Below are 57,190 nucleotides of genomic sequence, written 5' to 3' on the forward strand. Positions count from 1 at the left end.
ACCAAGCTTTCTTCTTGTAATACTATTTGAAAGAAGAAAAATCAGTTTGATAAACCAAAGGAGATGACGATACTTCTCGATCGTTTATCTCCTTAAAATAAACTGTTATTCATATTGATTTTTATGAAATAAATTAAGCCTTACGGTGAATAGCACTGTACCTGCTTTTCAAAACTTTTAACCACCAAACACAAATTAATTACTTTCGTGAAGGTTCGATCGTTTTCCAAAGTGGCGCAGCGGAAAACTACGCAGTAAACCCGAGCCTTTAGCGAGCTCACCGCAGGTAATTTATTTTAGGATCTGTTTTAATGTTGCTCCTGATATTGGAAAAAAGAAATTGATAATTTTAGCGGTTCGTGAGGACACGAACCACGGCGGCGGGGATTATTTATATCTCGTGTCTGCCCTTCGACTCCGCTCAGGGTGACAAAACATGAGGAAATTCCGTGTGTTCTGTGTCTCCGTGGCTACCAATAAAACGTGTATACTGCGATTTGTTTATAATCTTTGGTAAAACCTATGCGTAAAACTTAATGTACGTTTTAACGATGAGCCAGATGGCAAAAAAGATGATGACCACACCTGCGATTTTATTGAGTTTCTTCAGTGCATCTTCTTTTATTTTATAACGGAGTTTACTCGAATAGAAACTCTTTGCACCATCTATGCTCAATTGGGTGGCCATGGCAATAAAAAAGCAGACGAGTTTTTCGTTCAGCATGTTGTTCAATTTAACCGAGATGATCCCGCTTACAATAATCCAGAACATTAAGGTAGAGGGGGTGAGGATGCACATTAAAAATCCTTTTATCACATAACCCCGCTTACTTACTTTTTGAAGCGTTGAACTATTATAGTGCACGGTTATTTTAGAAACCAGGTAATATATACCTACGGCTAACAAAAATAGGCCCCCAATGGTGCCTACATATTTATCAAATTCTGCTTTATAATCGAAAAACTGGCTCCCAAAAAGGACTAATCCAATTAAGATCACATCACTAATAATTACGCCAACAGCTAAAGAAAACCCAGCTTTGAAGCCCCTCTCTATGCTGGTTTTGATCATTGCAAAAAATACCGGCCCTGTTAAAAACGACGAAATAATCCCTGCTCCTATACCTAGTAATATGGCTTCAAACATGCATTGTATTGTTTATAATATGCGAATATGCAATTTTATACCTAAACATATAACATTTATTTTTGTTGCATAGGTTGCATAAAATTTACTGGTTTTCATTTTTTTTTATTTATGTTTAGAGCCACTAAAACTAGATTTAAAAAATGAGTTCAGAACAAACACAAACCAAATGGGGGCAATTTATTCCTTTGGTTACGGTATTCTTTTTTTGGGGCTTTGTAGCCGCCAGTAATGACATTTTAATACCGGTATTTAAAAAAGCTTTTGATTTATCGCAAGCCGAAAGTCAATTGGTTTCATTGGCATTTTATATTGCTTATACAGTGGGTGCTTTAATTTATAACGGTATTTCTGTTATAATAGGACAAGATATTGTAAACAAACTGGGTTATAAAAATTCGCTTGCGCTTGGCCTGGTTATTTCTGCACTTGGAACCTTATTGTTTTATCCAGCTGCAAACCTCCACTCGTTCCCTTTAATGCTTTCGGGTTTGTTTATCGTAGCCTTGGGTTTTTCATTACAACAAACAGTGGCGAATCCATTGGCAATTGCATTAGGTCCGATTACAACCGGCTCGCAACGTTTAACGTTGGCTGGCGGTATCAATAACTTTGGTACTACAATCGGCCCGCTAATTGTGAGTTTTGCTATTTTCGGTTCTGCAGCAAATGCATCTACCAATATCAGTGTAGAAAGTGTTAAAATTCCATATTTAATTTTGGGCGTTGCTTTTATTGCCGTTGCTATTTTCTTGAAAATGTCATCGTTGCCTGATCGACCTGCTTTGGTGGAAGCCTCGGTTGATGATACTAAATCGATTAAGGGATCTGCTTTGCAATATCCGCAATTGGTTTTAGGGATGATTGCTATTTTTGTTTACGTAGGCGTTGAGGTTTCTACCGCAAGTAACCTGCCTGCTTACATGGAGAAAGATTTAGGCTTTGCTATTAAAGATATTGCCCCTTATATTTCATTATATTGGGCAAGTATGATGATTGGACGTTGGACAGGTGCTGTTGAAGCTTTTACTGATAATATCAGCACACAAAAAGTATTACGTTTTATTGCACCATATTTAGCTTTTGGTATTTTCTTAGCTGTAAACGCTATAGCAAAACATGATCTTGCTCCATTTTATGTATACGGTTTAATTATATTGGTATTAATTGCTGCTGATATGGCGAGTAAAGGTAATCCAGCCAGAATGTTATTGATTTTTTCGGCAATTGGTATTACTGCACTATTAATCGGAATGTTTACTAAAGGAATGGTAAGTGTTTATGCCATTACCAGTGTAGGCTTATTCTGTAGCACTTTATGGCCTTGTATTTTTACCCTGGCAGTAAGCGGTTTAGGTAAACACACCAGTCAGGGAAGTAGCTTCTTAATTATGATGATTATGGGCGGTGGTATTATTAGCTGGGCACAAGGTGCAGTATCAGAATTTACAGGTATTCAATACAGCTATGTTGTAGGAATTATCTGTTTTGCCTACCTGGCATTTTATGCCTGGAGAGTAAGTGGAATTTTAAGATCGCAGGGAATTTCTTTCGATAAGAAACTTTCTGGCGGACATTAATTTTTAATAAAGTAATTTTGCAGCCACAGAGATTTATTTCTTTGTGGCTTTTTTAATTTTTATAATGGCAGATAAACCAAGCTTCGATTCGATATTTATGAACCTTGCCACCGATTTGGCAGCCCGTTCGCATTGCGTACGTGCCCATGTAGGGGCAGTTTTAACAAAGGATACCCGTATTATTTCTATCGGTTATAATGGTCCACCGGCTGGTACGCACAATTGCGACGAGGAATGGCCAGAGCATGGCTGTGCACGCGATAGTAAGGGGAGTTGTTCTTTGGCCTTACACGCTGAAGAAAATGCGATTCTGTACGCTTCTAAAAACGGATCGAAGATAGAAGGTTGTACTTTATATACCACCTTGTCGCCTTGTATTGCCTGTGCCCGGTTAATTTTATCATCAGGAATTAAATTGGTTTATTATTCGAAATCGTATGCGGCTTACAAAGGTTTGCCCAGCGATGAAGGAGTAGACTTTTTACGGAAATTTGGGGTTGAGGTGGTTTTGATGGAATCGTAGAGGTTTAGTGGTTCATTTGTCATTAGTTCATTGGTGACTGCAAGTTGTACATCAGCTCATTAAAGTTTATATCTAAAACATAACTTAGTTTCATCTTGACAACTTGACAAGTTTTGTTTATATTTGATTATAAATATTTAACTATGAAAACAATGTCAGTTGGAGAATTTAAAGCTCACTTTTCTGAAGTGCTTGAAGATGTTAAAGCAGGTATTGGTATTGCCGTAACTTATGGAAGAAAAAAAGAGATTATTGGCTATTTTCTTCCAGAATCAGGTAAAAGTAAAACTAAAAGAAAATTGGGTCCTTTGGAAGGTAAGGCTAAAGTGATTTTTAACGACGATTTTGCAATGACAGACGAAGAGCTACTAGGGCTATGATTTACTTGTTGGATACACCTGTGTTTTTGTGGACGATAATTGATCCGAAAAGGCTTTCGGAAAAGGCAATTTCTATAATTGAAAATAACGAAAATACAATTTTTATAAGTGCCATTAGTCTTTGGGAAATATCACTTAAATATGCACTTGGTAAACTCAATCTCATCGGTTTAGAACCTAATGAATTGATGAGGCAAGCAAAAGATTTGGGTTTTGACTTAATGCCAGTTTCGCCAGAATCAGCAGCAAGTCATTATAAGTTAAATGCCACTTGGCATAGAGACCCTTTTGATAGGATGTTAATATGGCAAGCTATTCAAAAAGATATAACCCTAATCAGCAAAGACGAAAACATTAATAAATACCAATCGGCAGGTTTAAAGGTGGTTTGGTAATTATAGTTCATTTGTGATGAGTTCATAGGTAACGACCAGTTACATAGAAATTAATTATTTAATCGGTTAATCGACTTCGGGCTCCGGACTACCGACTCCGGACTGTAATATGGTTAATCGGTTAATTGTTTCAATCGGTTAATCGCCACCAAACGCCTCGCGCTAAACGCTTATCGCCATGCCCTCTGCTCAAAACTCTCCGCACACTACTAAAAATCTCAAATCTGCGACCTCAAATCTCATATCTAATTGGTACCTTTGCGGATGCAAGAAAAAATCATTATCGTCGATTTTGGTTCGCAATTTACACAACTCATCGCTCGTAGGGTTCGCGAACTAAATATTTACTGTGAAATATATCCATATAATAATCTTCCTGAGGTTACGCCTGATGTAAAAGGAGTTATATTTTCGGGTAGTCCTTACTCTGTTCGCCAGGAAGATGCACCTCAGATCGATTTATCGAAATACCATTTAAAATATCCATTATTGGCTGTTTGTTATGGTGCACAATATATTGCCCAACATTCGGGTGGTGCAGTTCAGCCATCTTCAACACGCGAATATGGCCGCGCTAATTTGAATTTTGTAAACCAGGAAAATAAATTATTTAAAGGGATCAACATCGATTCTCAAGTTTGGATGAGCCATGGCGATACCATTACCGATATTCCTGAAAACTTTGAGTTGATTGCCAGTACCGATAGCGTAAAAGTGGCTGCTTACCATATTAAAGATTCAGATACTTATGCCATTCAGTTTCACCCTGAGGTAACGCACAGTATTGATGGAAAAATCCTTTTAGAAAACTTCTTGGTTGATATTTGCGGATGCAGCCAGGACTGGACTTCTACTGCTTTTGTTGAAACTACAATTGCCGATATTAAAGCTACTGTAGGTAACGATAAAGTTGTTTTGGCACTTTCAGGTGGTGTTGATAGTAGTGTTGCTGCGGTACTTTTGCATAAAGCCATTGGCACAAACCTACACTGTATATTTGTTGATAACGGTTTATTGCGTAAAAATGAATATGAAAGTGTTTTAGAGCAATACAAAGATTTCGGACTAAACATTAAAGGCGTTGATGCAAAAGACAAATTCTTGGGCCAGTTGGCCGGCGTAGAAGATCCCGAAACAAAACGTAAGATTATCGGCCGTGTATTCATCGAAGTTTTCGACGAAGAATCTCACCTGATCCAGGATGTAAAGTGGTTGGCCCAAGGTACAATTTACCCTGATATTATTGAATCGGTTTCGGTTAAAGGGCCGTCGGCAACCATTAAATCGCACCATAATGTAGGCGGCTTGCCTGATTTTATGAAACTTAAAGTTGTAGAGCCACTTAAAACTTTGTTTAAGGATGAAGTTAGAAGAGTAGGTACCACTTTAGGGTTAGAATCGTTTATTTTAGGCCGTCACCCATTTCCGGGCCCAGGCTTAGGTATCCGCATTATCGGAGAAGTTACGCCAGAAAAAGTAGCCATTTTACAAGATGCCGATAAAATTTATATCGACAATTTAAAAGAAGCAGGTCTTTACGATAAAGTATGGCAGGCAGGTGCTATTTTCTTACCTGTAAGATCTGTAGGGGTAATGGGCGATGAGCGTACTTACGAAAATGTAATTGCCTTAAGAGCAGTTGAATCACTTGATGGGATGACTGCAGATTGGTGCCATTTACCTTACCCGGTATTGGCTAAAATCTCAAACGAAATCATCAATAAAGTTAAAGGGATCAATAGAGTGGTATACGATATCAGCTCTAAACCACCTGCAACTATCGAGTGGGAATAATTCAGTTATAGTTTTCAGTTTGGAGTTTTCAGTCCAAACTGCATAAATAAATGTTATGCTAGCAAGGTGGAATAAACTTTGCTAGCATATTTTGTTAAAAATGATAGGTATGAATTTTAAGAGGGTTTATTGGTTGCTGGTTTTGTTTACGGTAGTTTTGGGCGCTTGTTCGCCTAAAATCAGGACACCCAAGCCCGAAACGAGCAAACCGGTTGAAAAAGAAAAGCCAGCAGAGAAAAAGCCTATCAAAAAGTTTTCGCAGGCAAGTGTTTCCCTGCTTGTTCCTTTTAAACTTAATGAGCTGAATTTAAAAACAGCCACAAAGGCCGATATCGAGAAATATGCCATGCCTATCGATTTTTATCAGGGCTTTAAATTGGGATTGGATTCTGCCGCTGCCCAGGGTTTAAATTTTAAACTCAATGTTTTTGATACGCAGGATGATAATGCACATATATCAGGCTTGTACAAAAATGAACGTTTTAAACAAAGCAATTTAATTATTGGCCCTGTTTTTCCAGATGGATTAAAGTTCATCTCCAATTATGCCAAAGAAAATAATGCAATCATTGTATCTCCTTTGGCCGCTTCCGAACCTGCTGAATTTAATAATCCAAATCTCGTGTCTATTGTAAATAATATTGCTTTACACGGGAAAAAGATAGCCACATACATTGCTAAAAGCTATAATCCTGCCAATACGATAGTGGTATTAATTAACCCTAAGAAAACAGAAGACGAGCAATTTGCAGCACCGATCAGGAACTATTTTCAAACCAATACTAAGTTTGTGCTACAGGAGTATGCTTCGGCTTATGCTTTTGAAACAAAAATGATCAAAGGCAAAGAATATGCCGTGGTGCTTACCTCATCCGACCGGACTTTTGTATTGCCAACAGTAGAAAAACTATATAAATTAAAGCATCTACCTACAGGTGGTTACAGTATTAATCTATTTGGTCATCCTAATTGGGTAAAGCAGAATTATCCTACCGATAAGTTACAAGATTTAAATACCATTATCAGTTCTTCTTATAAAATAGACTACAAAAGCAGTGCAGTCGTTGCCTTTATTAAAAAATACCGCTACAGGTATGGATTTGAGCCTGGAGAATACGCTTTTAAGGGCTTTGATGTTGGCTACTACTTTGGTAAACTGTTATCTGCTTACGGCGAAGATTATAGAGCGTATTTAGTAAAAGATAAATATAAAGGCCTCCATAATAACTTTTCATTTATCCATGATGAAAAATTAGGCTATATTAACACCAGTCTAATGCTACTGAAGTTTAAAAACTTTGCGTTAAACATAGTTGAGTAATTCCATAATTTTTTCTTCCATTTTATTATTGCATGAGAGCAGATCATCAGTTAAGAGCCTTTGAACAGATTTTGAGTAATTATGATGGAAGTTTGCCCTTGCATCGTTTTCTGCCCACCTATTTTAAGCAGCATAAGCAAATGGGGTCATCCGATAGGAGATGGGCTACACGTCATATTTACAGCTTTTTTAGATTAGGTAAGGCTTTAGCTACACTTCCACAGGAAGAACGTTTGAGCATTGCCGATTTCTTGTGCCACGATACGCTTAGCCTAATTGTAGAGAAAAATCTGCCGGAATTAAAGGAAAGTATTACACTGCCGCTGGAAGAAAAAATATCCATCATTAAAACCAGGTATCCGGATTTTGATTTGCAGGACGTATATCCGTTTCACGCAAATTTATCTGATGGATTAGATCGGGAAGCATTTTGCACCTCATTCTTCAAACAGCCGGATCTGTTTATCAGGGTGGCAGCAGAAGAATCTGCAGCTATTATTGCAAAATTAGCAGATGAAAACATTGCGGTTAAAGCGATTTCTGAAACTGCTCTGGCTTTGCCTAACGGAACTAAGCTCGAAACCGTTTTAAGAGAAGGTAGCTATCAGGTTCAGGATTTATCTTCTCAGCATACGGGCAATTATTTTAAACCAAACAAATGGGATAAATGGTGGGATTGCTGTGCAGCATCTGGTGGGAAAACACTTCTGTTACATAGTTTGGAGCCTGTGATCGAGCTTTTGGTTTCTGATCTGAGAGAAAGTGTACTCTTAAATTTAGATGAACGTTTCCGCTTAGCCGGGATCAAGAAATACCATAAAAAGGAACTGGATCTTTTACAGAATAACGATCAGGTTTTACACCATTATCAGTTTGATGGGATCATTTTAGATGCGCCCTGCACAGGTTCCGGAACATGGGGCAGAACACCTGAAATGCTTACATTTTTCGCGGAACGGAAAATCAGTCAATTTGCCAGTATACAGAAGGGAATTGTCCAAAATATTGTAAAATATTTAAAGCCGGGTAAGCCCTTGATTTACATTACCTGCTCTGCCTTTGCCGAAGAAAACGAAGCCATTATTCAGCATATGATTGATACTTTGCCATTAGAACTGGAAAAAATGGAGCTGGTTAAAGGCTATGAAAACAATGCCGATACGATGTTTGTAGCGAGATTGATTAAGCGCCAAGATTAGAAGATTTTGGGATTTCAGGATCGGGGTGTTTAAACTAAGTTCGATTAATTTTTCTTCGAAATACCGTCATTTCGAGCGAACCCGATAGCTATCGGGTGCAACGCAGTCGAGAACCCGAAGGCTCAGCGAAGCTAGATCTAACTCGATAGATCTCTCCATTTCGCTGCGCTTCAGTCGAGATGACGACCCACTCTACGTATGTTCAAACCAGGATCTGAAATTCTTTTTGAAGTATTTTACCGCTTCGATTAAAACGGCTATTGCTCCAATAATTAGGGTATATTCTTCAAAGCTGTTCATGATGTAAGCTTTATGTTTAGATGAATATACGCAATTATTGTTACAGATTGATTGGAGGATTGTCATTTAATAATGTGATCGTCATTTCGACCGTAGTGTTCCAAAGGAACTCCTTCAGAGGAGAAATCTTCAAACTTAAAGATTTCGCCATTTCGCTACCAATGAAGAATTGGTAGGCTTCAGTCGAAATGACGATCTAGCTGGACCTGCTAAAGCCCCGTATTATTTCTGAACAATTTAATGGCAATAGCCAATAAAATTACTCCAAAGGCTTTACGTAGGATGTTCAAGCCCGATTTTCCGAAAAGTTTTTCCAGTCTGTTGGTATTTTTCAATACAAAGTAAACAAACAACATATTGAGTATAATGCCCACTAAAATATTCTGGGTATGGTATTCTGTTTTAAGCGAAAGTAGGGTAGTCATTGTTCCAGCTCCGGCAATTAAAGGGAAGGCCAATGGAACGATGGAGACTGTTTCTGGCGCTTCTTCTTTAAAAATCGTTAATCCCAGTACCATTTCCATGGCTATAAAAAAGATCACGAAAGAACCCGCAATGGCAAAAGATTCTACATCTAATCCAATTACTTTCAATAAGGATTCTCCAACAAATAAAAAGAGGATCATTAATCCGGTAGCCACAAGCGATGCTTTTTCTGATTCGATATGACCAGCTTTTCTACGCAGTTCGATCACAACGGGAATAGCCCCCAAAATATCGATAATAGCAAAGAGCACCATCGTTGTCGATAGGATCTGGCTTAAGTTGAACGTCATAAAATCGAATTTCATAGCAGCGCAATTTTAAGCAAAGGTAGCGGAATTTGTATCAATTCCCCTATTGTACTGTTATTTATTAGAAATAGAACTGTGTTCTTAAAGTAAGCACATTGTCTTTTCTGTCAGCTGTATAGCCTTGAATTTGGGTCGATTCGTTTTTAATGATATCATAATAAAGCACCGCTTTAAAATGTGGATTAAAGTGGTGTAAAAAACCAAAGCCAAAAGTATCAAAACGAACATCCGCTGGCGAAAGTCCCTGGGCGCTGGAAATATCAAGCCCTTTTACCTTCGAATTTGGATCGTACCAATCGTATTTTAAGATAATTTGATTGTCGGTACTATTTAAGGTTTGTATAAAAGTAAGATAAGCACCATTAAAGGTTCTGGTGTAATAGGGTAAGGCTATCGATTTGCTATCAACAGGGTAGGAGCCAGGCGTGGTTGATGTTGTTGAGGTAGCTGTTTGCAAACCTGATACCACTTCGGCCCTTAATTCAGATTTCCAGCTCTTGGTTTTTGTGGCCAATTGAATATCTGCACCATAATATCTCCGTGGAGCAACCTTATTAATTGTTGAAGCGGATGAGTCCTTAACCATTCTCCATTGATCGTTGTTTCTATCCATTTTATAGCTTACGGGCAACCGATGATTTAAACCGCCTTGTAACGTACTGATACCGCCCGCAATGGTAAAATTTTTAAAAGCATAGGTTTTATGGCTTAACCTGAAGATAAAATCCTTGCTGTTGTCAAATTCTCCGCTACCAGCTAAGCCCTGTCCGTTGTAAATACCAAAATCGAATACAAAATTTTTCAATCGGGCATCTTTCCAGCGCGGGTTTAAGGTAAAGGTAACCCCCAGATCACGTTCTGTTTTCATTAAAATCTGCGACATTCGGCCACGCTCAGGCGCTTCCCTTACTGAAGAAGATAATTGTAGCTCATTCCCAAACGGACGACCAGAAAGACCTAAAGTAACCGCCAATATTTTCCATTTATTTTCGTAGTAACGTCCCCAGAAATCCCGAATGGCTACACCCTGCTCCGTACCATCAAACTGAAGTACAAAATAAGTAGAAGGACTGCCATCATCGGTTAACATCATATAATCTGCTCTTAAACGCCCTCTTCTTAACCTAAACCTGTTGTTTGTAAACTCACCGAAGTTTCCGCCCTGATATTCTGCTTGTGCACCATTTGCCTGTGCTACCTGGAATTGAGGCTGCAGGTATCCGCTAAACGATAATGAACCATATTTCTTAGAAATAATGAGCAAATGATTTACCGTGGTAGAATCCATTACATCGTTAATCGTTCTCTGTGCATATCCTGCAGCGGAAATGAATAGCAAAGCAACAGTAAAGTATAAATAAACGATCTTAAATTTGGCAAAATAGCGGTACATGTTATCGATTTTTTGCAAAGGTAGTTTTATTAACAATTATTTAACATAAAAAAAGCCCCGACTTTTCGGTCGAGGCTTCAATTTTTTGAAAATATAACTTATTTAGCGTCTTTCAAATGAGAATTCTTTCTACTGTATCCAAAGTAAATGATAAATCCTAACGCTAACCAGCCAAATAATCTTAACCAGTTTGTCCAGCCTAAGCCAAGGATCATTAAACCACAGGCAACAACACCCAAAATTGGAATTAAAGGTACCCAAGGTGTTCTAAACTGACGAGGAAGATCCGGATCTGTTTTTCTTAAGATGATTACTGCAACACAAACCAGCATAAATGCAAATAATGTACCGATACTGGTCATATCACCCACTACATCACCTGGAATAAATGCAGCGAATAAACCTACAATTACCAAGATCACTAAGTTTGCTTTATAAGGTGTTTTAAATTTAGGGTGTAAATCGCTGAACATTTTAGGTAATAAACCATCTTTACTCATCGAATAAAATACACGGCTTTGGCCCAATAACATCACCAGGATTACAGAAGAGAAACCGGCTAAAATTGCTACGGTTACTAATTTAGATAACCACGAGTATCCAGTCATATATTCGCTAATTGCAGCTACCACAGATGCTTCACCACCTTTAGTTCTGAAAAACTCAACTGGTGCGATCCCTGTTAAAACGTGTGCGAACAATATGTATAAAACAGTACAAACTGCTAATGATCCTAAAATACCAATTGGCATTGCTGTTTTAGGATTTTTAGTTTCCTGAGCGGCAGTACTTACCGCATCAAAACCGATAAAGGCAAAGAATACTGTTCCGGCAGCGCCAATAACGCCCCAGAAACCGCCAAAACTATGGCTAATACCTGCATGATCTACATAAGTTGTAGCAGCCGGAATGTATGGGTGGTGGTTAGATTCGTTTATAAAACCCCAACCTAAAACAATAATTAAGATCACAATACCCACTTTGGTAATTACGATTAAACCGTTTACAAAAGCAGATTCTGAAGTTCCTTTAATTAAAAGTAAACTTAACAAGCCTACTATAAACAAGGCAGGAAGATTCATAATTCCATTTACGGTACCATCTGGATGCGATTGGAAAGGTGAGTGGCACCACTCATAGGGTATGGGGGAAGTATGCAGTACTTCTACCAATAGTTTATTCAGATATTCACTCCAGGCTATACCTACAGTAGCGGCACCTACAGCGTATTCTAAAACTAAATCCCATCCAATAACCCAAGCCATTAGTTCGCCCATCGTGGCATAGGTATAAGTATACGCACTACCGGAAATTGGAATAGAAGAAGAGAGCTCGGCATAACATAAGCCTGCCAAAGCACAGCCTATTGCAGCTATTATAAAACCGATTGTAACTGATGGTCCAGCATTTTGAGCGGCTGCAGCAGCAGTACGAACAAATAGCCCGGCACCAATAATAGCCCCTACACCTAATGCAACTAATGCACCTGCACTAAGTGTGCGCTTTAAGCCTTTGCCTGAATCACCTGCTTCTTCAAGCAATAGATGCATTGGCTTTTTAGTAAATAAACCCATATTATAGTTTTTGTTTAGATTAATTCAGCCCCAAACGTAATTAAAAATTACGGAAATGTAAAAGGGATTTTGGTTAAAAATCCCTTTAGCTATTATTTTATCAATGTTTTTACAACTAACGCCTTAAAGTGTCGGTGGTATTTGTTAAAGTGTCGGTAATTGTATGTCCTAAACTATCGGTTTTTTGCTCAATTCTGATTTCTTTTCGAACTTCTTGCTTATGTTCGCCGGCAATTGCCTTAACTGCGATGTATGGAGCAATAACGAGTGAAACAATAGACATTAATTTGATTAAAATGTTCATTGAAGGGCCCGAAGTATCTTTAAAAGGATCGCCTACCGTATCTCCGGTTACCGAAGCCTTATGTGGTTCTGATTTTTTGTAGTGCATTTCGCCATTAATCATTACGCCTTGTTCAAAAGATTTTTTGGCATTATCCCATGCGCCACCTGCGTTGCTTTGGAAAATCCCCATTAATACACCGGTAACGGTTACACCGGCCAATAATCCACCTAAAACTTCAGGACCAAAAGTAAACCCAATAATTATCGGCGTGATTAAAGCAATAGCGCCGGGCATCATCATCTCGCGGATAGATGCTTTGGTTGAAATGGCTACACATTTTTCGTACTCTGGTTTGGCTTTATACTCCATAATGCCAGGAATTTCCCTAAACTGGCGACGAACTTCCTGAACCATATCCATTGCCGCTTTACCCACCGCCTGGATGCAAAGGGCTGAGAAAATGAAAGGAATCATCCCGCCAACAAATAATCCTGCTAATACTGGCGCTTTATATATATCTATTGCCGTAATACCTGCAATGCCTACAAAAGCTGCAAATAATGCTAAAGAGGTTAAGGCTGCAGATGCAATGGCAAATCCTTTACCGGTAGCGGCAGTGGTATTTCCAACAGCGTCTAAATTATCGGTACGTTCGCGTACTTCTGGAGGTAACTGGCTCATTTCGGCAATACCACCCGCATTATCTGCAATTGGTCCGAAAGCATCAATGGCCAATTGCATAGCTGTAGTGGCCATCATACCTGCTGCCGCAATGGCTACACCATATAAGCCCGCAAAGTGGTACGATAACATAATCCCGCCTGCTAAAACCAAAATTGGAATAACAGTCGATTTCATTCCGACAGCTAAACCTGCAATAATATTGGTGGCATGTCCGGTTGATGATTGTTGGATAATAGAATTTACAGGGCCTTTGCCCATTGCGGTAAAATATTCGGTAACAATGCTCATAATAGTACCTACTACTAAACCAACGATAATGGCATAAAACACATTAATACTAGAGAATTCATATCCACGTAAGTTTAATGTTTCTGGCAGCATCCACTTTACGATAAAGAATGAAGCTACTGCCGTTATTACAATTGACGACCAGTTGCCTAAGTTCAGCGCATTCTGCACATTTGATTTATCATCTTTAATGGTCACGAACCAGGTACCTATAATAGAGAATAAAATTCCCAGCCCGCAAATTACCATTGGCAAAAGGATGGGAGACATGCCGCCAAATTTATCTGTTACGGTAATTTCTTGTCCTAAAACCATGGTGGCCAATATTGTAGCTACATAAGAACCGAATAAATCGGCACCCATACCTGCAACATCACCCACGTTATCGCCTACATTATCGGCAATGGTTGCAGGGTTACGTACGTCATCTTCTGGAATTCCAGCCTCAACTTTACCCACTAAATCGGCACCAACATCGGCAGCTTTGGTATAAATACCACCACCTACACGGGCAAATAAGGCAATAGATTCGGCACCCAAAGAAAATCCGGTTAAAACCTCAATAGCAGTTCTCATTTCTATACTATTGGCACTGGTTACATGAAATATCTGTAAAAAAACAATAAATAAACCGCCTAAGCCTAAAACAGCAAGACCGGCTACGCCTAAGCCCATTACGGTACCGCCGGTAAAAGAAACTTTTAATGCTTGTTTTAAACTTGTTCTGGCCGCCTGTGTGGTTCTAACATTCGCTTTTGTGGCCGATTTCATTCCGATATAACCCGCAGTTGCAGAAAATACCGCTCCTATAATAAAAGAGATAGAGATAATCCAGCTCGAATGCATGGGTACCCCTTTAATTTCGGTAATTGTACCGGAGTAAGCTAGAAGCGCGGCTGTAAAAACAGCGAAAATGCTCAATACCCTCCATTCGGCTTTTAAAAAGGCCATAGCACCGTCGGCGATATAGCCCGCAAGCTCCTGCATGTTTTTATCACCTGCATCTTGCTTGTTTACCCAGGCGCTTTTAATCATCATAACTATAATCCCGACAAGGCCTAGCGCCGGAATACAGTAAATTAAATTGTTTTGTAAAAAATCCATAGTTAATAATTGGTTTTGTATTTGGTTAGTTGTTTATGTTGTTGTGTAATTGGTTAACTGTTTAAATCGGTCAATTGTTTAATCTACTTCAAACGTTCAGCGCCAAACGCTTCTCTCCAAACTACGTACTTATATCTAGCAAGATAATAAAATATTTTTCTTGTGATTAAATTTTTCATGCGAAGTAGAATAAAATTTTGCCCAGTTAAAATAATACAAACGAAGTACTCCTATTTTCTTTTTTTTAAATAAATTAGCCACAAACTAAACCAAACTAAAAATGAATATTGAAAAAGAAGACGGACCTTCTAAAAGAAAATTAAGCCTTTTTGATGCCACCATGCTGGTAATGGGTTCAATGATCGGAAGCGGAATCTTTATTGTTAGTGCCGACATCATGCGGAATTTAGGTTCCGGTTATTGGCTGATTGTGGTTTGGGTAATCACTGGGGTGATGACAGTTGCCGCCGCAATTTCATATGGAGAACTTTCTTCCATGTTTCCCAAAGCAGGTGGGCAATACACTTACCTGAAAGAGATTTTCGGCAAAATGATGGGATTTCTTTACGGTTGGGGCTTATTTACTGTAATTCAAACCGGCACTATTGCTGCTGTTGCTGTCGCTTTTGGTAAATTTACAGCCTATCTAATACCAGCTTTAAACGATGCTGCTCCAATTTTTCAAAGCGGCGGTTATAAAATTACCTGGATACAGATTTTAGCCATCGGTGTGATTCTGCTTTTAACCTATATTAATACAAAAGGTGTTGAAGGCGGTAAAATTCTGCAGAATATTTTTACTGGGTCTAAAATTGTTGCTTTAATCGGCTTAATTATTTTAGGCTTTCTTCTGGTGAAAAACAGTTTTTGGGCCGGAAATATGGGCTATGCCTGGGATGCTTTTAATAATCTTAAAACAGATCCGAGCGGCAATTTTCTGAAATCGGGATGGGAATCCATTTCCGGAATGGCAATAATGGGCGGAATTGCAGCGGCCATGGTTGGTTCGGTATTTTCAAGTGTAGCTTGGGAAAACGTAACTTTTGTTTCGGGAGAAATCGAAAATCCAAAGAAAAATGTAGTACGTTCTATGGTTTTAGGTACTTCGGCAGTGATGATTCTTTATTTATTGGTCAATTTTATCTATCTCAATACCCTAAACAGAGATAGTATTGCTTTCGCCCTCAATGATCGGGTTGCTGTTGCAGCCTCTGAACAGATTTTCGGTAGTGGAATCGGCACAATTGTAATTGCATTGTTAGTCATGATTTCTACTTTCGGTTGTGTTAATGGAATTGTATTAGCAGGTGCAAGGGTTTTTCAAACCATGGCAAAAGATGGGATGTTTTTTAAAGCAGCATTAAAAAACAATAAAAATGGAGTTCCTGAAAGATCACTTTGGATGCAGGGCATTTGGGCATCTGCTTTATGTTTAAGTGGGCAATATGGTAATCTTTTAGATATGATCTCTTTTGTTATTGTGCTCTTTTATATGATTACTGTTTTTGGTGTTATTTATTTAAGGATAAAACAACCCAGTCTTGAAAGGCCTTACAAAACCTGGTTGTATCCAGTTACACCGATTATTTATTTATTGATAGGAGCGGCATTTTGTATTTTGCTTTTAATATATAAACAGCAGTATACCTGGCCAGGGCTCGTGATTGTTTTACTGGGGGTGCCTGTTTACTTTTTCATTAATAAAAAAGAACAGCAGGATTAGCCGGGGTCGTCCTGCTGAACTTGTTTTACAAGGTAGAAATAGTATTTTTAATTGCCTTATAGCTACTACGTGGTCAGCATCTTAGTGATAGGATAGATCCTGAAACAAGTTCAGGATGACGGTACGAGAAGGAAATTTACAACGGAACCTCACAGACTTTTAAAATCTGAGAGGTTTTTTTGTTTCTCACATCCCATTTTCACATTTTGAAAAGCAGGGTTCAGTGCCAATCGGTTCCGAAAGCCCCGTTATCCGCTTTACTTCTCCCGATAGAAAAAATCGGGATCGTGTTCGCTGCTACCGGGTTTAGTTAACTCAGAACTGTGCAGTAAACTCAGTTTCTAAACCCGACATGGCGGATACCGGCCCTGCGCCTAAGGCCTGCAGGCATATGAGCATGTGGCGGGACTAACACTGCCATGAAACACAGGATTTGCTTTTCTAAAAAGAAATTAATGTTTTTTAAAACTTAGCCATTCGGAATTGTTTTCCCTAAACCCTAAACCCTAAACCCTAAACCCTAAACCCTAAACCCTAAACCCTAAACCCTAAACCCTAAACCCTAAACCCTAATTGTAAGTCCAATCTCAAATCTCACGTCTAATCTCTCAAATCTAACCTCACGTCTCGAACAAAAACCGTATTTTTGCAAATAATGGGAACACTAGTAGATTCAGGGATAAAGGGTTATAAAAATTACGGCACGCATTTGCGCGAAAAGTATAAAGGGCAGCGTGTATTTAAAGTAATTGTAGATGGTGGTTTTACCTGCCCTAACCGCGATGGTAGCAAAGGTTACGGTGGATGTACGTATTGTAATGTAGATTCTTTTACACCGGAGCCTTCACGTAAAAATCCAAATATTAAAGATCAGCTTGCCGAAGGCATGTTAAGGGCAAAAACCTCTTATAAAGCCGATAAGTATATTGTTTATTTTCAGCCAAACACCAATACTTACGCGCCGGTACATTATTTAAAGATGATGTATGATGAAGCGCTATCGATTAATACCGAAGATATTGTTGGTTTTGCTGTAGGTACACGTCCTGATTGTATAGATGCAGAAAAGGTTGCTTTGTTAGAAAGTTATACCGACCGCTTTGATGTAGATTTAGAAATGGGCATGGAATCGATCTATGATGAAACCCTCGATCAGATCAACAGGGGTTGCAGTCACGGCGAATTTGTTGCTGCGGTAGAACTTTTAAAAGATAGTAAGCTCGATCTGTGCGTACATACCATTTTTGGCTTCCCGTGGGAAACCCGCGAGCAGATGTACGGTTACATTCATGAAATTAACCGTTTCCCACAAATCAAGTTTGTAAAGTTCCATCACCTTCATGTTGTAGAAGGATCTATAATGGGCGCTAAGTACAAAAAGGAGCCCTTTAAATTGTTTTCTCTTGAAGAATATACCGATTTACTTTGTGAGTTAATCCCTTTATTACGTCCGGATATTGTTATTCAGCGGCTTTTTGGTATTTCGGATTGGGATTTGTTGATTGCGCCTAACTGGGGGCTTAACAAATCGGCAATTCAAACCTATATGGATAAAGAAATTGAAAAAAGAGGCGTAGTTCAAGGATCTGCTTATTTTTCGTAAAAAGTTAAATTTTTTAACGATTTTTTTAAAAACCCATGAAATTTCATGGGTTTTTCTGCTATTGATCAGTTTTTTGGGGCAATTTTTTATAAATTTTAGGTAAAATCGTATAATTTAAGGTTAATATATGATTTTGTTTTTATTAAAAACTTGTATTAAAATCCCCTGTATTTTTTGTTATTTTTATTTTTAAGGTTAATTTTTGTGTTGTTTTATAAAAATCACTTGTTTTTATTAAAATATTTCAATTAAATGGTGTAGAAACTGCAATATGTCGTATTTTTAGAAAAATAAATCAAGCATATTTCAATTATTTTAAACAATACAAACAAATTAAACTAAAAACTATGAGTAAATTCTCCTTTAAACAGTATGCGCCTTTTGCGATATTGATGATTGTCGCAATTTTCGCTCTATTTATTCCACTTCTTCCTAATTTTGATGAAGGCAAGTATAGTGGGCCTGATATTGCATTCATATTAATTGCAGCTGCACTTGTATTTTTAATGACTCCAGGCCTTGCATTCTTTTATGGTGGAATGGTTCATCGTAAAAATGTATTATCTACCATGATTAAAAGTGTGGTAGCAGCAGGAGTAATTACAGTTTTATGGACAGTAGTAGGTTTTAGTTTAGCCTTCGGAGACACTATTGGTGGCTTTATTGGAAATCCATCAACGTTTTTGTTCTTTAAAGGTGTAAATTCTGGAGCACCTCATCTTCAGGGAGGTGCAGACTTAACCATCCCGCTATCTTTATTTGCTGTGTTTCAATTAATGTTCGCCATTATTACACCAGGTTTAGTGGTAGGTGCCGTAGCTGAGCGTATCCGTTTTACCTCATACATTTTATTTATTGTTTTATTCGCAATATTCGTTTATTCTCCGTTAGCCCACTGGACATGGCACCCACAAGGTTTCTTATTTAAAATGGGTGTATTGGATTTTGCTGGAGGTACCGTAGTTCACATTTCTGCCGGTATGGCTGCATTGGCTGGTGCATTGGTTTTAAAACGTAGAAAATCTCACTTAGAGCATAAAGAAGTTCCGCCTGCAAATATCCCTTATGTATTAATCGGTACTGGTTTATTATGGTTCGGTTGGTTCGGTTTTAATGCAGGTTCTGCATTAAGCGCAGGTAGTTTAGCTGTTTCCGCATTTTTAACTACAAATACCGCTGCTGGTGCCGCAGGTTTATCGTGGATGTTCTTTGATGTTGCAAGAGGTAAAAAACCTTCGGTTTTAGGTTTTTGTATCGGTGCAGTAGTTGGTTTGGTAGCCATTACACCAGGTGCAGGTTTTGTAAGTATTCCATCTAGTATATTTATTGGTGCTATTGCCGCAGTTATTTCTAACCTTGTGGTTTCTTGGAAACAAAAAACCAGTTTAGATGATACATTAGACGTTTTTCCTTGTCATGGTGTTGGCGGTATCGTTGGTATGTTGTTAACCGGTGTTTTTGCAACAAAAACAGTAAATGCTGCTGGCGCTGATGGTTTGTTTTATGGTAACCCGGCTTTCTTTATCACGCAATTAAAAGGTGCTGTAATTGTAATACTCTTTAGTTTTGTTGTATCATTCATCATCTTCAAATTCATTAACTTAATTCAGCCGATCCGCGTATCAGAAGAAGAAGAGGAAATCGGTCTTGATGCATCTCAACATGACGAGAAATACTCTCAAGGTACCTTGCTAGTTGAAGAAAGAGCGATCTATATCGAAAAGAACAGTCCATTAACAGAACCAATATCTTAAGGATTTTATAATATCTAAACTCAAAACAAGCTCAAACATGAAGAAACTTTTAACCGCTATTTTTGCAATGGCCAGCACTACGTGTGCCCTGGCTCAAGAGACCACTACATCACCACTTGAAATTTCAGGATCGGTAGATACGTATTTTAAATACGATTTTGCTAAAAATCCATTAAATGGAAAAACATCTTTTGTAACTGATCACAACTCGGTATCATTAGGTATGATTGATATTGCTTTAAAGAAAAAAACAGGCAAGGCCTCATTTGTTGGAGAACTTTCTTTTGGACCAAGAGGACAATCGCAATCTATTCCAGATGCGGCAGCCGGAGGTTCGTCTTTTAATATTCAAAACTTATATGTTAATTACGATTTTACCGATCAGTTTAGTATGACAGCAGGTTACATGGGTACATTCATTGGATATGAGGTAATTTCACCGGTTGGAAACTTTAACTATTCTACTTCATACCTGTTTACCAATGGTCCATTCCAAAATGCGGGAATTAAAGCCACTTATAAATTCAGCGATAAAGTAAGTTTAATGGCTGGTTTATTTAACGATTGGAACGTTTACTCCGCTTCGAGAGGCGTTTCGGCTATCGGTGGCCAGTTAATGGTTGCTCCTGTTGAAGGCTGGACTGCTTACATCAATGCTTTATCTGGTGCTGGTTTTGGCGGGTATGGAACAATTATCGATTTAACCACTTCATACCAAATTACAGAGAAATTTAAATTGGGTTTAAATGCAGCCAATTACGATATTAAAGACAGTTCGGTACCGGGAAGTTACGCAGGTGCAGCATTATACCCTCAATTTGCTGTATTGGATGCAGTAACTTTAGGTTTAAGAGGTGAGTACTTTAAATTTAAAGCCGCGGGGGCAGTTCCAGCTACTGCTTTTACTGCAGTGACGCTTACCGCAAACATTAAATCTGGTGGTTTAACCTTTATCCCAGAGGTAAGATTAGACCATAACAGTGATAAACCGTTCTTCAAAGAAGGTGGCGCTGCGGCACCAAATGGTGGCCAGTTCTCTCTGGCAGCAGTTTACGCTTTTTAAGGAAACAAAATTATTAATATTAAGCCGTCCAGATGTAAATAGGGACGGCTTTTTCGTACCTTTAAATCATTAGATCTGCCTGTTAACCAATTTCAAATGAAACATCTTCTTTTTATTATTCTTGCTCTTTTTTCAATTCAATTATCTGCACAGCAAAAACAGTTTTTGAAAGATGATAATGGTAAATTTATTTATTATCAGGTGATAGATTCGCAATTGATAAGCAAAGATACCTTATTGCAAAGGGCTAAATCTTTTGTTAATGTGGCTTATAAAAAATCGATGAGGCAAGAAAGTGCTACCGATTCTTCTGTTTTGGCTAAAGGGACGATGGTAATTGACAAAACAATTTTGGTAGCAGGCCATCCAAGCGGAGAAGTAAGTTACAATTTCGTTTTTGAGGCACGTAATGGCAAATATAGATTTTGGTTAACTGATTTTCTGTTTATCCCTTATCAAAGAGACCGTTATGGGAATTTTGTAGCGACTACAAAAATTGGCGTGCCTTTAGAGCGTACGCCAGGTAAACTTAGTGCCGGCGCCTGGAAAGATATCTTAAACAGCGCCTATAACAAAATAGAAAAATTTGGCGATGATTTTAAGAAGTATTTGGCCACCAATAGGGTAGAAAAAGCCAAAAAGAAAGCAGAAACCATTTCTACTAAAAAGTGGTAACTAAAGCTTGCCAAATAATTCTTCAACTTTTTGATAGCGGAACTTAAAAATTTCGTTGATTTTTTTATTCACCACCATGGCATTTGCAATAACACCGATTGGTCCCCAGCCAATGCTATAGTGTAAGGTATCGTGCATTAATATACCGCCATCTATTTTTTCGAAATGGTGCTGGTGGTGCCAGAAAGCAAATGGACCAAATCGTTGCTCATCGATAAAATACTCCTTATCCTTAACGTGTGTGATCTCCGTTACCCAATTTAACTTAATGCCGAATAAGGGGGCAACCTTATAAGTGATAATCAGGCCAGGGTACATTTTGGTATTGATAATGTTTGGTGAGGTTACATCAAAGGTCATATTCTTTGGGGTGATTTCGGCCAGGTTCATTGGCGACGAAAAAAAATCCCAGGCGGTATCCAGATCAACAGGAAGTTTTTGTGTAAATTCTAATCTATACGTTTTCAAGTTTTCGTTTTAAAGCACAACAACAAAGATGGGGTTTTGTTGAGGATAGTTTAGGTTTTACTGCAAAGTTCGCAGAATGAAGGCACAGCGATCGCAAAAAAGATCTACATTTTTGATCCGATAAATTTCTCCATTCCGCTATTATTAACGGATTCCAAAAAAATGGGTCGTCATCTCGACTGGAACGTAGTGGAATGGAGAGATCTATCTGGACGGGTTTATCGGCTGCGCTCGAAATGACGGTACCCGACTTCGGACCTCTAAGCCCAAGCTTTCCGACTCATTTAATGCACCATTTTATCTGCACAGGTAGAACTGGCAAATGCCTCCGGTTTAGCCTTGAAAATAAAGCCCATACTTAAAATATATCCCATAGCATCGTTAAGTGCTTTGTTCGATTTAAACGACGGACTGGTATTGATATCGGCATGTACTTCTAAAGCCACATCGTAAATATCAAGTAAATCACAAATAGAATAAGCGGTTTCGATTGATTTTTGTACTTCCATCAACATCCTTTCTTTAATGCTTACCTGTTGTGTGCTTTTTTCCTGGTGGATGTACATAAAACCGCCATGATGTTCTCGTAGCAGCACAATTACCGTCGCAAAATCGGTTACTGCACCTTTTACCTGCGAATCGGTGCCGATGCAAACTTTAAGCTTAAAGCCGTTTTGACTTTCTCTGATAATCGCGTTTTCTACTTCTTCGAGGATTGAAGATTGAATAATTTCACCACTAAATTTTTTCCACGTCATACATTTGTGTTTTTTGAGGTTAAATCCAAAGGAATCCCTTTGGGACGAATGGTAATCAGGTTTTTATAAAAATAAGTGCTAAAAATTAAATATGTGTTAAGGTTAGATTGTTTATTTGCTAACAAAAAGTTAGTTATCAACAAGTTAGTGATAATAGTTTAGATGAACTTATTATTTGTTGAAACAAATTATTCTTCGGTCCGTTAATATTTGTACATTCATTAAAAATTCTTAATTATGAGAGCAGAATTAATTCAAGAGCTCCAGTTATTACAAAATAGCAGAGCGAATAAATTTGCAGATGAACTGGCTGACAAGATCTTATCTTCGGTTGATGCCGTTAACGAAAAAGTGCTGTCATCAATGTCTAAACGTGGTAACATGTTAATGTTGCTCGAGAAAAGATTAAACTTTGCTACGCTGCGGAAACTAAGGGAAAGATTTTTCAAGCCGTAACTAAGGCTGTAGTTCTGGGCGTAAAGAGAAATGATTACCTTTATGGCAGAATGATAGAAAATGCCTTAAAAAAATTAAACATTACTGCACTTAATGAGATGCAGGAGTCTGCTGTAAAAGCAGCCAAGACTGGTAAAGATGTAATATTAATTGCGCCAACGGGTTCGGGGAAAACGCTGGCCTTTTTATTGCCATTACTTTCTAACCTAAAAACCGGAGTAAAAGGGGTGCAGGCCTTAGTTTTGGTTCCTTCGAGAGAGCTTGCCTTACAAATAGAGCAGGTTTTTAAACAAATGGGTACTTCATTCAAAGTAAACTGCTGTTACGGTGGCCATGCCGTACGGATAGAAAAGAATAATCTTGCACATCCCCCTGCCGTCCTGATCGGAACGCCTGGCAGGATAGCTTACCATTTAGAGCATCAAAACTTTGACGAATCTTTTATCGAAACCTTAGTTTTAGATGAATTTGATAAAGCGCTGGAGTTTGGCTTTGAGCAAGACATGTCTTACATCATTGGTTCGCTGCTTTCGCTAAAACAGCGTATACTTACTTCTGCAACCAAAATGGAAGAAATTCCGGCTTTTGTAAAGTTAAATGTGCCTGTGGAAGTTGATTTTTCAAAAAATATTGAGGCAAAACCAGATCTAAAGCTCAAAAAAATAACTGCACCTGCAGCCGATAAGCTAGATTACCTTTTCAGATTACTGAGTAAAATAGGTGGTAAAAATACTTTGGTTTTCTGTAACCACAGGGAAACGGTAGATCGGATAAGTGATTTACTTTTCGAAAACGGTTTAGGACACGATGTTTTTCACGGTGGGATGGAGCAGTTCGATCGCGAAAAGGCATTGCTTAAATTTAGAAATGGTAGCCATCGGATTTTAATCACAACAGATCTGGCTGCCCGTGGTCTGGATATTCCTGAAGTAGAGCATATTGTACATTATCAATTGCCCTACACCGAAGATGCCTATATTCATCGAAATGGTAGAACGGCAAGGATGCATGCAAAAGGAACAGCCTATGCCATTTTAACTACAGAAGAGAACTATAAATATTTACCGGATGATATTGAGGAGGAAGTTTTATCTGAAAAGTATAAATTGCCAGAAGCTAGCGATTGGGTAACTTTATACATTGCGCATGGCAAAAAAGATAAAATTAACAAAATTGATATTGTAGGTTTATTTTTGCAAAAAGGTAATTTAACAAAAGAAGACCTTGGCCTCATCGAGGTTAAAGACACCAACAGTTATGTTGCCGTTAAAAGAAACAAAGTAGATAAATTATTGAAAGCGTTAAGCGGCGAAAAAATTAAAGGAAAAAAACTTAAATTAGAAGTAGCCAGTTAGTTCATTGGTTCATTGGTTCATTGGTTCATTGGTTCATTGGTTCATTGGTTCATTGGTTCATTGGTTCATTGGTAAAATGGGAATTAAAGTTCGAGATTTATTTTTGTAGTCATTCAATAATTTATTTATTCAACCGTTTATTCAATAGCGCAATACACTCATTCATTAATTCTCTAATCTAATTACGCTATAATCCGCTAACTCAATCACTCACTAATTCAGACATTCTCTAATTCAATCATTAAAAATGAGCAACAACGATATATTAAAAAAACTAAGAGTAGCCTTATCATTAAAAACAGAGGATATTATAACCATTTGCGACCTCGTTGGGTTTAAGGTAACCAAGGCAGAACTGGGCGATATTTTCAGAAATGAAGACCATGAGAATTTTAAACCTTGTGGCGATCAGATTCTGCGTAATTTTTTAAATGGTCTTGTGATTTACAAAAGAGGTCCGAGGGATGAAAAAAAGCAATAATTTATGCTTTTTATTATTTTTTATACTGATCACACTTTCCTTTAACGCTCTCGCTCAGTCTCAGTTTAAAATAAATGGTAATGTAATCGATTCTTTGAAGAAGCCTGTTGAGGGCGTAAGCATCCGATTGATTACCGATAAAGATACGCTCCGCGCAAATTCTGATGCGAAGGGTAACTTTACATTCGCAAAAGTAACCCGAAATAAGTTCTATCTTAGCATTACTGCATTGGGCTACAAGCCGTTTTCCTCTATTTACGAAATTGAATCTTCGAAAAAAAACGCCGTTTTAGAACCTATTATGCTCAAAATGGAAACCATCCGTCTCGAGGATGTAGAGGTTAAAGTAAAGGTAGATCCCATCAAGATCAAGAAAGATACGATTGAGTATAACGCTGCTGCCTATACTGTAAGAGAAAATGATAAAGTAGAAGACTTGTTAAAGCAGCTGCAAGGCATTGAGGTCGACGAAAAAGGCGCTGTTACGGCCATGGGCAAAAAAATGACCAAGTTGAGGGTAAATGGAGAAGATTTTTTTACCAGTAATGTAGAAGATTACATCAGGCAGTTGCCCGCCGATATTATTGCCAAACTTGAGGTTATTGAGGATTATGGTGATGAAGCCAATTTTACAGGTATAAAAACGGGTACACCACAAAAAATGCTAAACCTGGTTACTAAACCTGGCATGGACAAAGGTGTTTTTGGCGGAGTGAATATGAGTTCTGCGACCAATAATGCCCACAACTTTGGTGGTAATGGTAGCATCTGGAAAAAAACGAAGCAAATTGGCTTTGGAAGCCGTTATGGGATAACCGATAATGAATTTACCAAAATGAACAATGGAGGTTTAAACGGTAATATCAGAGACAAAATTTCGAAGGAATTTAGCTTTAACAGCGGCTATCATTTTAGTAATGGAATTAATAAATCTATTCAGAGTAATTACCTGGAGACGTTTAACCCACAGGGAACAATATTCGATTTAAGAGAAAGTGCCAATAATTCCAGATCGCTAAACAATAATATCAATCTTGGTTTAAATGGAGCCACAAAAAAGAATTATTTTAACATTTCGCTTAGTGGGGCTTTGGCCAGTACCCATAACGATGTGGTTTCTACTTCCAATAAAACAGGGTTTATCAAGCAGGATCTGATTTCTAATTCAGGTTCACGGAACAGTAATCCCAATGTTAATGGAAGTATCAATTGGTCTAGACGGTTGGCTAATAATAGGCGGTCGTTATCTATGGGATTTAATTTTGGTACAAGCGAAGGAAATTCGAACAGTACAATTAATGATATTATCAGGTACTACAACGAAACCACCAATGTACTGGTTAAAGATTCTTTACTGAACAGATTGGTTGATAATAATACCTCGAATTCCAATTTTGGGGGTAATTTCCAGTTTTCCAATTCATTAAAAAAGACAAATGACAGTACAGGATATAGTTTTATTAACCTGTCTTACCGTTTTTCGGTTAGCAGGAGCCGGAACTTGCAAACTACAACGGTTACCAACCCGCTAGGAAACAGTTTTGTTGTCGATTCGCTTGGGCAGGATTATGTATCTAATTTTATTAATCAGAATTTCGGTATCGGTTTTAATACCAATGCAAAGCGGATCAGTTATAATTTAGGACTCAATTTTTCGCCCAGCATTATTATCGGTAAATACCAGAATACTGGTCAAGAGCTGAAAAACTATCAGTTAAATTTTTCCCCATCTGCCAATTTAAGTTATCAGATTAAAGATAATGGAAATTTGAGTTTTGGCTATAATGGTTATACCAGTTCTCCCGATTTTAATAAACTACAACCCGTTAGAAACAATAACGATGTACAGAATCTGATTATTGGTAATCCGGATCTGAAGGCAACTTCGAGCCATACTGCCGATCTGAGCTTTAATCAATTTGGCCTCAAATCTGGATTGAGTATTATGGCAGGTTTATCGGGAACTTTTGCATTTAATAGTGTAGTAAGTAATACGGTTTTTCTGAGAGATACGCTAAACAGTTTAAAACAGCAAACTAGCTACGAGAATGTAAATGGTATTTATAATATCGGTGGTAATTATTCCTTCAATAAACGGTTGTTAACCAATAAACTGTCGATTTCCATTAATGGGAATATCGCCTATAGCCGCAATGTTTTTTATACCGAAAATGTATTAAACCGGAGTGGTGGAATTAATGTTTCGAATGCTTTTAGGTTTAACCTGAATGAGAAAAAATATTCCTTCAATAGCAGTGTATCGTATAGCTTTAGCTCAAACACTTATTCGGTAATGAACCAGAACATTAAGAACATCCAGGTTTTGGCTTTAAATGGCAGTGCCAGTTGGATTCCAAATAAGCGGTTTAGGGTAAATGCATCAGCCTCTAAAAGTTTAAATTTTGGCTATAGCCTATATGCCGGCAATCCATTATTGGTGAACATGGGATTAAATACTTCTTTCTTAAAGGATAATAAACTCCTTTTTTCTATCCAGGCGAACGATCTGTTTAATCAAGGCGCGCTTTTTAGTACGAGTATTACCAATAATTCCATATCCGAAAACAGAACGCGCTTTATCAGCCGTTTTGTGCAGGCCACACTGGGTTATAACCTGAGCCAGTTCGGCAATAAAAAAGGCAGAACGAATGTAAATTTAAGTGGAGTAGAATTTAATTAATCGGGAATTAGTTAGTTTAGCGTTTTGTTCAAATCGAATAACCCATGAAAAGTAAAATCTTAATCCTGTTTTTATTGGTCTTAGCAAGCAGTTCATTTGCACAGCTGAAGACAGATTCGTTAAGTAATAAACCTGAAAAAGAGAATTTTGCTGATGACTGGGCTACGCTGAGCAAGTACCAGAAAGAAAATGAACTTTTACCGCCACCAACCAGAAAAGAAAAAAGAGTTGTTTTTTTAGGGAGTTCGATATTCGAATTCTGGAAGCAAAAAGATCCTGAGTATTTTAAGGATAAACCTTACTTGGATAGGGGGATAAGCGGACAGATTTCGCCTCAATTGCTTATCCGTTTCCGGCAGGATGTAATTAACCTTAAACCAAAGGTAGTAATCATTTTAGCGGGGAGCAATGATATAGCTGGTAATACAGGCCATGTTACTAACGACAAGATTATGGATAACATTAAATCGATGGCAGAACTGGCAAGGTTGCATCACATTAAGGTGATACTCTGTAAATACCTGCCCGTTTACGAATATCCATGGAATAAGCGCATTAAAGCGGCAGATAGCATTGTGAACTTAAATGAAAAGATTGTGGCCTACGCCAAAGAAAGAAACTATACCATTTTAGATTATTGGACACCGCTGGTAGATGAACGAAGAGGGCAACGTGCCGAACTAACGGTTGATGGGGTTCATCCCAACCTGGCAGGTTATAAAATAATGGAAGGCGTAACCGAGGTTGCGATTAAAAAAGCCTTGAAAAACCGTCATTAAGCGGTTTCTGATTCTGTAAATAAGCTTGTCCTCACGGTTTTTTTCTTTTTATAAACTTTCAATAATATTTGAAAGTTTAATAATGTTTATTTAGCTTTACATCGTGAAGGGGAGAATGAAGAATATAACAATCTAAAAATGCCTTAAAGAGGCTTATTTTTTTAATCTATATTTTCAATTTTTCCTGAAAGTTAAATAATTTAAAGCTGTTGGTTATGGATTACAATATACTCGGCTATGGGATCTTTATTACGGTTATCGTATTCATCATTGTTGTGGTTGGCAAAATCTGCTACCGGAACGGAAATATATTTGTGGCCGAACTCATTCCAGATCATCTCGATCTCTGCAGGCAGATTAATAAATCACTACTGGTTTCTTATTACCTGGTAAATATTGGCTACTGTTCCATGACATTGGTAGGATGGGAGACGATCATTTCCCCACAACAGTTAATCGAGGTAATGGCTGTAAAGGTTGCCACCATTGTATGCATTCTCTCTGTTCTTCACTATTTAAATATCTATTTGCTCACCAATACCATTCATAAATTAATAAAATAACAATCTAAAATTTTCAATTATGGAAACGACCAAAATTTTAATCGGCTATGCAGTTTATTTACCAGTTGCACTTTTTTTAACTTTTTATGTTTCAAAAACGTTATTCAAAAACAGTAAGGTATATATGTTGGATATTTTTAAAGGAAGGGAAGAGATTGCCAACGCGACGAATAAACTTTTCGAAACGGGTTTTTACCTGCTGAACATTGGCTTTGCACTGCTCATTATGAAGATTACCATAGGTGCTAACGATTACCGCAATTTAATCGAGGCTTTGAGTGCGAAGATTGGTGGCTTCTCAATTTATCTCGGTATTATGCTGTTTATCAACCTGTACTTCTTTTTTAGAGGTAAACGCAAAGCGAAAGAGAACCAAAGGCCTGTGCCTTTTCAGCCTGCATAGATTATGAGAAAAATTTGTCATCCTGAGCCTGTCGAAGGACTTAAATAGATTTATTGTAAGCGTTTCGACAGGCTCAATGTGACAGTTTATTGTTTTTGAAGTTATCTTTCTAACCCCTAAGTATTTTAAAACATTATAAAATTACGCTTCTCAAAACAAAAAAGTCCCGATTCTCATTGGGACTTTTTATTAATTTAATTTTTTATATCTGATGCGTTTTGGAGTAACATCACCTAAACGTTTCTTGCGGTTTTCTTCATAATCTGAATAGTTTCCTTCAAAGAAATAAACTTCAGAATTACCTTCGAAAGCAAGGATATGCGTACAGATCCTATCTAAGAACCACCTATCGTGACTGATTACTACGGCACAACCACCAAAGTTTTCCAAAGCTTCTTCCAGTGCACGTAAAGTGTTTACATCGATATCGTTGGTTGGCTCATCCAGTAGCAATACATTGGCTCCTTTTTTCAGGGTAATAGCCAAGTGTACACGGTTACGCTCACCACCCGATAGGATGCCTACTTTTTTCTGCTGATCGCCACCATTAAAGTTGAACTTTGAAACATAGGCACGTCCGTTAACGGCTTTGGTACCCAATTGGATATTGTCTAATCCATCGGTAATGTTTTCGTAAACGGTTTTATCGGCATCTAAATCGTTGTGCATCTGATCTACATAACCCAGCTCAACGGTTTCACCAACGCGGAAAGTACCGGCATCTGCTTCTTCCTGTCCGGTAATTAAACGGAATAAAGTGGTTTTACCCGCTCCATTGGGGCCAATAATGCCCACAATACCTGCAGGAGGAAGCGAGAAGTTTAAATTATCGAATAATACTTTATCGCCATAAGCCTTGGTAACGTTTGTTGCTTCAATAACCACATTACCTAAACGAGGCCCTGCGGGGATGAAAAGCTCTAATTTATCTTCTCTTTCTCTGCCATCTTCAGAAGCTAATTTATCGTAGTTGGCTAAACGTGCTTTAGATTTTGCATGACGTGCTTTTGGAGCCATACGTACCCATTCTAACTCACGTTCTAATGTTTTCTGGCGTTTGCTCTCTGTTTTCTCTTCCTGCGATAAACGTTTTGCTTTTTGATCTAACCAGCTGCTGTAATTTCCTTTCCACGGAATACCTTCGCCACGGTCTAACTCTAAAATCCATCCGGCAACATTATCTAAGAAATACCTGTCGTGGGTAACTGCAATAACGGTTCCTTCATAATTTTGTAAGAATTGCTCTAACCAATCGATGCTTTCGGCATCCAAGTGGTTGGTAGGCTCATCCAATAATAATACATCAGGGTGTTGAAGCAATAAACGGCACATGGCCACACGACGGCGCTCACCACCTGATAATACACCGATTTTAGTGTCAGGATCAGGACAACGTAAGGCATCCATAGCCCTTTCTAATTTCGAATCAATTTCCCAGGCACCTAAAGCATCAATTTTATCCTGAAGCTCGCCTTGTCTGGCCATCAGTTTATCCATGGCATCAGGATCAGAGTAGTTTTCTTCTAAGCCGAAAGCTTCGTTTACTTCTTCATACTCTTTTAAAATAGCAGTTACTTCGGCAACGCCTTCTTCAACTACCTCGCGAACGGTTTTTTCAGGATCCAAGATCGGCTCCTGCGCTAAATAACCCACCGAATAACCTGGCGAGAAAACCACCTCGCCCTGATAAGACTTATCTAGACCAGCAATAATTTTTAAAAGTGATGACTTACCAGAACCGTTTAAACCGATAACCCCGATTTTGGCACCGTAAAAGAAAGAAAGGTAAATATTTTTTAAAACCTGTTTTTGTGGAGGGTAAATTTTATTTACACCTGCCATTGAAAAGATTATTTTTTCGTCAGACATTATAATGTATTGTTTTTAAAGTAGTTTAATGCTATGGTTGATATTAAAGGAAGGTTAGCAGTTTTCTCGAAAGTTTCTCTTCTTATAGACTGGGTTAACCCGACTAAATATTGGCAACACCAAAATTGCTTACAAAGATAAGAACAACAAGCCCATTACAAAGTGCTTTATGATTATACTTTAATAAACTTTAGCCACAGAAGCACAGATTAACACAGAAGTGTTTTCTGCATCATGCTAACTAATAAACCAATCTCTAACGAACAAATGAACCTTTTTAGCTAGGGAAACACAGATTAATACAGAATGGTTCTGCATCATGCTAACTATTAAGCCAATGTCCAATGAACAAATGAACTTTTTAGCCAACGGAAGTACAGATTAACACAGAATGGTTTTCTACATCATGCTAACTAATGAACCAATAACAAATGAACCAATAACTCTAATTTAATCTCGTTTTAATGTAATTATCATAATTCGTTCATAAAATATATCTTGTTGTGTAACGCAATACAAAAGTTTTACATTTAGCTAGCGGATAATTCTTAGTAGATACCGTAAACAATAGTAAAAACAAAAGCCTTTCAGGATTGAAAGGCTTTTGTTTTTAAACGGGGTATGGATTGATAAAGTGATTTAAAAACCTAAACCTAATGTAAATCCTCTAACAGCAGTGCTTATGGTTGCACCGGCAGTTGCGGCACCAGTTGTAAGATTTACTGAATATAATTTCTGAACGCCACTAACCGTAAATATGCCGTAGGCAAGTCCGCTTGTACCACCAATATCGAAACCGCTGTTGGCTTCTACATTTATACCCAGTGGGCCAACATCAACTAAAGTTCCGTTATTTGGCGGGTCTTGTTTGTATAAACGATCACTTGTCGAATCAATATCAAATAATACTGTTGTTGTTGCGCCTGCAAAGTTATTGGTATAGGCTGCACCCGAAATTGCTGCAGTGCTTAGTGAAATAGCGCCATCTACAAGTAAAACGCCATCTGTTGGATTTACCCTAAAATTTTGACCAGTATTGCCAACAATTCTAATCCGGTCTACTGTTGGATTAAAATCAATACCAACTTGAGTTGCGGTAAGTAAAGTGCTTAATGGTCCTGTTCCTATCATGACAGCAAGGCCTGAAGACGCATTGATACTGTAAATCCTACTTGTACTTCCAATGGCAAATAATTGGCCATTTAAGGGGCGCATATCTATACCTAAAATATTTTCTCCTGGTTGTATACCGGTGATAGCTTTTACCACGAGTGTTGGGCTGGCGGCTAATGGATTGAAAATTAAAAGTTCATTATTGTTCGATACCGCATAAGCAACAGCTTCTGTAGGGATTGCAATACCAGTGATCTGCTGGTCTATCTTGTTGATTTTCGAGGCTTTTCCTGTTGTTAAATCAATCAGGTACAAACCAGATTTACCACCTGTTGTTAAAGCTGCTAATGCTGCTGTACCATCAGGATTAATATCAAAACCGCCAATATCTTCAAAATCGAAACCCAGGCTTCCAATCTCAACCAATTTCCCATCATTTGGCGGATCTTGTTTATGAAGCTTATCATTGGCAATATCGATATCAAAGAGCACAGTGGTGCTTGCGCCAGCTTTATTTTGGGTATAGGCAACCGATGATACCTTGGCGTTAGCTACGCCATTAACCATTCCATCAGTAGCAGCTACACTACCTGTTTCAGGATTTAAACGCAAGTTCTGACCTGACGAGGTCACCACACGAATACGATCTACAGTAGGATTAAAATCAAAACCCACTGATGTTCCACTTAATGCAGGCGTGAAGGGGGCTGCTGAAATTGATCTTGCTGCTCCGGTTTTAGGATCAATAACATATAAGCGGCTGGTGCTGCCCAATCCATATAGCTGTCCTGTTGCCGGGCGAAAATCTATACCTAAAATGGTTTCTCCGCTCTGCAGACCAGAAACTGTAACCTGAGCGGTAACTGAATTGGGGTTTTTTGCATTAATCAGCAACAGTTTGCCATCGGCTGTTAATGCATAAAAATTAACATCTGGTCCGGGGGAGAGCATTTCCTGTTCAGGATCGTTGTTTCTGTCTTTTTTACAGGCAGAAAATAAAATAGGGGTCACAATAGCCAATAGGGCCATTATGATTAAGTGTTTAGTTTTAATCATGTCTTTTAATGTTTAATTAAGAAAAATAGTTAAGGGCAAACGTGGTTGCTTATTTAGGTGGGTACTCTAGTGTTTGAGGGTAGCGCGTTAAAAGTTTGTAATCACTAGCAAAAAGAACGGCTTTTGATCTTGTTATGTTTAAGAAAGCAGTATTGAATATTCTGTTAATGGCCAGATCTTCGAGTTTAAGTTTCTCTTCTAGCTGTTCGTTACTTTCGCTGGCACAAGATTTATCAGTTTTGTTGCCGTTTTCTTTTAGAACTTCTTGCTGCGATTTTGGAGTGGTAATGGCATATACTGCAACTCTTCCTGCAAAAGCGATGAGGAGAAATAGTACGATTAAAAGTCTTTGATAAATAGACGCCATTGAGTCTCATCCAATTTTATGGACTTAGCTACATATACGGCAAAAAAACTTTCTTAGATTTTTTTGGAATAATTTATTTTGTAGTTTCATTTGAAGACTACTAATAGGGAAATAATAAACGGGCTGAATTAATCCAGCCCGTTTATTATTATTAAGGATTTTGAGATAAATTAGGGTTTTTATCTCTTTCGGTTTGTGGGATAAAATAAATTACCCGCGCATCAGTAGGGTTGATGGTTTGATTAACCGAGCCATTAATGGTAGAATGTGTACCGGGGTAATCTCTTACCACTGGGCGGTTATTTCTAAATAGGTCGTAAGCCCGTTGGCCTTCAAAAGCCAGTTCTAACCATCTTTCTTCCAGTACAATATCTAAAATACTGTGCGTTGACGTAACATCTGCCAAGGTATAAGTCGGGATTCCTGCACGGGTTCTAATTACATTTACATCATCTAAAGCCAATTGCGTATTGTTCAGCTTGGCATTAGCCTCCGCTCTGTTTAGATATATCTCTGCTAAACGCAGGTAAACAGGTGATGTTAAATTAATCACGCCTTCTTGCAGGTTATTTTTATTTACATAATAAATAGGTGCAGCAGGGGTTAGTTTTGTATTTAACTGTTGTACGCCATTTACGATTAAAGGTGAAATAAAGCTTTTTCTTTTATCCTGAGGATATTTATTAAGAAAATTATAATACTTTACCGAAGCATATATTTCTCCCCATCCGCTTTCTCCCTGGCCTAAGGCGTTACCATTGGCGTCTCCACTATAGTATAAGGAACCAATAGCCGAATAGTCGTAGTTCTCGGTTTTGGTGTGTTTGATGGCAAAGATATTTTCGGTGTTTTTTTCCGGATCACCTCTGAAATAGGTTTGATAGGCGGCATCTTGCATCAATTGATACTTGTTTGAACTGATAACCAAGTTGGCATATTCTACGGCTTTAGTGTTGTTATCCATATAAAGATAAACTCTTGATAAGAGTGCGTAAGCAGCCATTTTTGTAGCGAAGCTATTGCTTTTCTCTACGGTGATACATTGCGCAGCTTTTAATAGATCGGCAATTACAAAATCGTAAACCTGGGCAACTGTACTTCTTTTGATTATAGCGGCGTCGGTTTCACTTACCGTTTCGCTCAAAATTGGAACTCCAGCATTTGTGGTAGGGTTCTGTGCATAAGGCCTTCCGAACATGCGTACCAGGTTAAAGTGCAACATCGCCCTTAGGAATAAGTTTTCGCCTTTAATTTGCAGTAAATCTGCAGGTGAACCATCAGGAATAAGCTTAATGATTTTATTTGTTGCAGATGCAATATAATAGGCTTGCTGGAAATAAGCAGTGGCGTTGGCAGAATTTACCAGGTGGGTATACTTATATAAATTGGTTACATCACTTGATGAATTTTGCCCCTGAGCTACTTCATCAGAAGGGAGCTCTGCAAGCCAATGGTAATTATTTTCGTAGTTTAATGATTTTAGGGTAGCATAATTACCTAAAGTGGCGGTACGCTTACCTTCAATTGTAGTTAACAGTCCGCTATCTTCCGCTTTATCAGAGGGGAAATAAGTTTTACGACATGCAGATGCGGTAAGCATAACACTAGCTGCAATGGCGAATTTTATGATGTGATTATGGTATGTTTTCATGATTATCTTGTTAATAATTAGAATGTTAGGTTAACGCCAAAAACAAATCTTCTACTGGTTGGATATCTGAAAGACGATATACCACCAGTAAGATCAACTTCAGGATCTACACCCGAAAACTCGGTTGCCGTAAATAAATTGTCGCCGCTCACATATAAACGTGCTGCATTTATTGAGGCCTTTTTTAACCAGTTGGTAGGTAAATTGTACCCTACAGTTACATTTCTCAATCTTAAATAACTTCCATCTTCTAAAAAGCGGGTAGAGGTTTGGTGCGATTGAAGATTGCCACCAAATTTAGCTTGTGGATGGGTTGCATCGGTTTGTCCAGGGGTTGTCCATCGTACCGAACCTTTAGGTAATACCTGTTGATTATAACTTTCGTACACGCCGTCGTTATCGAAATAGAAACGGCTGTCGTTATACACCCAGTTGCCATATACAAAATTTAAAAAGGCAGAAAGGGTAAAGTTTTTATATTCCAATGTATTGGTTAATCCGCCACTAAATTTTGGCGCTGACGATTTGCCTGTATATTGTCTGGTAGCCTGGTTGTAAGTACTCGTTACACCGGTAGGATCGTCTAATTTTTCCCAAAGTGGTTTGCCATCAGCCGGATTCACCCCTGCCCATTTTTGCATGTACCATTCATCCATATCGTGGCCCAAAGCTATTGGCTGGGTACTGGTGTTCACTACCAATAAGCCTTGATTTAACTCCATAACTTTGTTGCGGTTAAAAGACATATTAAAGTTAGTTTCCCATTTAAAGTCTTTTTGCTGGATGTTTTTAGAGCTGATAGTGAGTTCAATACCTCTGTTTCTTACCGCACCTATGTTTCTTCTAATGCTTCCATAACCCACTGTTGAAGGAAGTGGCACAGCGAATAGCAGATCAGAGTTGCGTTTGTCATAGGCATCAATCGTAATGTCGATACGTTTAAATAATCCAAAATCTAGACCTAAATTGTAGGCTCTCGATTTTTCCCAGGTCAAATCCGGGTTGGCAATTTGGGTAGGGAAGGCACCTGTTTGGCCATTGTATGAAGCTGCGGCATTTAAATTATATAGTCCTAACGATTGATAAAAACCATCAGGACTATCGTTTGTGGTAAAACGTTGATTACCAGTAGTACCAAAACTGGCGCGTAATTTTAGAAAGGTAAGTGTGGTATTGCTCTTTAAAAAATCTTCATTAGATAAAATCCATGATGCGCCTGCCTGATAAAAAGTTGCGGCGGGATTGTTTTTCCCAAATCGCGAAGAGTATTCATTTACTACAGAAGCTACTAAGTAATACTTGCCCTGATAGCTATAGTCGGCCTGCGCAAGGTATTTTATATTTTGATACTGATCATATCTGCCAGTGGGTTTATTGGTAATATCAGTTGCTGTATTTATGGCATCCAATCCGGCTGGCAAACCTTTGGCAGTAATTCCGCTTTCATCATATTTATAACCTTCTATCTCCGCAACACCTAAAACGCTCAGGCTATGGTTGCCTAAATTTACGTTGTACTTAATTCTGTTCGATGATAAAAGCGTGGTAGAGAAAGTATTACCTAAAGATACTGTTCCCAGGTTTGTTGCGCCACTCTGACTTCTTCTGTCATAATAATTGTTCGATTTGCCGTTGGCAATGGTGGCCCTGTTATAACTGGAAACTGTTAGGTTTTTGAGTAGGTCATAATCCAGGTTTATATCACCCGTTGTGGTATAGCTTCTTGCTTTTGAGTAATTGTATTGCAAGCCCTGCAAAAAGTTAGAGCGGTCTCTACCTTTCCAGGAAGGAATACTCCGTGGGTCAGTTGGACTGCCATCGGCATTATAAGCAGGATCGTATGGCATATTTAAATAGGCCTGATAAACAGCACTTTCAGGGTTATAATTATCATTGATTACAATTCCGCTTAATAAAGCCGTTAATTTTAATTTTTTAGTCAACTGTGAGGTAAGGTTAGCCCTTAAACTATATTGTGTTTTATCGTTGTTGATTAAAGTTCCTTCTTCTTTAAAATAGTTGCCTGAGATATAAAATTGAGTTTTCTCACTCCCTCCGGATGCAGTTAACGTGTGGTTATTTACCATTGCTGTTCTAAAGGCCTCATCCCACCAATCGGTATTGGTATTTAGTACCGAAGCAGCTGGCGGAGTAGTAAAGAAAGATTTTTGGTAATCGTAAAGTTGTTGAGCATCCATTAGCTTAAAGTTACCTGTAGTAGCCTTTGCAATACCAATGGTTGAGTTTAGGCTAAATCTGGTTTCTCCCGCTTTTCCTTTTTTGGTGGTTACAATAATAACGCCATTGGCAGCTCTCGATCCATATAAACCAGTGGCTGCGGCATCTCTCAATATGGTAATGTTATCCACATCGGCCGGGTTATACGTACCACCAATGTTTCCATCAACTACGATTAGTGGCCCGGTACCGGCATTAATGCTACCTACACCACGTACCACTACATTCGAGCCGGCAGTAGGGTCGCCAGAAGCAGAACTCGCCACTACACCAGGCGCTTTACCCTGTAGCAGGTTGCCGAGGTTTACAGAAGTTACATCATTAAGCTGCGAGCCGCTCACGGTAGTTACTGCACTCGAAATTTCTGATTTCTTCTTCGTGGTATACCCTACAACGGTTACGGCATCCAATTCTGTAGTTTGATCTACCAAGGAAACATTTACAGCAGTATTTGTGCCCACTTTAATAGTTTGTGTGGTAAAACCTAGGGCTTTAAACTCCAGGGTACTCTCATTATCAGCGCTAATCGTATATTTTCCGTTTGCATCTGTTTGTACAGCAGTTTTTGTGCCCAGAACGGTTACGGTAATTCCCGGAAGGGGGAGTTTTTTACCATCGGTTACCGTACCAGAAACAGTACGGTTTTGTGCCTTTACTACGAAAATACACGCAATAAAGGAAATCATTAAAAGAAATCTCTTCATGTTTTTTAGGTTAGATTAGTTATTGTTTCGTTATCAGTTGAGCAACATTAATCAGATTAAGGAGGGCTAAAAGTTATTCTTAGGTTCATTAATAATATACTTTTTAGTAAAATGATTATTACTAAACTATAACCATAAAAGTCAATATCAAATCACTAATGCAGCGCAAACGTTTGCTTTAAATGTTTATATAATAGGCGATATGTTTATTATTTAACCCTTTTTTGGAAGAGGGAGAGATTATAGAATTATGACCGTTGATAATATTAAGCGCAAACGTTTGTGTCTGTATGATTTAATAGCGCATTTTAAAAGAGAAGAGAATAATTTCTTTAATGATTAAAACAAAATATTGATTTCTGCTTGTTGTTTTCTCTGATTATTAGTGTGTGGGTGTAAATGGTAGGTTTATTAGTAGTCTTTTGTTAGATTTGATTGGTTATGCCTTGTTTTGTTTGGATTGTTGTAAATAAATATCATGTAATAGGCTTGTTTTGTTAAAAAAATGGAAAATTTAGCGTTAATTACCGCATGGAATTAAAGATTGAAGTTTTAAAGCCCATTTTTTATTTAATTTATACAAGCATAGAGAGCAGCTTGTTTAACAATGATGAACTTAAAGCCTTGCTTAATCAGTGCAGAGATTTTAATAATCGGAATAACATTACTGGAATATTACTATATGTAAGAGGCCTGCAGATTACAAAGAGTAAGGGGAGGTTTATGCAATTGCTTGAAGGAGATGAACGGATCATTCGCAGACTTTTTAACAAGATTGTAAATGACGAACGCCATGAATCGGTTGTTTTACTACAAATTGGCAAATATGAGCACCGTTATTTTACAGATTGGAGTATAGGGATTGAGCAGACTGATGGAGAACTTTATCAATCGCTATCTGGTCATTTCGATTTAAATGATGTAGTTGCAAAATGCGATAAGCTTGGTGTTGCCGATGTTCCATTGCAGTTTTTACAGAAGTTATCTTTAAATAATAAACAGCAATTTGTCGAAGCGCTTTACGGTTGAAACTATTGAAGTTCCGCAGTTGGTTTCTGTATTAAAAAGTGGTTTATTATTTATGATAAATGGATTACAATAAACTACAGTGTTAGAAAACAAAAACAACCTAATTACAGTTAACTTCGTATTAAGGTTATAATAGTTAGTTGATCGGGTTAATCTGTAAGCTTTTATCTGATGAAATTGTTAAATGATGTCACGTTCTTTTTGTTTTTCTGTCAAAACTTGTAAATTGCCTAAATAAAAAGATACAAATTGTCAGTTATTGATGGCGAAAAAATCCTTACAATAAACCGACAATAAAATATCTTTAACTGGATGTTTTTGGCAAATGTCCCTTTAAAACCTTTAGAACACTTATTACGTAGATAGATATAAATAAAATAATATTTATCGAAACGATAATCTTACATTGAATTTTGGGTTCTCAGGCATTCAAAAGCCTCTTTATCCACCCATATGGCGCAATTGTTGATAAAATAAAGAAAACAGTACGTTCGTTTTTATAAAGTTATTTTATAGTTTAGGGACGTAGCTGTTAAGAAAGGTATTATGGAAGCAAAATTTTCACCACAGGTTAAAGATGTAATCTCTTTTAGTAGGGAGGAAGCGCTCCGCTTAGGGCACGATTACATCGGAACCGAGCATTTATTATTGGGCCTCATCCGCGAAGGCGATGGCATGGCTATAAAAATTTTACGATCGTTAGGGGTTGATACCGGTAAATTGCGCCGCTCAATTGAAGATGCCGTTCGCGGTACTTCGAGTGTTACAGTAAACTTAGGCAATATTCCATTAACAAAACAGGCCGAAAAAGTTTTAAAAATCACTTATTTAGAAGCCAAAATATTTAAAAGCGATTTAATTGGCACCGAACATTTGCTGTTATCGGTTTTGAGAGATGATGATAACATCGCCTCACAAATCTTATTGCAGTATGGTGTTACTTACGATGTTTTTAAACAGGAGGTTGAAGTGAATAAAAATGGTTTCAGAGATGATATCTCAAACAGTGCTTCTACAGGAGGCGATGACGATTATCGCGAAGAGGAAAGCTTTAGTACACCTAAAAAGGTTTCAGATATAAAATCTAAAACCCCTGTTTTGGATAACTTCGGCCGTGATTTAACAAAAGCTGCAGAAGAAGGTCGTTTAGACCCGATTGTAGGCCGCGAGAAAGAAATTGAGCGTGTATCGCAGATTTTATCCCGCAGAAAAAAGAACAATCCAATTTTAATTGGAGAACCAGGTGTTGGTAAGTCGGCAATTGCAGAAGGTCTGGCCTTACGCATTGTACAACGTAAAGTTTCGCGTGTGCTATTTGGCAAACGTGTAGTTACGTTAGATTTGGCATCGCTGGTGGCCGGTACAAAATACCGTGGCCAGTTCGAAGAACGTATGAAAGCCGTGATGAACGAGCTTGAAAAATCTACTGATGTAATTTTATTTATTGATGAGATTCATACCATTGTTGGTGCTGGTGGTGCATCAGGTTCATTAGATGCATCCAATATGTTCAAACCTGCTTTGGCAAGGGGAGAAATTCAATGTATTGGCGCCACAACATTAGATGAATACCGTCAGTACATTGAAAAAGATGGTGCTTTAGACCGTCGTTTCCAAAAAGTGATGGTAGAGCCAGCTACGCCGGATGAAACTGTTGAGATTTTAACACGTATTAAAGATAAGTACGAAGAACACCACGGTGTAACTTATACTGACGAAGCTATTTTAGCTTGTGTTACTTTAACATCGCGTTATATTTCTGATCGTTTCTTGCCAGATAAAGCCATTGATGCTTTAGACGAGGCCGGTTCGCGTGTTCACTTAACCAATATCCACGTTCCGCAGAATATTATTGATATCGAAGCTAAAATTGAAGATATCAAATTAGAGAAAAACAAGGTTGTGCGTAGCCAGAAATATGAAGAAGCTGCGAAACTGCGCGATACCGAGAAAAATTTAATTGAAGAATTAGATAAAGCTAAGGCAGAGTGGGAAGCTGAAACCAAAACTAAGCGTTACGAAGTATCAGAAGATAACGTAGCCGAAGTGGTTTCGATGATGACTGGTATTCCAGTACAACGTGTTGGACAAACAGACAGTGCAAAACTGTTGAATATGTACGATAAAGTGGCCGAGAAAATTATTGGTCAGGATGATGCGATCAAGAAATTGACCAAAGCTATCCAGCGTACAAGAGCCGGATTAAAGGATCCTAAAAAACCAATTGGTTCATTTATTTTCTTAGGTCCAACAGGTGTAGGTAAAACAGAGCTGGCGAAAGAACTGGCCCGTTTCATGTTCGATAGTGATGATTCTTTGATTCAGATCGACATGAGTGAGTACATGGAGAAATTTGCGGTTTCACGTTTAGTGGGTGCGCCTCCGGGATATGTAGGTTATGAAGAGGGTGGACAGTTAACTGAAAAAGTAAGAAGAAAACCTTATGCTGTAATCTTATTGGATGAGATTGAAAAAGCTCACCCGGATGTATTCAATATCTTATTGCAGGTTTTGGATGAAGGACAGTTAACCGATAGTTTAGGCCGTAAAGTTGATTTTAGAAATACAATCATCATCATGACTTCCAATATTGGTGCCCGTCAACTCAAAGATTTTGGACAAGGTGTTGGTTTCTCTACAACAGCGAAAACAAACCAGGCCGATTCTCACAGTCGTGGTGTAATTGAAAGTGCATTAAAACGTGCTTTTGCTCCTGAGTTCTTAAACCGTGTTGATGATGTAGTGGTATTCAATAGCTTAGGTAAAGACGAAATTTTCAGAATTATCGATATCGAGTTAAAAGCTTTGTTCGGTCGCGTGCATACCCTTGGTTATGAAATTGCATTAACTGATAATGCTAAAGAATATATTGCAGATAAAGGTTTTGATAGTAATTTTGGTGCTCGTCCGTTAAAAAGAGCAATTCAGAAATATTTAGAAGATCCAATTGCTGAAGAGATTCTTAAAGGCGAACTGGCCGAAGGTGATGTTTTAGAAATTGATTACGATAAAACTACCGAACTGATTTCAATTAATCACAAAAAAGGCGAAAAGAAAAAAGAAGAGCCAAAACAAGAAGAAGATTCTTCAAGTAAATAAATAACAAACTCCCGATGAAAATCGGGAGTTTGTTTGTTTAAGACAATAATTAATGTGAGCTAAATTTTTACTTGTTTTTGGAGTGTGAAAAAGATGCATGCAATCCTGGGCGATCGTCATACGGAGTGCCAACCTTTATAAAAACATAATAATTGGTGATGTCAAGACGCAAAGGATCGTCATCTCGATCCGATAGCTATCGGATCGAGCACCGCGAAATGGAGAGATTTATTGTAGATTTTCGGCTTTGTTTCACTTCGCTCGAAATGACCATCTTTATTTTAAATCAACTCTACTAACGCCTTATAATACCGCTCATAATTTTCGGGTTCTGTATTCAAAAACAGAAAAGGCTCTATCAATTCCAGTTCCATCAACAAAAATTCGCCATTAACGATAGTGCCATCAACTCGTGCATAAAGGCAGTCTTTAGCAAACAACGTAACATATTGCTGTGCTGTAGCAATCAGTTCTTCACTCGGTTTTTGTGGATGTACAGATCCGCCATGCGCAGGCTGCACCCTAAAATCGCCAGGCTTGGCCTGTTTGATTAACGAATGACTATACGCTCCGTTAAAAAAAATGAAAGACCATTCACCGTTTTCCAGAATCTCTGGCAGAAATGGCTGAATGATAAAATCTTCATCCTGAATAAGGAGATTTAATTTTTGATTAACCTCGTTCACATTATCTGTAGTTACTTTAAATGTATTTTTTGCACCACCGCTCACACATGGTTTTACAATTAATTTATTGGTATTAAATTTCTCAAAGAAATGCTCAAGATTTACACTTTCTTTATTTTGAAGGAAAAAACTAGGTGTAATTTTTAATCCGGCAGCCTCAATTTCCTGTAGATACTGTTTGTTTGCGTTCCACCTTACTACCTCAATGGGGTTAAGCAATTTTATATTTTTTGCTTCCAACAAATCAAGCCAACTGTAAAACTCTTCAATCAGGTCGAAATAATCCCATGGCGATTTTAAAATGGCAAGCGAATAGTTTTCCCAGTTTATTTGTGGATCATTCCAGATTACTTTTTCAATGTTGAGCCCTTTTTCTTTCAGGAAATTTAAGAGTTTATCATCCTCGCTTTCAACTGTGGTGCTATCATAAGCTCCTTTATCGAGGTAGGTTACTAGTGCAATGTTCATGGAGCTAAAACTAAGTTTAATAATAGTGGATTACAAATCGTGACCAATAATCTTTGAGATGGCCGTGATGATAAAACCACGGCCCTGAGCGCTGAGGGCTTTCTCCTCAAATTTTTAAAACAGACTTGCCTGGTTACTCGGAATTTTGAATAAAGTATGGTCTAAAATAATATCCTTTACATTTAAGCCATTTAAGCGGCAGTGCAACCTGAAATTATCTCTTATCATTTGCGAAATATTGCCATCTCCGCGCATCCGATCGCCAAATCTGCTATCGTTCACATGGCCACCATGACAACTTTGAATCATGTGCCAAACTTTATCAAAACGATCAGGAAAGTTTTTGCGCAGCCAATCTTCAAATATCTGCCCAATAGCTCCATTTAGCCTTACTACGGTATAACCGGCTTTTATAGCACCAGCATTGGCTACGGCTTTTAGAATTTTCGGAATTTCGTGGTCGCTTAAACCCGGAACAAGAGGGGCAACCATAACACCCATAGGAATTCCATCTTTACTCAATTCTTCTACCACCCTTAGCCGCTGCTTGGCAGTTGTGGTTCGGGGTTCCATTACCTGCCGTAAATCTTCGTTTAAGCTATTAATTGAAACATAAACCATGCAGAGGTTTAACTTCGCCATTTCTTGCAGAATATCCCGATCGCGAAGAATAAGCGAATTTTTGGTAATCATACCAATGGGCTGCTTATAGGCCAATGCAATTTCGAGCAACTGCCTGGTGAGTTTAAACTTTCTTTCGGCAGGTTGGTAGCAATCGGTATTGCCAGAAAGGGAAATGGTAGTGGCATCCCAGCCTTTTTTCTCTAAGAACTTTTTAAATAGCGCTGGAGCCTCTTTTTTAACAATTATTTTCCGCTCAAACTCTATTCCAGCACTATAACCCCAATATTGATGCGAGTTGCGGGCATAACAATAAGTACAGCCATGTTCGCAGCCCTGGTAAGGGTTTAAAGAATAAGCCATGCCCACATCAGGGCTGTCAACTTTGTTTACAATGGTTTTCGAATTTTCAAAAATAAAGGAGGTTTTACGATCGCTTTCTTCCCAATCGTCTATGCCTTCATCATGTTCCTTTACGTAAACATCTTTTAGAAATTTGTTGTGTGGATTAACCTGAGCGCCCCGTCCTTTAAAATATTGTTTTTCTTCTTCGCCAATCATAAACTAAAATTACTAAAAATATTAGCAATTTTAGTTTCTAAAAAGGATGACTTTTCAACATTTTTAGTTTTAGGTCAATCCTTCGTCTCACATCGTTCTTTACTTATTCTTCGGTAGCGGTACATAATCCATCGGCACCATATCTGCCACTTTTTCGTAAGCCCAGAAACCTTCGTACAAGAGCGATCGGGAGTCGTAAATGCCACCATTTTCATAGAAACGTACGCCTTCGCCAGTTAAGTTGGCAACAGAAATTTCATTTTCGGGTACATCCAAAGGCCTGAAGATCCAAAATCCGGTGTTAGAATAAGCCAGAGATTCTTTTTCCTTGGTGTACTGAATCAGCAATGCATCTGTATAACTAAGGTATTTTAAGTTCTGGTTAAAATAGTGCACCAGGGTATCGGTAAGTACCTCCGCTCTCGAAAATTTATCAATGGTTCGGGGCATTTCTTTTTGTTTGGTCCAAAAGGCGAGTAGGGCCGTATCTATTTTACCTTTATTCTGCCTGATGCCCGTTTTTTCGGGTACGGCTTTAATTTTCTCTAAATTGGCATTAATTAAATATTCGGGATAGCGGTTAGGGTTAGGCACTTTTACCATCTTGTTGATGATAAATCCTTCTTCTTTTGTTTTGTTGGCATAAAGCGAACGGAAGAAATGTTGCGAAGAACCATAATATGCAACCTCTCTGGCGGCGATATACTTTTTCTTTTTAGCTGCCGATGCTTTTAATTCCTCAAAAAACGGGTGACCGGAATAGTAAATAATGTGTGTTCTCGAATTATACTCGAAACGGTCGAGCATATATTTTAGCCGATAACCTAAAGCTTTATTCTCTACAATCAGAAACTCGGTTGTAGAAACCGTTAAGGTGCTTTTAGTAATGTCGAAATCTACATTTAAAACCTGCGGATTTAATATCTTACATTGTAAGGCATTTGGGGTTTTACCAATAAAAAAATCTTTAAACTGGTTAATGTATTTCTGACGGTTTGGATCGGCCCTAATTACAACTTCTTCCAGCTGCGCAACATTTTCTTTCAAAACCAGCTCTACCTGCACGGATTTATCGGAAATGATTACACTTTTAGAATAGGGGAGGTAACCAACCAGTTGAACAAGTAGATCATAACTGCCAGGTTTTAGGTTTGATAATTTAAATCGTCCGTCGTTATCAGCCACTGTAGCAATTTTATATCCACTTAAATAGATACTTGCACCAGGTAATCCATCTTTTTGATCCCTAACCAAACCACTAATCGAGAAGGTGTTTTGAGCAATGGCATTAGTACCCAACATGATTAGCGTAAGGGCTACTAAAAGGCTTTTAATCATAGAGACGAATGTAACCAAAAGGCGTAATATTTATTAAAAACGCAAAAGATTTTTAACAAATTTAACATTTACAAATAATCGTTATTTCTGGCTGCGAGCGACCTGATAAAATTTGTCATCCTGAGTGAGCGAAGGATCTTTAAAACGGAATTTATTCAAAATAGGCCAGGTGAATATTAGGAAATGTTTTCGGGTTTGGAAACGAAAGGCCTGTTTTTCATGGCTAGAGCAGTCCCGCCATCGCTTGTAGTCCTCTCCCGATGAAAAATCGTGATGCGGGCTACCCGCTCTGTCGGGTTTATTTAACAAAGGTAGGTGCTGCATGGTTCCAAAACCCTCAATAGTATAATTGGCCCTGCCAACTAAACCCGACCAAAGTGAAAAACCCAAAGCCCGAAGCATGAGGGCGAGGATTTGTAACGAAGGGCGGTACTTTCGAAGCCAAAAAAGTACTGTATTTGCTTTTCAATAACAATAAAGAAATACTTGGTCTATAACCGCCCTTCCTTTAAGGGGATGAAAGGTTATTTCCCCTCCAAACTGGCTGGCGGCAAATAATCCATGGGTACGCTATCGGCAATTTTTTCCCAGCCCCAGTAACCTGAATAAATCATCGAACGAGGGTTGTAAATAGATCCGTTTTCATAAAAATATACCGGAACAACTTGTAAGGTAATGGTAGAAATCTGGTAATCTGGCATATCTAATGGCCGTGCAATAGACAGGCCGATCCGGTTGGCGTAAGAAGGATCTTCCCTTTCTTTGGTGTAAACAACATAAAGTTGATCAGTAAAATTGAAGCTTTTAATACTCTGATTCTTCATGTGTACCAATGTATCCTGTAGTACCGGAGCACGGCTTAGAATAGAAATCCCATTTGGAAGATTTTTCTTCTTTATCCAATAGCTCAAAGAATCTCCAGGCATAAAAGTTAGCGTGCGTGTTAAGCCATCCTGTACTTTTGTTAAGCGTTTAATGTTGGCGTTAATCATACTGTCGGCAGGTTTATCCGGATTTGGTATGCTAATCAGTTTGTTAATCATAAACCCCTCTACGGTGGCGCGGTGATGATAAATGGATCTAAAAAAGTGCTGTGGAGAGCCTAGATAAGCCGTAATCCGCTTTTGCTCCCAAATTTTCTTCCGGCGTGCAGATCCTTTTAAATCTTCGTAATAGGGGAAACCTTCATAATAAATGATCCTGGTTTTGCTGTCGTATTCAAAATTGTTCAGCAAGTATTTAATGCGGTATCCAAGCGCCTTGTTTTCAATAATCAGAAATTGGGTGGTTTTAACTGTAAGTTTATGTTCCTCTTTATCGTAATCGATAATCAGTACGTTCGGATTGATGAGTTTACATTGTTCTGCATTGGGGGTGTTACCAATAAAATACCCCTTAAACATGGCAATATAATGTTCCCTGTTAGGATCGGGTTTAATGGTTACTTCGGCCAGTTGGGTTACACTTTCTTCGAGGGTAAGATCCAGTTTTACGGCTTTATCGGCAATTACTACATTTTTGTTTAAAGCTTTATAGCCGATTAATTGTACTAAAATATCGTAGTTACCAGGTTTTAGCGGTAGTGTGTATGTGCCATCATTGTTAGAAACTGTTGCAATTTTATAACCGCTTACATATACGCCAGCCCCGGGTAAAGCCTCACCATGTTTATCTTTTACCATGCCCGAAAGGATATAACTTTGTTGAGCAGAACAAAATTTACCGACGATTAATAATGAAAGTAGAAGTATAAAAGATTTCATTGACTAAATATAAACTAATTATTTAGTTTTGTTTAATACCTGATGTAAAATTATTGGTGCTTTTCTTTTTAGCTGTCAGATAGGAACATCTGACAGCACAACAACATTTCCCTACCATTAACAAATCCATAAGAAAAGTCGTCATCTCGACTGAAACGCAGTGGAATGGAGAGATCTGCCTAGATAGATTTCTCGACTACGTTGCACTCCGCTCGAGATGACGTAATGTAAGAATTAGGCTAGCAACTCGCGCGCATTTTCCATGGCAGACGAACCTGGGTTTTTCCCACTTAACATTTCAGCAATTACACCAATACGTTCTTCTTGTTTAAGTTTACGGATGCCTGTTGTAGTTTTTCCGCGGTCTTCATTTTTATGAACAAAATAATGTGATATGCCTTTAGCCGCAATTTGTGGTAGATGTGTAATCGAAATTACCTGCATGTTCTGTCCTAGATCGGAAATTACTTCTCCAACTTTTAACGCGGTTTCACCAGAAATTCCGGTATCAATTTCATCGAAAATAATGGTCGGTAACGAAGTGTGTTTGGCCAGTAAAGCTTTTATGGCCAACATCAGTCGCGATAACTCACCACCAGATGCCACTTTATTGACCGGTGCAGGCGCCTGACCGGCATTGGCGGTAAAGAGGAGATTTATTTCATCTAAACCATCTTTATTTAATTCGTTCAGTACTTTTTGGTTTAAAAGCAATTTGGCATTTAGCATCCCCACTTTTTTCAAGGTAATGCCGGTTTGTTCTTCTACAACTTTAATTGCTTTCTTGCGGTTGGCACTTAATTGATCGGCCTGTTTATGTAGTTCTTTTTTAAGTTGATCGATTTCTTTCTGTAGTTTTTCGATATGCTCATCAGAAGATAGGAGTTTGTTCAGGTTCTCTTCCAATTGTTTTTGAAGTGCCAGTAATTCGGTATTATTGGCAACCCGGTGTTTTTGCTGGAGTGAATAGAAAAGATCCAGTCTTTGATTTACCAGCTCTAAACGATCGGCACTATGTATGGTATTTTCTTCAATGCCAGAAACCTCATCGGTAATATCTTTTATTTCGATAATCGATGAGCGTAAACGTTCATACAGCACATTAATTGCCGGATCGAATTTTTCTATACTCTGTAGTTGTAACGAAGCTTCTTTTAAAATCTGGAGTGCAGAAGGTTCACTTTCGTTAATTAAACCGGAAGCGGTGAGTAAGGCTCTTTTTATGGTTTCCGCATGTGTTAAACGTTCTAACTCCTGTTCCAGCTCCTGTTGTTCGCCCTCCTTTAATTTTGCCTGTTCGAGCTCGTTAAACAGAAATTGCTCATAATCTTGCCTGTTTCTTGCTTCGTCGGCCTCGCTCACCAATTTCTTCAACAGGTTGGTATCTTGTTTAAGTTTTTTAAACCCGCTGCGGTAATTAAACAATAGCGATTGGTGCTTAGCTAAGGAATCGACAATTAATAGTTGAAAATCGGTATCGTTAATCTCTTGGGTAGCATGCTGGGAGTGGATGTCGATCAGCTTTTCGCCAATTTGTTTAAGAATTGATAAATTAACCGGTGTATCGTTAATAAACGACCTGGTTTTACCGTCTATAGATATCTCTCTGCGCAAAATGCTTTCGTTCGAGAAATCTAGATCATTTTCTTCAAAAAGTTCTTTCAGGTTTTCATCTGCCAATGCAAAACTTCCTTCAATAACACATTTTTTATCCTGGTTAAAAAAGTATTTGCTTTCTGCGCGCTGGCCTAAAATTAGCGATAATGCCCCTAAAATGATGGATTTACCAGCGCCAGTTTCACCTGTTATAATATTTAAGCCTTTATCAAATTCGATATCGAGACTGTCAATTAATGCGTAATTACGTATAGAAAGTTTTTGTAGCATAGCTAAGCAAAAATATCAAAATTTATTCAACAGGTGAATACAAAACAAAAACAGCGAAGAATAATCTTCGCTGTTATAATCTGTTTGGTTTTTGTGTTGTTATTTTATCGAAATATTAATTGCATTATCTGCAGCAATTTTTAAGTTGGTTGCCTGAACATAACTTTTTAGCGCTATTTGATCGGCATTGGTAAAATCAGATTTTTTATAGGTTACTACAGCATTTAATGTGTTCAAGGCTTTAACGGCGCTGGTAAAATCCTGATTGTTGTACAACATTACTGCCGGAGTTACCTGTGAACTTTTGTGCCCACTTTCTACCTTTTCCTTTTTCTCTTTCTTCTCCATTTTCTCTTTCAGCTCTTTTACTTCGTTATCGAATTTTTCTTTCAATTTCTTGTACTCCTCAGTTTGTCGCACCTTACTGTTCGAGTTATCGTTGTATTTAAAAATTACACCATCCGGAGAAAGCTGATAACCTTTAGTTTTAAACAAAGAATCGGAACGTAATATGTTTAGGCCAGATAATCTTGCGATTTCTCCTGATTTCAGGGCCTGTATCCTGATATTATCTATCTGTGCTCTGAATTCTGGCGTATTTATTTTAGCCGCCATATCTTCACCCATTTTTTTCCATTTGGCTTGTGCTTCTGGTGAACCGAATTCTTTGCTCATATCTTCAGCCATTTTTTTCCATTTTGCCTGGGCTTCAGGAGAATTCATTTTCTTTTGCATGTCCTCTCCAAATTTCTTCCATTTAGCCTGGGCTTCCGGTGAATTGTATTGTTTGGCAATATCTTCTCCGAATTTTTTCCATTTAGCCTGTGCCTCTGGTGAGTTATATTGTTTAGCCATGTCTTCGCCAAATTTTTTCCACTTGGCTTGTGCTTCCGGTGAATTGTACTCTTTGAAAATTTTGTTGCGTATCAGTGAATCATTAAATCTGAATTTAAAAGAACTGTCGGCATGGATGCGGTATATATTCTTAGCAGCAAAAAGCTCATCCCTGTAAAAATCTTTTCTCAGGCTATCTGGCATTTCTTTTACCGAGTTATATTCGGTTTTTTTACCATCCGCATCAATGGTTACAATTTTAATTTTACGTTTTTTAGTGGTATCAGCGCACACAAGGGTTTTTACATCATGGTGGTCTATCACGCTTAAAACCTCAATTTTAGACGTTTTTTTATTTTCTTTTTTCTTTTCTGTCGGATTGATCCAGGCAATGGAAAACAAGCAGGCTACTCCTAAAGTTAAGGCTGCCATTTGTTGTTTGGCGTTTAAATAATTAGTTTTCATGTTGGTTATTCTTTTTATGCGTTGATACAAATTCTGGGTCTTGCCTGTTGCTGCTAATGCATAAGCCGGACTGTTTTTGTCTTTTAATAGTTCGAGTTTAAGTAGGGCATGGGCATAATTCAGTGGTTTTCCGGTAATTTTTAATACCAGATCATCGCAGGCATGCTCGCGCTCAATATGTATAAATCTACCTGCCATCCATACAAATGGATTATAGAACAATAAGGTTTCTATGGCTGTTTTAATCAGGTTCAATAAGAAATCGTTTCTTCTGATGTGCGATAACTCATGGATTAATATCGCTTCTACCTGATCGTTGTCTAACTGGTTTACCAGGGCCAATGGAAATAATACCACAGGTTTTAAATAACCGATAACCAAAGGCACATTAACAATAGAAGATAAATGGAACCGGATAACTTTATTGATTTTAAGGTGGGCCGTTACCTGCTCGAAAATGGCTTTCCAGCTATCTGGAATGGCACTTAAACTTTCTTTCTTCAGTTTTGAAAGCTGACCATAGCCTTTAATAATAACGAATAACTGAAGCAAGATACCGATAACATAGAATATGACTACAACAGGGAAATATTGTTCTGCCTTGCTGCTAAAACTTGGTGGCAGGTTGTTAAAGTATTGGTAAACCTGTATGTTTTGTGCATTGATTGCAGGAGCCTGATTATTTACATTCAAAGTTAACTGATGAATGAAATTATAGCCAAAGCCAATAAACATTAAAATGATGGCACCAAAAGCAAAGTTGTGCTTATGTTTTGCCGGCAGTTTCGGAATGCTCAGCATTACGATAAATAGGATGCCATAAATGATGGCGCTTTGCCAGAGTGAGTTTAAAATACTCCAGCCAAATGCTTTGATGAACTGTTGTAATAAAGTTTCCATAACGGTGGTTTTAATTTTTTATACGGGGACAATCCGAAAATTTTACTGTTTATTAGGGATCTAAACCCTACACCTTTCAACCTTCAACGCTAACCTTACTTTAGGCTATCTAAATACTTTTTGATTTCGTCAATCTCATCTGCACTTGCAGTATGGTTACCCAAAGCTTGCATGACCAATCTTGCTGCCGATCCGTTAAATACGTTATCGATCATTTTGTTTACCAATTGTTTTTCAGTTTTATCCTGACTAACAAGCGCTTTATAGATATGCGTTTTTTGATTGGTATCTCTTTCTACCATTCCTTTTTCGTGCAGAATCTGCATCAGTTTTAAGGTAGTGGTATAACCAGAGTCTTTTTTATTCAATGCTTCATGAACTTCTCTTACCGTTGCATTCCCCTTTTGCCAAAGCACCTGGAGGATTTCCATTTCACCTTCTGTTGGTTTGATGTTATGATTAGTCATATGTTACAAGTTGTACGAATTATTTCGTATTCAAATGTACGAAGATATTCGTAAGATCAAAATATTTTAACAAATTTTTAACTTTTGTCTTAACTGATTAAACTGGTTAACCGGTTAACTGTGATATAGGACGCATAAGAAAGCCAAATGTTGCATGCTTATCTGGCTTTTGAAAGGAAATCCCCACTATGAAAAACTGACTGGTGTTATTAAACCTGATTGATGTGGATACCGGCCCGTGGATAAGGCCTGCAGGCGTATGAACGAAAGCAGGAGTGGCTTTAATTGAAATGTTGAGACTGCTTTTCCAAAAAGAACTATCACTAATAGAAAAACACTTAAGTGTTAACTGTTGAAGCTGGTTGACTGAAAGTTATTTTACGATTAACTGATTTAAACAATTAACCAATTAACCCAAAAAACTAATTCTTCTTCAGTCCTTCGTATTTGCCAATATTCGCCGGATCGATTTCTGCCAACATATTATAAGCTTTCATGCGTTCCTGGCCATTTAGTTTAGAAAGTACATTGGTTACTTCTTCAGCTTTTGATGCGAAATAAACATTAGGGAAAATAGAACCCAGTTTCTGCTTATCCATTTGCTGCAGCGCAGGTAGGGCAGCAACAATCTGTGTTAAACCCTTATCATTATCAGTTAGCTGATCCAGGCCATTTAAATGGTAGCTGTAGATGAAATTGCGCAGCTCACTAAAAATAGGGTTCAAAACATTTTCATTAAACCAAAAACGATTGCGTAAACCATCAGCTGCTCGCCAGCCGGTATTGCCCGAAGCTTGCGCCAGGTTAATGATGTTCTGTGCTTTTTTATAAAAAGGAGTACCACCCATTTTGCTGAAACTATCTTTATCTATTCCGATGATGGTATAAGCGTAGTAGGTGAGGAGGGCACTGATATTGGAAATGTAATTCTGATCAGAAAAGTCGATTGTAGCGCCATCATTGAAATTAAAATCGAAATTCTTATCACTCATATTTAACAAAGTGCTATAGTAAGAGCTGTTAAAAACAGGGCGGCTGCTTTGGATCTGCGCTTCAGCAATGTATCCGGAACCACCATCCCAGGAATTGATGGTAATCACAAAACTACATTCAATCCGTTCCTGAGGCTTATAACTTTCGTTGCTGAACTTGTTATTGTTTAAAAAATCGCGGATTGTTTTTTGCAGCGCATCTAAAGTTGGCTTACTGATGTTCGAAACCTGAGGAGCCAGCAAAGTTACCCTTGCATTTAACTCCTGCGCCTGTAGTTTGCCGAAACCAATCAATAACAATATCCAAACAATCTTTTTTATCATTTTGCAATTTTTAAAATGGCCGCACAAATATCTTTAGCAACAGCTGTTTTCGATTTCATTTCAAATACTGTCCGTTCTAAAGCTTTGTTAAAAATAGTAATTTTATTGGTATCTGATTTAAAACCTGCACCCTTATCATTTAAAGAATTTAAAACAACGAGGTCGAGATTTTTCTTCTCGAGTTTGCCTTTAGCATAATTCTCTTCATCATTGGTTTCTAAAGCAAAACCAACCAAAATCTGATGCTCTTTTTTCGTTTTACCTAAAAAAGCGAGTATATCCGTTGTTTTTTCCAGTTCCAAAACCAGGCCGCTATCCTGCTTTTTGATTTTTTGAGCAGCAATCAGTTTAGGACGATAATCTGCCACGGCGGCGCACATTACCGTAATATCGGTATCAGCAAATACCGATGAACAGGCATCGAACATATCCTGGGCGCTTACTACATCAATCCTTTTTAAGGTTTGATCAGATTTTTGTGCAGTTGGTCCGGCAATTAATGTAACATCAGCTCCAAGGCTGGCCAGTTCATCAGCAAGCGCGAAACCCATTTTGCCTGATGAGTGATTGCCAATAAAACGTACCGGATCAATAGCCTCGTACGTAGGACCAGCAGTAACCATTACCTTTTTGCCAAATAAAGGCATCGATCTTTTAATGGTATCATCCAGAAAAGAAACAATTTCTTCAGGTTCTGCCATTCTGCCTTCACCCCAAAGTCCGCTGGCAAGTTCGCCATTGGCAGGTGCAATAACCGTATTGCCAAAGCCGATAATCTTTTCGATATTAGTTTGTGTAGTCTCATGCTTCCACATGTCCAGATCCATTGCCGGGGCAACATACACAGGGCATTTGGCCGAAAGATAAACAGCTGTTAATAAATTATCGCAGATGCCTGTTGCCAGTTTGGCCAGCGTGTTGGCACTTATTGGTGCGATGATCATCAAATCGGCCCATAAGCCTAATTCAACATGATTGCTCCATACGCCAGTTTCTTCTTCGAAGTATTGCGTATAAACAGGGTTTTTAGAAAGCGTAGCAAGGGTAAGTGGTGTAATGAAATTAGCACCATCAGGGGTAAGAATAACCTTTACGTTTGCGCCAGCTTTTACGAGCAGCCGAACTAAAAAAGCCGACTTATATGCTGCGATGCTACCGCAAACGCCAAGGATTATATTTTTATTTTTTAGCATAATGCGCAGAGTACATAAGGCATGGAGCATAGAGCGTAGTGCTAAACGCTTTGCCCTAAACGCTATGCGCTACGCCAGTTACTTTTGTTCTTTAGCAGGATTTCTGTGATAAATTTTCTCATTCAAAAATTCATCAATAGCAACCAAAACAGGCTTCGGCATGCGCTCGTAATGTTTACTGATTTCAATCTGCTCGCGATTTTCGAAAATTTCTTCTAAATTATCGTTGCTTGAAGCAAATTCTGCCAATTTACCGTGTAACTCTTCTTTAACGTTGTTCGAAATCTGATTTGCTCTTTTAGCAATTACCACTAAAGATTCGTATAAGTTATCTGTAGTTTTATCTAAATCGTGTACGTTTCTGGTTACTGTAGTATTTGGTACAGCAGGTTTGTTAGTATTCATGTATTACTTGTTTTTAATATTCGTGTTATCAGCATTAGTTGGTTTTGTAGAAACGGTATCCTTTAATTTACCAGTTTTAATCAACATCTGCTTGTATTTTTCCTGATCAGCAGCATATAATGCTAGTTCTTGTTTTGTCGCCACAATACCAGCCTCTACATCATCCTTAAGTACCTTTGCATCTTTGGTGTATTTACTGTCAGGATGGTTTTCGGTAAACTCAGTATATAAGGCAAGTGCTTCATTATAGCGGTCTTCCTGGCGGATGATATAACTGTTTTTTGCGTATAAATACTGCGCTTTAATCATCAAGAAATCCATTTCCTCAGCATATTTAATATCTGGGTAATCTCTTTGTGCATTTTTTAAGGCAATAACCGCTGCTCTGTAATTATCTACATTGCTTGGTCCGGTAGTTAAATACATTTTGGCATTTTCGAAAGCTTTATCCTCTAATTTACCCCTTAATGTGGCAATATATTTGCCCGCGGCTGCAGCACGATCGCTGGTAGGGTATAAGTTGATGAATAATTGTAGTGCATCAATAGCCTTATAGGTATTTTCCTGGTCTAAAGAGAAATTTGGAGATTCTAAATAGAAACAATAAGCAGCCATGTATCTCGCTTCTTCGGCATTTTTACTTGCTGGGTAGGTATCTGCAAAACTTTTAAACTGGTATCTGGCAGTTGTGTAATCACTTAATCTATATAAAGTATAAGCATAATAATAGTTCAGATCCTCAGCTTCTGCACGGCCCCTATATTTTTGAGAAAGATCCTCAAAAAGCACCAATGCTTTACTGTAATCGCGTTTATTATACAAACGAAGAGCCTCTTGGTATTTTTTTGCAACGTCATTGCTCGCCCTCAATTTCTCGAAACGACTTTTACAACCCGCAATACCCAAAGCGGCAACAAATACTAAAATAATTAAGTGTTTAACTTTAAACATTCTGCAAAGATAATTAATAATACGATAACATCAATAAAAACAATTGGCCGCTAAGCTATGCAAAGCAATTCAGTACAATATAACAGTTAACAATTTTTAACATATATATAGCATAGTCTGATTTTTTTGCTATCTTTTTGTTTCTATACTGTATATAGGTATGTATTTAGTAGATCTGTACTGAAGTTTAAATGCGCTCGGTATAACTTCGGAGGTTTGCCTATTAATACAGTTTATCTTTTTAGCAAGGCAGGTTCAGTACTACTATATAGGTTTGTCCCGCCATCTGTTGAAAAGCCTTGGTTCGTTCCTCACTATTGGATTTTCCACTTCTGTGGAGTTTAGGTGGTCAGGGACTTCCGAAGTTTCAATAAGCATAGCGTTGGAAGACTTCGGAAGTCTATTCAGGCTGCACAGGTTATCTTACTACTATATGTAAGCGTATTTTTTTGTGAAAAGCAGGTTCGGTGCTACTATCTAAGCTGGTTCCCGCTTTTCATTTCAAGTACTCGCTGCGCTGTGGGCTTTTCATTTCAATCGAGTTTATGTGGCAGGGTCTTCCGGGATTTTAAACGGCCGGGCGCAGGAAAAACTCCGGAAGCCTGAAGGGGGGGCTGCTATAAACACGCATTCTTTCAAAAAGTTTTGCTATCTGCAAAACTTTTTCCTGTTGAAAACCACGCAGT

General features: G+C 38.1%; 44 protein-coding genes and 1 pseudogene. 22 read left to right on the plus strand and 23 right to left on the minus strand.

The window, feature by feature from the left end:
- Window positions 1-520: 520 nt before the first annotated feature.
- Window positions 521-1,147 carry a LysE family translocator gene (locus tag AC1RJ8_RS24395; RefSeq protein WP_492956052.1) on the minus strand — a complete coding sequence of 209 codons (627 nt, stop codon included), beginning with the start codon at window positions 1,145-1,147 and terminating at the stop codon, window positions 521-523.
- 143 nt (window positions 1,148-1,290) lie between these two features.
- Here AC1RJ8_RS24395 and AC1RJ8_RS24400 point away from each other — a divergent pair, with 143 nt between their 5' ends.
- From AC1RJ8_RS24400 to AC1RJ8_RS24430, 7 genes are all read left to right on the plus strand, one after another.
- Window positions 1,291-2,727, plus strand: a complete 1,437-nt coding sequence (locus AC1RJ8_RS24400) for an MFS transporter (RefSeq protein WP_057932786.1) — start codon at window positions 1,291-1,293, stop codon at window positions 2,725-2,727.
- A gap of 64 nt (window positions 2,728-2,791) precedes the next feature.
- Window positions 2,792-3,250 carry a deoxycytidylate deaminase gene (locus AC1RJ8_RS24405; protein ID WP_029274099.1) on the plus strand — a complete coding sequence of 153 codons (459 nt, stop codon included), beginning with the start codon at window positions 2,792-2,794 and terminating at the stop codon, window positions 3,248-3,250.
- Between the two features lie 143 nt (window positions 3,251-3,393).
- Entirely contained in the window at window positions 3,394-3,630 is a 237-nt protein-coding gene (locus AC1RJ8_RS24410) for a type II toxin-antitoxin system Phd/YefM family antitoxin (RefSeq protein WP_492956053.1), read from the plus strand.
- Window positions 3,627-4,025, plus strand: coding sequence for a type II toxin-antitoxin system VapC family toxin (locus tag AC1RJ8_RS24415; protein WP_492956054.1), 399 nt, complete (start codon window positions 3,627-3,629; stop codon window positions 4,023-4,025). Before AC1RJ8_RS24410 ends, AC1RJ8_RS24415 begins: the two co-directional genes overlap by 4 nt.
- Before the next feature lie 264 nt (window positions 4,026-4,289).
- On the plus strand, window positions 4,290-5,819 hold the full coding sequence (gene guaA, locus AC1RJ8_RS24420; protein WP_492956055.1) for a glutamine-hydrolyzing GMP synthase: 1,530 nt from the start codon (window positions 4,290-4,292) through the stop codon (window positions 5,817-5,819).
- A 109-nt stretch (window positions 5,820-5,928) separates the two neighbouring features.
- Window positions 5,929-7,140, plus strand: a complete 1,212-nt coding sequence (locus AC1RJ8_RS24425) for an ABC transporter substrate-binding protein (protein WP_492956056.1) — start codon at window positions 5,929-5,931, stop codon at window positions 7,138-7,140.
- Between the two features lie 32 nt (window positions 7,141-7,172).
- On the plus strand, window positions 7,173-8,339 hold the full coding sequence (locus AC1RJ8_RS24430; protein WP_492956057.1) for an RsmB/NOP family class I SAM-dependent RNA methyltransferase: 1,167 nt from the start codon (window positions 7,173-7,175) through the stop codon (window positions 8,337-8,339).
- A gap of 509 nt (window positions 8,340-8,848) precedes the next feature.
- On the opposite strand, the gene AC1RJ8_RS24435 is transcribed toward AC1RJ8_RS24430, so the two are convergent.
- The 4 genes from AC1RJ8_RS24435 to AC1RJ8_RS24450 all read right to left on the minus strand — a co-directional run bounded on the left by AC1RJ8_RS24435 (window position 8,849) and on the right by AC1RJ8_RS24450 (window position 14,762).
- On the minus strand, window positions 8,849-9,415 hold the full coding sequence (locus tag AC1RJ8_RS24435) for a MarC family protein (protein WP_029274105.1): 567 nt from the start codon (window positions 9,413-9,415) through the stop codon (window positions 8,849-8,851).
- A gap of 79 nt (window positions 9,416-9,494) precedes the next feature.
- The gene (locus AC1RJ8_RS24440; RefSeq protein ID WP_492956058.1) at window positions 9,495-10,844 is read right to left on the minus strand and encodes a porin; all 1,350 of its coding nucleotides are present in this window, start codon (window positions 10,842-10,844) and stop codon (window positions 9,495-9,497) included.
- A gap of 80 nt (window positions 10,845-10,924) precedes the next feature.
- The gene (locus AC1RJ8_RS24445; RefSeq protein WP_492956059.1) at window positions 10,925-12,400 is read right to left on the minus strand and encodes an amino acid permease; all 1,476 of its coding nucleotides are present in this window, start codon (window positions 12,398-12,400) and stop codon (window positions 10,925-10,927) included.
- A gap of 115 nt (window positions 12,401-12,515) precedes the next feature.
- The gene (locus tag AC1RJ8_RS24450) at window positions 12,516-14,762 is read right to left on the minus strand and encodes a sodium-translocating pyrophosphatase (RefSeq protein WP_492956060.1); all 2,247 of its coding nucleotides are present in this window, start codon (window positions 14,760-14,762) and stop codon (window positions 12,516-12,518) included.
- A gap of 280 nt (window positions 14,763-15,042) precedes the next feature.
- Here AC1RJ8_RS24450 and AC1RJ8_RS24455 point away from each other — a divergent pair, with 280 nt between their 5' ends.
- The 5 genes from AC1RJ8_RS24455 to AC1RJ8_RS24475 all read left to right on the plus strand — a co-directional run bounded on the left by AC1RJ8_RS24455 (window position 15,043) and on the right by AC1RJ8_RS24475 (window position 21,580).
- Complete coding sequence (locus tag AC1RJ8_RS24455) at window positions 15,043-16,485, plus strand: APC family permease (RefSeq protein WP_492956061.1); 1,443 nt, start codon at window positions 15,043-15,045, stop codon at window positions 16,483-16,485.
- Between the two features lie 655 nt (window positions 16,486-17,140).
- A complete protein-coding gene (gene mnmL, locus AC1RJ8_RS24460; protein WP_440827188.1) occupies window positions 17,141-18,088 on the plus strand; it encodes a tRNA modification radical SAM protein MnmL/YtqA in 948 nt (315 codons plus the stop codon).
- A 347-nt stretch (window positions 18,089-18,435) separates the two neighbouring features.
- A complete protein-coding gene (locus tag AC1RJ8_RS24465; protein ID WP_492956062.1) occupies window positions 18,436-19,842 on the plus strand; it encodes an ammonium transporter in 1,407 nt (468 codons plus the stop codon).
- 37 nt (window positions 19,843-19,879) lie between these two features.
- Entirely contained in the window at window positions 19,880-20,905 is a 1,026-nt protein-coding gene (locus tag AC1RJ8_RS24470) for a porin (RefSeq protein WP_057932804.1), read from the plus strand.
- A gap of 96 nt (window positions 20,906-21,001) precedes the next feature.
- Window positions 21,002-21,580: a DUF4468 domain-containing protein gene (locus AC1RJ8_RS24475; protein WP_492956063.1), complete on the plus strand. Its 579-nt coding sequence runs from the start codon at window positions 21,002-21,004 to the stop codon at window positions 21,578-21,580.
- Here the strand turns inward: AC1RJ8_RS24475 and AC1RJ8_RS24480 are convergent, their stop codons facing one another.
- Entirely contained in the window at window positions 21,581-22,048 is a 468-nt protein-coding gene (locus AC1RJ8_RS24480; RefSeq protein ID WP_492956064.1) for an SRPBCC family protein, read from the minus strand.
- Window positions 22,049-22,332: 284 nt separating this feature from the next.
- Entirely contained in the window at window positions 22,333-22,806 is a 474-nt protein-coding gene (locus tag AC1RJ8_RS24485; protein ID WP_057932807.1) for a ribonuclease H-like YkuK family protein, read from the minus strand.
- A gap of 237 nt (window positions 22,807-23,043) precedes the next feature.
- Between AC1RJ8_RS24485 and AC1RJ8_RS24490 the strand changes: the two genes are divergently transcribed.
- From AC1RJ8_RS24490 to AC1RJ8_RS24520, 7 genes are all read left to right on the plus strand, one after another.
- Window positions 23,044-23,262, plus strand: a complete 219-nt coding sequence (locus AC1RJ8_RS24490) for a hypothetical protein (protein ID WP_492956065.1) — start codon at window positions 23,044-23,046, stop codon at window positions 23,260-23,262.
- Window positions 23,263-23,312: 50 nt separating this feature from the next.
- Window positions 23,313-24,617: a DEAD/DEAH box helicase gene (locus AC1RJ8_RS24495; RefSeq protein WP_492956066.1), complete on the plus strand. Its 1,305-nt coding sequence runs from the start codon at window positions 23,313-23,315 to the stop codon at window positions 24,615-24,617.
- A 247-nt stretch (window positions 24,618-24,864) separates the two neighbouring features.
- On the plus strand, window positions 24,865-25,098 hold the full coding sequence (locus tag AC1RJ8_RS24500; protein WP_029274124.1) for a DUF1456 family protein: 234 nt from the start codon (window positions 24,865-24,867) through the stop codon (window positions 25,096-25,098).
- Entirely contained in the window at window positions 25,082-27,778 is a 2,697-nt protein-coding gene (locus AC1RJ8_RS24505; RefSeq protein WP_492956067.1) for an outer membrane beta-barrel protein, read from the plus strand. The genes AC1RJ8_RS24500 and AC1RJ8_RS24505 overlap by 17 nt, the downstream gene beginning before the upstream one ends.
- Window positions 27,779-27,822: 44 nt before the next feature.
- Complete coding sequence (locus AC1RJ8_RS24510) at window positions 27,823-28,557, plus strand: GDSL-type esterase/lipase family protein (protein WP_492956068.1); 735 nt, start codon at window positions 27,823-27,825, stop codon at window positions 28,555-28,557.
- Between the two features lie 215 nt (window positions 28,558-28,772).
- The gene (locus tag AC1RJ8_RS24515; protein WP_492956069.1) at window positions 28,773-29,120 is read left to right on the plus strand and encodes a hypothetical protein; all 348 of its coding nucleotides are present in this window, start codon (window positions 28,773-28,775) and stop codon (window positions 29,118-29,120) included.
- 19 nt (window positions 29,121-29,139) lie between these two features.
- Window positions 29,140-29,523 carry a hypothetical protein gene (locus AC1RJ8_RS24520; RefSeq protein WP_492956070.1) on the plus strand — a complete coding sequence of 128 codons (384 nt, stop codon included), beginning with the start codon at window positions 29,140-29,142 and terminating at the stop codon, window positions 29,521-29,523.
- Window positions 29,524-29,712: 189 nt separating this feature from the next.
- Here AC1RJ8_RS24520 and ettA read toward each other — a convergent pair whose 3' ends face one another.
- The 5 genes from ettA to AC1RJ8_RS24545 all read right to left on the minus strand — a co-directional run bounded on the left by ettA (window position 29,713) and on the right by AC1RJ8_RS24545 (window position 38,521).
- Complete coding sequence (ettA, locus tag AC1RJ8_RS24525) at window positions 29,713-31,392, minus strand: energy-dependent translational throttle protein EttA (protein ID WP_057932811.1); 1,680 nt, start codon at window positions 31,390-31,392, stop codon at window positions 29,713-29,715.
- A gap of 639 nt (window positions 31,393-32,031) precedes the next feature.
- Window positions 32,032-33,561, minus strand: coding sequence for a DUF4394 domain-containing protein (locus AC1RJ8_RS24530; protein WP_492956071.1), 1,530 nt, complete (start codon window positions 33,559-33,561; stop codon window positions 32,032-32,034).
- A gap of 49 nt (window positions 33,562-33,610) precedes the next feature.
- Window positions 33,611-33,928 (minus strand): hypothetical protein, encoded by a 318-nt coding sequence (locus AC1RJ8_RS24535; protein WP_492956072.1) that lies wholly within the window; start codon window positions 33,926-33,928, stop codon window positions 33,611-33,613.
- Window positions 33,929-34,079: 151 nt separating this feature from the next.
- Window positions 34,080-35,579, minus strand: a complete 1,500-nt coding sequence (locus AC1RJ8_RS24540) for a RagB/SusD family nutrient uptake outer membrane protein (protein WP_492956073.1) — start codon at window positions 35,577-35,579, stop codon at window positions 34,080-34,082.
- Between the two features lie 17 nt (window positions 35,580-35,596).
- The gene (locus AC1RJ8_RS24545; RefSeq protein WP_492956074.1) at window positions 35,597-38,521 is read right to left on the minus strand and encodes a SusC/RagA family TonB-linked outer membrane protein; all 2,925 of its coding nucleotides are present in this window, start codon (window positions 38,519-38,521) and stop codon (window positions 35,597-35,599) included.
- A gap of 531 nt (window positions 38,522-39,052) precedes the next feature.
- On the opposite strand from AC1RJ8_RS24545, the gene AC1RJ8_RS24550 reads away from it, so the two are divergent.
- Together AC1RJ8_RS24550 and AC1RJ8_RS24555 are read left to right on the plus strand one after the other, a co-directional pair.
- On the plus strand, window positions 39,053-39,550 hold the full coding sequence (locus tag AC1RJ8_RS24550) for a BLUF domain-containing protein (protein WP_492956075.1): 498 nt from the start codon (window positions 39,053-39,055) through the stop codon (window positions 39,548-39,550).
- 546 nt (window positions 39,551-40,096) lie between these two features.
- The gene (locus tag AC1RJ8_RS24555) at window positions 40,097-42,649 is read left to right on the plus strand and encodes an ATP-dependent Clp protease ATP-binding subunit (RefSeq protein WP_492956076.1); all 2,553 of its coding nucleotides are present in this window, start codon (window positions 40,097-40,099) and stop codon (window positions 42,647-42,649) included.
- A 281-nt stretch (window positions 42,650-42,930) separates the two neighbouring features.
- On the opposite strand, the gene AC1RJ8_RS24560 is transcribed toward AC1RJ8_RS24555, so the two are convergent.
- The 6 genes from AC1RJ8_RS24560 to AC1RJ8_RS24585 form a co-directional block, all read right to left on the minus strand.
- On the minus strand, window positions 42,931-43,803 hold the full coding sequence (locus AC1RJ8_RS24560; protein ID WP_492956077.1) for an ATP-grasp domain-containing protein: 873 nt from the start codon (window positions 43,801-43,803) through the stop codon (window positions 42,931-42,933).
- 114 nt (window positions 43,804-43,917) lie between these two features.
- The gene (locus AC1RJ8_RS24565; RefSeq protein WP_492956078.1) at window positions 43,918-44,985 is read right to left on the minus strand and encodes a PA0069 family radical SAM protein; all 1,068 of its coding nucleotides are present in this window, start codon (window positions 44,983-44,985) and stop codon (window positions 43,918-43,920) included.
- A 99-nt stretch (window positions 44,986-45,084) separates the two neighbouring features.
- A complete protein-coding gene (locus tag AC1RJ8_RS24570) occupies window positions 45,085-46,323 on the minus strand; it encodes a carboxypeptidase-like regulatory domain-containing protein (RefSeq protein ID WP_426325354.1) in 1,239 nt (412 codons plus the stop codon).
- A 524-nt stretch (window positions 46,324-46,847) separates the two neighbouring features.
- Window positions 46,848-48,086 (minus strand): carboxypeptidase-like regulatory domain-containing protein, encoded by a 1,239-nt coding sequence (locus tag AC1RJ8_RS24575; RefSeq protein WP_492956080.1) that lies wholly within the window; start codon window positions 48,084-48,086, stop codon window positions 46,848-46,850.
- 234 nt (window positions 48,087-48,320) lie between these two features.
- Window positions 48,321-49,973, minus strand: a complete 1,653-nt coding sequence (gene recN / locus AC1RJ8_RS24580) for a DNA repair protein RecN (RefSeq protein WP_492956081.1) — start codon at window positions 49,971-49,973, stop codon at window positions 48,321-48,323.
- A gap of 99 nt (window positions 49,974-50,072) precedes the next feature.
- A complete protein-coding gene (locus tag AC1RJ8_RS24585) occupies window positions 50,073-52,172 on the minus strand; it encodes a M56 family metallopeptidase (protein WP_492956082.1) in 2,100 nt (699 codons plus the stop codon).
- 6 nt (window positions 52,173-52,178) lie between these two features.
- On the opposite strand from AC1RJ8_RS24585, the pseudogene AC1RJ8_RS24590 reads away from it, so the two are divergent.
- Window positions 52,179-52,265, plus strand: a pseudogene (locus AC1RJ8_RS24590) (hypothetical protein); the annotation flags it as partial.
- A gap of 2 nt (window positions 52,266-52,267) precedes the next feature.
- Here the strand turns inward: AC1RJ8_RS24590 and AC1RJ8_RS24595 are convergent.
- The 5 genes from AC1RJ8_RS24595 to AC1RJ8_RS24615 all read right to left on the minus strand — a co-directional run bounded on the left by AC1RJ8_RS24595 (window position 52,268) and on the right by AC1RJ8_RS24615 (window position 56,504).
- On the minus strand, window positions 52,268-52,639 hold the full coding sequence (locus AC1RJ8_RS24595; RefSeq protein WP_057934613.1) for a BlaI/MecI/CopY family transcriptional regulator: 372 nt from the start codon (window positions 52,637-52,639) through the stop codon (window positions 52,268-52,270).
- A 422-nt stretch (window positions 52,640-53,061) separates the two neighbouring features.
- The gene (porD, locus tag AC1RJ8_RS24600; protein WP_492956083.1) at window positions 53,062-53,955 is read right to left on the minus strand and encodes a type IX secretion system protein PorD; all 894 of its coding nucleotides are present in this window, start codon (window positions 53,953-53,955) and stop codon (window positions 53,062-53,064) included.
- The gene (coaBC, locus tag AC1RJ8_RS24605) at window positions 53,952-55,148 is read right to left on the minus strand and encodes a bifunctional phosphopantothenoylcysteine decarboxylase/phosphopantothenate--cysteine ligase CoaBC (RefSeq protein ID WP_492956084.1); all 1,197 of its coding nucleotides are present in this window, start codon (window positions 55,146-55,148) and stop codon (window positions 53,952-53,954) included. Before coaBC ends, porD begins: the two co-directional genes overlap by 4 nt.
- A 78-nt stretch (window positions 55,149-55,226) precedes the next feature.
- Entirely contained in the window at window positions 55,227-55,553 is a 327-nt protein-coding gene (locus tag AC1RJ8_RS24610) for a DNA-directed RNA polymerase subunit omega (RefSeq protein WP_025145617.1), read from the minus strand.
- 3 nt (window positions 55,554-55,556) lie between these two features.
- The gene (locus AC1RJ8_RS24615) at window positions 55,557-56,504 is read right to left on the minus strand and encodes an outer membrane protein assembly factor BamD (protein ID WP_492956085.1); all 948 of its coding nucleotides are present in this window, start codon (window positions 56,502-56,504) and stop codon (window positions 55,557-55,559) included.
- Between the last annotated feature and the right edge of the window lie 686 nt (window positions 56,505-57,190).

Source organism: Pedobacter sp. GW822-FHT03F06 (assembly GCF_058801365.1).

Coding starts and splice junctions, on each gene's coding strand:
- AC1RJ8_RS24395 (WP_492956052.1), bottom strand. CDS start 1,147: ATGTTTGAAGCCATATTACTAGGTATAGGAGCAGGGATTATTTCGTCG.
- AC1RJ8_RS24400 (WP_057932786.1), top strand. CDS start 1,291: ATGAGTTCAGAACAAACACAAACCAAATGGGGGCAATTTATTCCTTTG.
- AC1RJ8_RS24405 (WP_029274099.1), top strand. CDS start 2,792: ATGGCAGATAAACCAAGCTTCGATTCGATATTTATGAACCTTGCCACC.
- AC1RJ8_RS24410 (WP_492956053.1), top strand. CDS start 3,394: ATGAAAACAATGTCAGTTGGAGAATTTAAAGCTCACTTTTCTGAAGTG.
- AC1RJ8_RS24415 (WP_492956054.1), top strand. CDS start 3,627: ATGATTTACTTGTTGGATACACCTGTGTTTTTGTGGACGATAATTGAT.
- guaA (WP_492956055.1), top strand. CDS start 4,290: ATGCAAGAAAAAATCATTATCGTCGATTTTGGTTCGCAATTTACACAA.
- AC1RJ8_RS24425 (WP_492956056.1), top strand. CDS start 5,929: ATGAATTTTAAGAGGGTTTATTGGTTGCTGGTTTTGTTTACGGTAGTT.
- AC1RJ8_RS24430 (WP_492956057.1), top strand. CDS start 7,173: ATGAGAGCAGATCATCAGTTAAGAGCCTTTGAACAGATTTTGAGTAAT.
- AC1RJ8_RS24435 (WP_029274105.1), bottom strand. CDS start 9,415: ATGACGTTCAACTTAAGCCAGATCCTATCGACAACGATGGTGCTCTTT.
- AC1RJ8_RS24445 (WP_492956059.1), bottom strand. CDS start 12,400: ATGGGTTTATTTACTAAAAAGCCAATGCATCTATTGCTTGAAGAAGCA.
- AC1RJ8_RS24450 (WP_492956060.1), bottom strand. CDS start 14,762: ATGGATTTTTTACAAAACAATTTAATTTACTGTATTCCGGCGCTAGGC.
- AC1RJ8_RS24455 (WP_492956061.1), top strand. CDS start 15,043: ATGAATATTGAAAAAGAAGACGGACCTTCTAAAAGAAAATTAAGCCTT.
- mnmL (WP_440827188.1), top strand. CDS start 17,141: ATGGGAACACTAGTAGATTCAGGGATAAAGGGTTATAAAAATTACGGC.
- AC1RJ8_RS24465 (WP_492956062.1), top strand. CDS start 18,436: ATGAGTAAATTCTCCTTTAAACAGTATGCGCCTTTTGCGATATTGATG.
- AC1RJ8_RS24470 (WP_057932804.1), top strand. CDS start 19,880: ATGAAGAAACTTTTAACCGCTATTTTTGCAATGGCCAGCACTACGTGT.
- AC1RJ8_RS24475 (WP_492956063.1), top strand. CDS start 21,002: ATGAAACATCTTCTTTTTATTATTCTTGCTCTTTTTTCAATTCAATTA.
- AC1RJ8_RS24485 (WP_057932807.1), bottom strand. CDS start 22,806: ATGACGTGGAAAAAATTTAGTGGTGAAATTATTCAATCTTCAATCCTC.
- AC1RJ8_RS24490 (WP_492956065.1), top strand. CDS start 23,044: ATGAGAGCAGAATTAATTCAAGAGCTCCAGTTATTACAAAATAGCAGA.
- AC1RJ8_RS24495 (WP_492956066.1), top strand. CDS start 23,313: ATGATAGAAAATGCCTTAAAAAAATTAAACATTACTGCACTTAATGAG.
- AC1RJ8_RS24500 (WP_029274124.1), top strand. CDS start 24,865: ATGAGCAACAACGATATATTAAAAAAACTAAGAGTAGCCTTATCATTA.
- AC1RJ8_RS24505 (WP_492956067.1), top strand. CDS start 25,082: ATGAAAAAAAGCAATAATTTATGCTTTTTATTATTTTTTATACTGATC.
- AC1RJ8_RS24510 (WP_492956068.1), top strand. CDS start 27,823: ATGAAAAGTAAAATCTTAATCCTGTTTTTATTGGTCTTAGCAAGCAGT.
- AC1RJ8_RS24515 (WP_492956069.1), top strand. CDS start 28,773: ATGGATTACAATATACTCGGCTATGGGATCTTTATTACGGTTATCGTA.
- AC1RJ8_RS24520 (WP_492956070.1), top strand. CDS start 29,140: ATGGAAACGACCAAAATTTTAATCGGCTATGCAGTTTATTTACCAGTT.
- ettA (WP_057932811.1), bottom strand. CDS start 31,392: ATGTCTGACGAAAAAATAATCTTTTCAATGGCAGGTGTAAATAAAATT.
- AC1RJ8_RS24530 (WP_492956071.1), bottom strand. CDS start 33,561: ATGATTAAAACTAAACACTTAATCATAATGGCCCTATTGGCTATTGTG.
- AC1RJ8_RS24535 (WP_492956072.1), bottom strand. CDS start 33,928: ATGGCGTCTATTTATCAAAGACTTTTAATCGTACTATTTCTCCTCATC.
- AC1RJ8_RS24540 (WP_492956073.1), bottom strand. CDS start 35,579: ATGAAAACATACCATAATCACATCATAAAATTCGCCATTGCAGCTAGT.
- AC1RJ8_RS24545 (WP_492956074.1), bottom strand. CDS start 38,521: ATGAAGAGATTTCTTTTAATGATTTCCTTTATTGCGTGTATTTTCGTA.
- AC1RJ8_RS24550 (WP_492956075.1), top strand. CDS start 39,053: ATGGAATTAAAGATTGAAGTTTTAAAGCCCATTTTTTATTTAATTTAT.
- AC1RJ8_RS24555 (WP_492956076.1), top strand. CDS start 40,097: ATGGAAGCAAAATTTTCACCACAGGTTAAAGATGTAATCTCTTTTAGT.
- AC1RJ8_RS24560 (WP_492956077.1), bottom strand. CDS start 43,803: ATGAACATTGCACTAGTAACCTACCTCGATAAAGGAGCTTATGATAGC.
- AC1RJ8_RS24565 (WP_492956078.1), bottom strand. CDS start 44,985: ATGATTGGCGAAGAAGAAAAACAATATTTTAAAGGACGGGGCGCTCAG.
- AC1RJ8_RS24570 (WP_426325354.1), bottom strand. CDS start 46,323: ATGATTAAAAGCCTTTTAGTAGCCCTTACGCTAATCATGTTGGGTACT.
- AC1RJ8_RS24575 (WP_492956080.1), bottom strand. CDS start 48,086: ATGAAATCTTTTATACTTCTACTTTCATTATTAATCGTCGGTAAATTT.
- recN (WP_492956081.1), bottom strand. CDS start 49,973: ATGCTACAAAAACTTTCTATACGTAATTACGCATTAATTGACAGTCTC.
- AC1RJ8_RS24585 (WP_492956082.1), bottom strand. CDS start 52,172: ATGGAAACTTTATTACAACAGTTCATCAAAGCATTTGGCTGGAGTATT.
- AC1RJ8_RS24595 (WP_057934613.1), bottom strand. CDS start 52,639: ATGACTAATCATAACATCAAACCAACAGAAGGTGAAATGGAAATCCTC.
- porD (WP_492956083.1), bottom strand. CDS start 53,955: ATGATAAAAAAGATTGTTTGGATATTGTTATTGATTGGTTTCGGCAAA.
- coaBC (WP_492956084.1), bottom strand. CDS start 55,148: ATGCTAAAAAATAAAAATATAATCCTTGGCGTTTGCGGTAGCATCGCA.
- AC1RJ8_RS24610 (WP_025145617.1), bottom strand. CDS start 55,553: ATGAATACTAACAAACCTGCTGTACCAAATACTACAGTAACCAGAAAC.
- AC1RJ8_RS24615 (WP_492956085.1), bottom strand. CDS start 56,504: ATGTTTAAAGTTAAACACTTAATTATTTTAGTATTTGTTGCCGCTTTG.